The sequence below is a fragment of the Arcobacter sp. s6 genome, assembly GCF_040884245.1.
Lineage (GTDB): Bacteria > Campylobacterota > Campylobacteria > Campylobacterales > Arcobacteraceae > Aliarcobacter.
On record NZ_JBEVTN010000016.1, the window covers coordinates 1 to 57671 of the forward strand.

Below are 57671 nucleotides of genomic sequence, written 5' to 3' on the forward strand. Positions count from 1 at the left end.
TACTCTTACTTGAAGATGATATATTACTAAATGAAATCATGGAAGAACACTTACAAAATAAAGGTTATGAGGTTGTCTCAGTATATTCTGGAGATAAAGCAGAAGAACTAATTTATTCGCAAAAATTTGATTTATTTCTTTTTGATGTAAATGTACCTGTTATTAATGGATTTGATTTATTAAAAAGTGCTAGAAAAAATGATATAAAAACACCTGCAATTTTTTTAACATCTCTAAATATGGTAGATGATATTGAAAAAGGTTTTGATTCTGGTTGTGATGATTATGTTAAAAAACCAGTAGACCTTAAAGAATTAGATATAAGAATGAACAATATAAAAAGACTATTTAAAATCTTGCCCGATGAAATAATAGAAATCTCTCCAAGTATTTATCTTGATAGATTAAATCTATTTATAAAAAAAGACAATAAAGAAATACATCTTGCAAAAAAAGAGTGTGAAATCTTACTTTATTTAATAAATAATAATAAAACAGTAAGTATTGAAGAGTTAAGTACAAATGTTTGGTCTTATGAGGACTCACCAAATGCATCTACTGTTAGAACTTATATAAAAAATCTAAGAAAAATTCTTGGAGAAGAATTTATTTCAAATACAAGAGGAGTTGGTTATAGATTTAACAAATAGCGAAAAAACAACATTTATCAGGTTTTTAACTCTTTATTTAGGATCATCTTTTATTTTGATGATATTAGTGGCATTTTTATATTATCAAAATGAACGAACTTTATATTTTGATTTAACAAAATCAAATATGCAAAATGTTGCATCTAAAATATCTTCACAAATAATATTTTCACACATGTCTAATACTCCCTTTGATAATAGTAAATTATTAGAGACAAATGATTATAAAATCTCTTTTTATAATGCAAAAAAAGAAAAAATATTTGGAAATTTAGATGATAATATAGATTTTTCAAAAGATTTAATACAACATGAAAAACATTTTGTATTAATTGATAAATCAACATTAGGGCATTTGGGAATTTTTTATATTGCTATCGAAGAAAATTTATATTTTGAAAAAATTGAAAAATTAAGAGTTAATATTATTTTCTTTTTTGTTCTAATTTATTCTATAATTTCCTTGATTGGATTTTATCTTGCAAAACTTTTTTTAAAACCAATAAAAGAAGAAAGAAAAAGAATAAATACTTTTATCAAAGATACAACACATGAATTAAATACGCCAATAAGTGCTATCTTGATGTCAACAGAATCTGAGAACCTTACGCCTAAACAGATTGAGAGAGTAAGATTAAGTGCTAGGAGAGTTTCTGAAATATATAAAGATTTAACATATATATTTTTATCAGATAATCAAACAGAAAAAATTATACATGAATTATCGTTGGATAATATAATAAAAGAACAACTAAAATATTTTGAACCTCTTGCATTAAAAAAAAGAATTATAATTAACAATAATTTAGAAAACTTTAATTATAAAATCAATGAAGATGATTTTGTAAGAGTTTTTAATAATCTTGTGTCTAATGCAATTAAATACAATAAAATGGGTGGAAAGATAGATATATTATTAAAAAATAAAACTTTAATCATTAAAGATAATGGAATTGGAATAGAAGAAAAAAAAATTAAAGATATATTTAACAGATATTATAGAGCAACAGAAGAACAAGGTGGTTTTGGAATTGGTTTAAATATTGTTAATAAAATATGTAAAGATTATAATATAAATATAAATGTTGAATCTAAACTAAATGAAGGTACAACTTTTAAATTAATTTTTTAAAGACTTCTATAAAATAAGAAACCTTCAAGAGTTAGTACTTGAAGGTTTTTAAGAAAGATACTAATGAAGGTTTATTAATAATCAACCTCCATATCCTGTGTTATCAGAATTGAGAAGTTCTTGATGTTTTTCTTGTATAGAGAACTCTTTTTTTACTGAATTGTCTTTATTCATTTCATGCATTGTTTTATGCATTGCCATACATTTTTCTTTATCCATACCCATCATTGTATTATTCTCACTTGCAAATAAGCTTCCTGCAAATAAACCTGCTACTAAAACTGTAATTGTTAATCTTTTCATTTTCTATCCTTTGTTTTTTTATATGTTGAATTATAGTAATCTAATAAGGAAGCAACGTGGAAATATATTTATTTTAAATTATTTGATAAAATTTGTCACAATTAATCAAAATTTTCTTTCAGTTAATTATCTTATACAAAAATATATGATTTTGAAATTTATGCTATAAGAACCATGTAAAAAAGTATATGATTATAAGTTTGATAGGAGTTTAGATTTTTTAGGATTTACTATATTTGCTAGAAATTTAATTTTATAAGTTATGCAACACACAAGAAAGAAGATTAACTTCTTAACTTGGATATTTATAGAGTTTTTTTTATTTAATTACACCATTTTTTACTTGAATTGCATATATAGCATTCATATTTGTTTGATTATTCCAATAATTTGGATCCCTTTTTACTTCACCTTCTGCAGGTACTTTTGAATGGTCTGGATAAAAATCAGGATGTTTATGATTCATCATTTTCCCTTCATGAATATGATAATTCATATTGTGACCATCTGCAAATAAACTTCCAGCAAATAAGCTTGCTACAAAAACGGTAATTGTTAATCTTTTCATTTTCTATCCTTTGATTTTTTATATGTCGAATTATAATAATCTAATAAGGAAGCAACGTGGAAAGATACAACTCCTGATTATCTACACATAATTTAAATATAATTAAAAAAAAAGGATACACATTGAAAACTAAATATATAAGTTTAATAGTAATTTTTTTTATAATAGTTATTTTTATAATATTTTCAAATAGAAATAATGATACGGGAAGATGGTATAGTGAAAAACAAGTTAAGATTGGAGAACAAGTATTTCTGAAAAATTGTGCCTCATGTCATGGAGAAAAAGCAGAAAAAACTATTAATTGGAAAAAAACTTTATCAGATGGTTCATATCCTCCACCACCATTAGACGATACCGCTCATGCTTGGCATCATCCAAAATGGCAACTGATGGAGATAATAACTGATGGTGGTGCAAAGTATGACGGTAAAATGCCTCCATTTAAAAATATATTAACTAATGAAGAAAAAGAGGATGCAATTGCATATTTTCAATCTTTATGGAGTGATGAATTTTATAATCTTTGGTTAGAAGGAGGAGGATTAAAAAAGAAAAGTGAGAGATAAGAGATTATCTCCTACTAAATCTTTTTTTATTTTGAATCGTTCAAAATTATCATTTAATTAACAATAAATGAACCTCTTTTTGATTTTGTTACACCTACTTCATGACTAAATGTTAAAACATAAGTATATGTACCTTTATCTTTTAAATTTACATTATATTGATATTTACCATTTGTTTTTGTATTTTCACCTTCATAAGATAAAATTGTATTATCAGGTGCATAAACAGTTAATTTAGATTTTAAATCATTATGAGTATGCCCATCGTGTGTAAATTTTATAGTTATTTGATTAATACCTTGTTTTAAATGCTCATCAGATTTTATATTTACACTATAATCTTTAATATACCCTGGACTATGAATTACATTTGAGACATCTTGCGCATATGCACTACCTATAAATAATCCTAATCCCAATAATATTTTTTGTACGGCTTTCATTTTTAATTCCTTATTTTAATTTTAGAATTATATTAATCTAATAAGGAAAGAACGTGGAAGGTTAGAAAGAAATGAATTAAAAGGGAAAAGTGAGAGATAATTATTTATCTTTCACTAAATTTTTTTAAATTTTAATCTTAGGGAATTTAATACAACAGTTACAGATGAAAAGCTCATTGCAATTCCTGCGTACATTGGAGTTAGCATTACTCCAAAAATAGGATAGAATATTCCAGCTGCTAAGGGAATCCCTCCTATATTATAAATAAAAGCCCAAAATAAATTTTGTTTGATAATTTTCATTGATTCAATAGATAAATTTATACTTTTTGATACTGCTTTTAAATCATTATTTATTAAGATAATATCTCCAGCATCTTTTGTAATATCAGAACCAGAATTTAAAGTAATACCAATATCTGCTTGTTTAATAGATGGTGAATCATTTATTCCATCGCCAACAAACATCACTTTTGCTTCTTTTTGAAGCTCTATAATCACTTTATATTTTTCATCAGGTAAAACTTGAGCATAAACTTTATCAATATTTAGCTCTTTTGCAACACTATTTGCAGTAATTTGATTGTCCCCTGTTAATAATATAGGAGTGATATTTTTTGCTTTTAAATCAGCTATTAATTCTTTTGCTCCATCTTTAATACTATCTTCTAAAGCAAAAACAGCAACACACTCTTTGTCAATTGAAGCTAAAATAACACCTGCTCCATTATTTAATGAAGTATTATAGAAATCTAAATACTTACTATCTAAGTTAATGCTATTTTTTTCTAAAAAAGATAAAGAACCTATCAATATTTCTTTATTTTCATATATTGCCTTAATTCCAAGGCCTGGAATGATTTGTATATCTTCAAACTCTTTATTTAAAGATATATTCTTTGTTTGTGCAAAAACTACAACTGCTTTTGAGATGGGATGTTCACTTTTTGTTTCAAGTGATGCTAAAATATCTAAATATTTTTCTTCATATACTGCATCTTTAACTGAAATGATTCCTTTTGTAAGAGTTCCTGTTTTATCAAATACAGCATATTTTATATCTTTTATAATTTCAAGGATTTCAGGATTTTTTATTAATATTCCCTCTTGTGCACCTTTACCAACTGAGCTTACAATTGCAATAGGAGTTGCAAGACCTAAAGCACAAGGACATGAAATAACTAAAACAGAGATAGATGCTAAAATAGCATTTAAAGCATTTCCTACTATAAAATACCAAGCAAAAAATGTAAGAATTGAAATGATAATAACCGTTGGAACAAAAATATTTGCGACATTATCAGCAAATCTACTTATTGGAAGTTTTTTACTTTGTGCAGTACTTAAAAGTGCAATTATCTTTGATAAAGTAGTATCATTTGATTGCTTTAATACTACAACTTCTATAACTCCAGTTGTATTTAAAGTTCCTGCTATTACTTCATCACCGATAGTTTTATATACAGGCATTGATTCTCCTGTAATCATAGAAGTATCAATATCAGCACTTCCTTTACTTATAACGGCATCAGTAGATATTTTCTCACCCGTTTTTATTAAAACTTTATCACCAACTTTTAATTCACTAGCCAGAACAGTTTTAAAACTACCATCTTCACAAATTAATGTTGCATTTAATGGAGCTAAGTCCATGAGTTTTTTTAAAAAATCAGTAGCCTTTGCTTTTGAACGTTCTTCAAGTAAACGTCCCAAAAGAATAAAACTAATTATAACTGCAGCCCCATCAAAATATAAAAATCTTAATTCTTCTGGAAAAAGTGATGGAAAAAAGACTACAAAAACAGAATAAAAATATGCAGCACTTGTACCTAATGCAACTAATACATTCATATCATAATTACTATTACTAACTGCCTTATAAGCTAAAGTATAAAATCTTCCTCCTGCATAAAACTGCACGATTGTTGCTAAAATAAACATGATATATTGATTGTTTTGGGTATTTTCAATTGGAAAGAATGCAAAATAGAACATAACTATAGTTAATGCTATACTTATAGAAAAAATATTTCTCAATTTATTATAATCTATAAGTTTAGCTTTTTCTAAAGCTTTTAAATCTTCTTCAACTCCATAACCTAGTTTTTTTATTTTAGCTATTAAAACTTCTTTATTTAAAAGTTTATTATCAATAAAAAATTCACCTTCATTTGAAGCAAAACTTACTTTTGATGATTCTAAACCATCTAGCTTATTTACGGCTTTTTCAATTCCATTAGAACAATTTACACAAGTCATACCTGAGATATTTAGTTTTATTGTTTCTTTTGCCATTAGTACTCCTTGTGTGACTCATATATTAGTTTTCTATTATTTCAAAACCTAATTCATTCATTTCTTTTTTAAAAGATATTTCTTGTTCATCATTTGAAATTTCAACACTAACTTCTTTAGGCGTAGCATTTAAATTTACTTCAATAGTTCCAAAATCATCTTCTAAAGAACCTTTTATTAAATTTGCACAACTTATACAAGATATATTATTAGCTTTAAATGTTTTTTTCATAACGTTATTTCTCTTTCATATTTTTTTTCATTTCTTCATGCATTTTTTTCATTTCTTCATCAGTCATACCATCCATATTCATATGGTTTGTCATTTTACCTTCATGCATATGATTACCCATGTGATCAGTTGTTTCTGCTACCGTCGATGTTTCAGTTTTATGTTCATGATCATTAGCTCCAGTTGCATATAATGAACCTCCTGCTAATAAACTTAATCCTAATAGTATTTTAGATAACTTTTTCATTGTTTTTCCTTTTTTATTTTATTTATAATTATATTTGTTTAGTATGGAGTGAATGTGGAATTCTTACTAAAACCAAAATCTTACACCAGCAACTGCATATACTTCATCTAAAGATGACATATCATTTGTATTTCCTAGATTTTTACTCCACTCAACTCCTATATATGGAGCGAATTCTCTAGTAATTTCATATCTTAATCTAGTTCCAAGTGTAATATTTGAGAATCCACTTCCTATTCCCATTTCTTCATTATCTTTCGTATATGCAGATAATTGAATACTTGGAGTTAATATAAGTTTTTGTGTCAATAATGCATCGTATTCAGCTTGAGTTTTTAATCCAACATTTCCATCTTCACCTAATAAAAGAGTAGTTCTCGTTTCAAAAAAATATTGAGATAATCCTTGTAATCCTATAATACCCCAAGTTTGATGAGCTTCATTATTCTTATCATAACCAATACCTACCTGAGCATCCCAAAAAGGAGAAATTGCTCTTGAATAAACTAATTGATTTTCACTTTTAGCAGATTCATTTTTAACTTTCTCGCCCTCTGAATAAATATAAATCTTATTTATATCATAACCTGCATATCCATATACATCCCAATTAGTAGCTTTCTCATCACTAAATTGATATTCAAGTTTATCTACAACTAAAGAACTTCTGAAAATATCTCCTCCACCTTCCATTGAAAAACCAGCTGTTGTAAATAAACTTACTAATCCTGTTGCTAATAATATTTTTTTCATCATATCCTCCTTAAGACACTATTACTTTTCTAAACATATCTGTCATATGATAAAGTAAATGACAATGGTAAGCCCAAGAACCTTTTGCATCAACATTTACTCTAAAACTAATTTTTGAACCAGGTTGTGAGATAATTGTATGTTTTTTAGGAAGATAGTTATCATCTCCTGTTTCTAAATCACTCCACATACCATGTAAATGCATAGGATGATTCATCATCGTGTCATTTATATATGTGATTCTTAATCTTTCACCATATTTAAATTCTAATGGTTTTGCATCTTTATAAGCTATTCCATTTATAGACCACATATATCTTTCCATATTTCCTGTAAGTTTTAAAATTATCTCTCTATCAGGGTACTTGTCATGTGTTGTTGGTCTTAATGATTTTAAATCTGCATATGTTAAAACTTTTCTACCGTTATTTCTAAGACCAACACCTGGATCATCAAGTCTATATTGCGGATCCATTGCTACTGCATCTGTTTGAACTCCTGAGTCTTCTTCAAGTTTAGTAATTGGAATTACTTTATTTTGATTATTCATAGCTTTCATATCATGACCCATCATAGAGTGATCCATAGTAGTTTCTGGTTTTTTCATACTAGACATATCCATTCCACCACCACATTTCATAGCACTTTGTTTGCCCATAGGTTTTGCTTCTTCTGAGTTCATAGCTTTCATATCATTTCCTGAATGATTCATTCCTGCCATTCCACCCATGTTCATACCCATATCAGAGTGTGTTAAAATTGGGAAAGCATCCATTTGAGGAGTTTGAGCAATTATTTTCTCATCAAAAGTTAAAGCCCCAAGTGCATAACCACTTCTATCTATACTTTGAGCAAAAATTGCATAAGATTTATTTTCTTCAGGTTCTACTATTACATCATAAGTTTCTGCAACTCCAATTCTAAACTCATCTATACTTACAGCTTGTACATTATTACCATCAGCTGCAACTACTGTCATTTTAAGACCAGGGATTCGTACATCAAAGAATGTCATCGCCGCACTATTTATAAATCTTAATCTGATTTTTTCTCCATTTTTAAATAATGCTTTAAAAATCGTAGCTGGATTCTCTCCATTCATTAAATATGTATATGTATATCCTGATACATCTGAGATATCTCGATCTGTCATTTTCATTTCATTCCACATTTTTCTTTCACTAAATGCTTCAAAGAAACCTTTTTCTTTTACTTCATCAAAAAAATCACCAACAGTTCGTTGTTTAAAATTATAATAAGAAGCAGAAAGTTTTAGTTTTCTATAAACTGAAGATGGTTTTTCATCAGACCAATCAGATAAAGAAATCACATATTCCCTATCATATTCATAAGGATCTTTTACTTTTGGGTCAATTACAATTGCTCCATAAACACCTTGTTGTTCTTGAAAGCCTGAATGAGAATGGTACCAATAAGTTCCACTTTGAACTATTGGGAAAGTATAGGTAAATGTTTCTCCAGGTTTAATACCATCAAAACTAATTCCAGGAACTCCATCCATAGCAGGAGGTAAAATTATTCCATGCCAGTGTATTGAAGTATCTTCACTAAGGTTGTTAGTTACATTAATTGTAACAATATCCCCTTCCGTCCATCGTAAAGTAGGACCACTTAACATTCCATTTACTGTAATAGCTACACTTGGATTACCTGTAATATTTACTGAAGTTTTTTCAACACTTAAATCAAATACTTTTCCATTTAATTCATTAGTTTTTTTTCTTATTGATATTTTATTATTTGCACTTAGAGTTATTGGAGCACTTACAAGTAAGCTTGTTGCAATCACACCTTTTACAAAAGTTCTTCTATTTATAGTTTGCATAAGAATTCCTTCTTTTTTTGTTTTATAAGGAATGATACTTTATTAATAAGGAGTCAATGTGGAGAGAAATAAAAAAACCTTCAAGTCAAAGCTTGAAGGTTTAGGAGAGGAGTAATATTATTTAATAATCATCCACCATACAATTCATCTCTTTCTGGATTAAGAATTTTTTGATGTTTTTCAAAAGTTGTCAATTCATTTGATAAACTATCTTTTTTCAAATCTTGATGCATTGATTTATGCATTACTGCACATTTTTCTTTATCCATACCCATCATCGTGTTATTTTCACTTGCAAACAAACTTCCTGCAAATAAACCTGCTACTAAAACTGTAATTGTTAACCTTTTCATTTTCTATCCTTTGATTTTTTATATGTGGAATTATATTAATCTAGTAAGGAAGGAATGTGGAAGCATAAAATTATTTTTAATCTGAAAATATATATAAAAAACATATTTCTTAGTTTTCGTACAATTTTAAATTTTAAATATGGAAAAATTGCTGAATGTCAGAAAATAGATGTTTATAAGTATTATGAAAATGTTTATTATAGTTTTCATTTGTATTTTGGACACTTTCTATAAATGTATTTTTCAGAAAATCAATCATTCTATATTATAACAAATATATATAAGAATAAACAACGAGATTAGGTTTAATATACTTGAGAAATGAATAGATTTTTTAGATAAATAATGCTAAATCTGAAAGCTCATTTGTTGTCTAAAAGTGGTCTATTAATTCAACCTAAATTATAAAGTTCAACAACCTGTTCTATTAGGGAAATAATCACTACTTTACAATCCTTTCAATATATGAGATAAATAGTAAATTCAAAACAAAGGATTTATTATGAATGTAGGTTATGCAAGAGTTTCAACTTCAAGCCAAAATCTTGAGAATCAAATTGATCAACTCAAGAGTGCTGGTTGTAAAAAGATTTTCTCAGAAAAAAAGTCAGGGAAGAATGAGTCAAATCGGGAACAGTTTAAGATAATGATGGACTTTGTAAGAGAAGGTGATGTACTTTATATTACAAAACTTGATAGATTAGCAAGGTCTGTAATAGATCTTCATAATATTGCAAAATTTTTAGAAAACAAAGATGTAAATTTAAAAGTATTACATCAAAATATTGATACTACATCTCCAGCAGGTAGACTATTATTTACAATGTTAGGTGCTATTGCAGAATTTGAACGTGATTTAATAAATGAACGTGTTAGAGAAGGAATTGAAGCTGCAAAGAAAAAAGGTGTTCAGTTTGGTAGAAGAGCTATTCTAAGTACTAAAGAGAAGAATGTTATATACAAACAACACGAAAAAGGAAAGTCTGTTGCATTTTTATCCAAGATTTTTCATGTAGCACGTAATACTATCTATAGGGCAATTAAAGATATAGCTAAAAAGAAGTAGTCAAGTTGACTACTTCAAGATGTTCAACAATTCAACTCTTTTTGGAACAGACTATTTTTCAGTAAAAACTGTTCCAAAAGTAAGAGGTTCTGGAAAAGATTTTTCAGAATTTTGTGTTCTATTTCTTGTTGACAGATTATAAAACACATAAAATACCCTAAATTATATGTTTCAATCATAAATGAATTACTATTAATTACAAATATTATAAAAGAAAGTTCTATTAGAGATTTTGCCTTTTTATAGAATCAAAATAATTTGTACAATTTAAGAATTCTCTCCAAAACAAGAGTTCAAAATTATTCTTTAGTGAATCATCTAATTCATCAATTTTATCATTTATAAAACTTTGAGCTTCAGAATTTGTGAAATCCCTTATTTGTCTATGAGTCTTTATAGACTTATCCTTAAATTTGTTTAAAAACTTTTCCAATAAATCTTTTTTAATAATTTTTTTATATCTTTCATTTAAATTTAAACTATTTAGATGATTTTTAGTAACTTCATATAAATATGGATTTCTAGTAGTTAAATTAGGATTTGCTATATATTCAATGTTTAAAATTATTCCATTGTTCGTAATATTACACTTGATAATTTCTTCTTCATCAAGTGAATCATAGTAAGGATTTAAAAATTTTCTAACAGGGGGTGTTGCAGTATCTAAAAATTCATCTTTTTTATAATCTTGATTACATGTAGGACAAACGTAAATTAAATTATTTGATAAAATTGAAAATTCAGGATATTTACTTCTTGGCATGAAATGGTCTAAATCATGAATTACACTTCTTGTTATTCCACAATAAGAACAAATTAATCCTTCTTTTGTTTTTGGATTGATAATTGTCAAATCTTTAATATCTTTTTTTAATTTTTCAACATCAGTTGAATTAGAATCATATAATGCATATAATTCATCATGAACTTTATCCATAGAATAAAATAAACTATTTGTTCTTTCAAAATTAGGAATATTCAATAAGTATGAATTTATATTTGATATAACATCATGATAATGAGGATAAACATTTATCCTTGCTTTTATTGGTTTCCCAGTAGATGTTTTTAAAAGACTTTTATAAATATTTTCATCAAAATCTATACATTCAATATTAAACATGAGTATTCTTTCTAAAAATATCATTTGCTTCTAGCAATAGTTCATAACTCAATATTTCTTGATAATCTTTTTTAAATTCTTCAAAATCTTTTAATTGTTTTTTATATTCACTAACTTGTTTTTCCAACCATTTTGAATAAGGTTTATTTTCATAAAACACATCATCAAATATATAATTTGTAATGTCAGTTATACTTGCTCCAAAACTTTTCATAACAGGTTTTTGAATTTCAACAATATCTTTATCTTCATCAAGTACTATCATATTAATAAATTTTGTAGGTATTTCTCTTGCTATAATTGAAGAATGTGTTGCAATTATTGCATATGAATTAAATTTTTCTAGAATAGCATTTAGTATTTTAATAAATCCAATTTCAAAATTTGGATGTAAAGTATTTTCTGGTTCGTCAATAATAATTAAAGAATTTTCTTTTATCATGGAATAAAGATTTAAAAGTAAATTTGAATACATTTTTTGCCCAGAACTCAAATTTACTTCTTTTTCATTTTCATCAAAATAAAATAATTCTTGAAAAAAATCAGATTTATTAATATTTAAAAAGTCCTTAAAATTATCAAAAAATTCAATATCACCATTTAATTTTTTTAATCCTATATAATATATTTTAGGTATATAATCAGATATTATATTTTCATAGGCTTCACTTAAGGGATGAAAAATTTTCACATATTTTGATTTTTTTTCATCTTCTTCACAAAGTTCAATAAAGGAATTAAAAGATATTAAATCAAAATTTTTTGAGTCAGAAATTTTTTCATTAATTATTTTTAAATTTAAATTGATAGCATTTTGTATAATTTGTCTATCTATTTTAAAATTTTTATTTATTTCAGTAATTAAATCTTCAATATGTCCTTGTCGTTTAGTTTTGTCTTCTGAATTTAACCAAAAAATTTTATCCTGATGATCATTATGCAAAGTTTTTAATATATCAAAATTGATTTCATCATTTTTAAAATCAAAAATATCAATACCATCTCTTAAAGTTTTATATCTATTAAACCCCAAATATTTATACTCAATAGAAATATTGTCATGTTTTTTGTATATGTAAAAATTATCATGAGGATTGTATGAAAACACACATAAATTTGTTAAAAAATTTGGATGAGGAACTGCCTTGGACGAAGAATTTCTTGGATTAATTAAGTAATCTACTAGATTTTCTAATGTTTTAGTTTTACCCACTCCATTTTTACCAATTAATACATTAATTCGTGAAGGTAATATTTCATCAAAAAAGTTAAAACTATAGTTGTATGTTCTAGTACCTAAATTAAAAGAAAAAGAAAAGAAGCATTCTTCTGGAGCTATTTTAATAGAATTTAATACCTTATCAATCCCCTCATAATAAACACGTTTAGAATATTGGTCTCTTAATAATGAAGTTTCAAAGCCATCTTCTTTTGTTATATCCCATAAATCTTGTCTACTATGAATTAATTCTAAATAACTAATATCATTTAACCTCTTTAATAAATAATCTAATTCTTCATCATCGAAAATTTCTTTTAATTCTTCATAATGATTACCTAGTGATATAAATTCAAATTTATCAGAGATAGATTGAATATCTATAATATCTGAATCTCCTAATAATTCATCAATGATTTCAAAAGAAGATTTTTCAATATTTTGTCCTCTAAAAAGCAATTTGATTTCAAACTCTTCAAATTCTTGTTTATTTTTAATTATTTTTACACTAAAAGTTGTTTGATAAGAATAATCATCCCATGCGTCAGGAGTTAATATATAATAATCATTTTCATCATCTAAAAACTTATCAATATCATGTATTACTTTCATATATAAAATTTTTAATTTCATAAGATATTTGCTCCAATAACTATATAACAGTTATTTTATCATTTTTTATAACATATAGTATAACCCTAACCGTTCATCTAAACAACTAACTTTTAATCGCCTAGATTCAACCTACAGGAATAAGTAAGATAAGCCTATATATAATCATTAGGATTAAACTTATAAAAAGTAAAAAATGAAGTTCCACAACCTGTACCTTGTTGAACATGCTCCAAATTTCAACTCTATTTGGAACAGTCTTTCTGTTACTAGAATCTGTTCCAAAAGTAAGAGGTTTAGGAAAAGATTTTTCAGAATTTCGTGTCCTATTTCTTCTTAACAGATTATAAAGCACATAAAATACCCTAAAATTATGTGGTTTAATTTTTGTTCTTAAAAATTAGAATAAGTCATAATATATTAAATAACTATAATATCTCTTTTAAATACTCTTGAACTCTTTCTTTTACATCATCAGCTAACCATTGAGGTTCAAGAACTTTTATATATGGAATGTAATATAAAATCAAAGGCATAATTTCCATTTCATGGGTTAGTTTTATCTCTATTTCAATTGAGCCGTCTTTATCTTCACCTATTATTGTTTGACCACGTAAAGGTTTTCTTTCAAAGTATTTTCTAATACTTTTATCTATAAACAATCTAACTACAAATTGTTCATCAAGATTAAACCAAACAGAGTTTGCATATCTTAATCTATCCTCTACTATTTGGGGTATTTCAAAGTTTACTTCTAAAGCTTGTACATTTTTTATAGTTTTTAAATGATATTTCTTGAATACATCTTCTTTTCCTATATGTAAGGCTAAAAGATACCAAAACCCATCAAAAAATGCTAGTTTAAGGGGTTTTACGTGGTAATTATAATTTTCATAATCAAATTTTATTTCAACTTTTTGTTTAATTGCTCTTTCTATTTGTTCAAATAAAGCAATACTTTTTTCTTCTAAATATTCACCATTAATATTTGCAAAAATTGGATGTTCTAATTGTTGGGTTACTTGAGATAGTAAAGAGTGAGCTTTTGAATAAAATATTCCACCAACACCTTTTGCTATTTCATCTAAAATACCAAGAATTAATTTTTCATTTGAAGCTAAATTATCTTGAGTTAATTTTGGGTCTATTTTCCAAGTTCTACCTTCTTTTATAGCTCCAAAATCACTTAATACCTCATATAAATCCCTTTGAATTGTTTTTGTACTAACATCAAGTTCTTTTGATAGTTCTGTTATTGTCATACCATGAACGTTGTTTTTTAACATCTGATATATTTGATTTATTCTGTTGTATTTTGTGTTATCGTTTTGTTTATGAACAATTTGTGGCATTTAAAACCTTTTTATAAATATTATTTATTTTATATTAGAGAAAGATACTCTTATCCAATTTGACTTAAGAAAATTCTAAACTTGCACCATAATCTAAAGCAAGATTTTTCATTTTTTCTATATCTTCTGCAAGTGTGTCATATTCTTCAAAGTCATATATTGAAGACATTTCAAAATTATCTCCCTTCTCTATCATTCCAGAAACAAAAACATCTAATAATTCTTCATCTTTTCTAAAGTTTGGTGACAATAATAAATAAAGTTCAGGATTTTTACACACAAGCTCAAAAACATAATCTCTATTTGTTACATAATTTAGCTGCCTAATTAAACGAAGATTTTTCATATCTTCAAAATTTAAATCATCTCTAAAACTATACCAATCAGCCAATTCATCAAGACAAATCCCTTCTTTGGGATAAACTAAATCTTTAAAATAATAATTTATAAGTTCTAAATCACTTCTTAGTGTATCACTTGCCCATAAAAAACTTTTTGGAGATAGTTCCATCATAAGATTCATAAAAAAATTTTATCATTTTTTAATTCCTCAGAAATACACTTTAAGATAAATCTATCAGAATTTTTAATTAAATTAAATATAAATTTTTTATCATTTAATAAATCATTTTTTATGTTTTTTGGAACAATATCTAGTATATTTGTGTTATTTTCTATCAAAAGAGCTTTCTCAATAAAATTTTTATCACTTAATAAACTATCATCAATGAAACGACATGCTAATATAGGATTCATTTTTAAAATACTTAACATAAATTCTTCATCTGATAAGTATTTTTTATCAATTTCTTGTAATATTGACGGATTGTTTTCAATTTCATTTAGTATTTCTTTTCTTTTCATTAACTCTCTCCTTATATAATCTCTTTCAATTTCTCAAAAATCCTAACCATTGCCAATGTATCAAGATGACAATATGCTAATAAATCTTTTCTAATTTCGTCTCTTTTTGATTTATCTTTTAGTAAATGAAGATTTGCAAATGTATCCATAGCATCTCCTCCATTTTGAATTGAACCTAACTTTTTGTAATTTAGTTCATCATTATTTGGAAATATTGCAGGAAGAACTGATTTTATAGAAAAACTTCCATTAAAATTTGGATGATAATATCCTCTTCCTCTAAATGGTACAATCAAATCTACAAATCTATCAACCAAAGCTAAAAGTTCATCTTTTCTTTCAATATTATAATTAGCTAATTCTTTAATCCTAGTTATCTCAAAAGCTTGGTTATATGCCATTATACTTCCAGTTGGAGATATATCATTCAACATTTGATTTATCAAAGCATCTCTTGGATCATTATTTTCATCTCCCAAAAATTCTTTGTGTTCTAATGTTCCATCTTCATGCAAAATATGAAGTGAATATTGAAAAGGTATTTGCATATATGGTCTTTGTTTATCAAACCTTGGAATTGCATTTTGGAATGTTTCAAAATCAAAAAAATTAATAGGAAATTTAACAGTTTCAATAAATTTATTTATTATAGATTTATCTATATATGGTTCATTTGATTTAGAAGTTTCAACTTGAAGTTTTTGAGTTGTATTTAGTGCAAAATCAGAAGGTATATCTTCATAAGTAATCAAACCTTTATAATACATCTCAAATTTTTTAGAACCATTCATCCAATAAAGATTAAAAACTGATGGACTGGGAATATGTTTCCAGCAATGTTCTTCAAAATCACATGAATAAGGATTACTGCAATGTGTTCCTATATCAATATTTGGCATCTCATCTTTAAGCATTAAATCCATTTGCTCAATATTAAAAGGTATTTGATATTGTCTATTTTGTACTTCTTCTGTTATATCAACAATTGAAAAAAGATTCTTAATATCTAAACTACCATTTCTTTCATAGCTATTATTTATATGAACTATATAAACTTTATTTAGATTAATTGCATTACTTAAAGAATACCATTGAACAGAAGCATCATTTAGATGATACTCTTTTACATTGGTACTTGCTTTTACTTCATAAATATCCCAACTATCTTGATTCTTTACAAGAATATCAGCCATAGCAAAAATACCATTTTCTTTAAATGTTGCTTCATATATAACTTCACAACCATTATTTATTAGCTCTTTTGTTTTTGCAATCATTCCATCAAAATCTGATGAATCAAACTCTATTTCAACTCCATCTGGAAATAATTGTTTTGCTAAATCTCCCACATCAAAACCTGTATTAAATAATGATTCTTGAGCTTGATTTGGAGTGTCTCTAAGCTCTGGCTTATTTTTATAAAGCCAAAGGGATTTGTGGCATTGAAGTCCTCTTATGTATTGAGATTTAGAAAGAGGCATATTAAATTTCAACTTTTAAATATATCAATTTTAGAATTAAATCATTTACTTCTTCCTTTTCTATATTTTGATAATCAATTCTCATTTCACCATATACTTTGGAATAAACACTTTTAAATCTACTATCAATTTCAATCAATTTTTTTAAAATAACTTCTTTTTTTAAATTATCAACATCTTGTCCATAACCATTTTTATCAAAAATCTGAATTAGGTAACCTTGCTCATTGATAATAACTCTGATTGATAATTCTGACAGTATATCTATCATTACATCTTTGGGTAGATAATTTATAAAGCTCAAGTTTTTTTGTTCAAGTAGTTTTATAATTGAATTAATTTTTTCTATTCTCTTTGCATATTTAGCTTTTTGGAATGCTTCACTAATTTCTCTGGCTAATTCATAATATTTTTCATTTTTTAATAATTCATCTTCTAATAACATTACTCTACCTTTGTATTTATTTGTAATTTTTTTTACAATATCTTTATAATTCTCAAAAGCTTCATTTAAATTAGTAATATTCTTAACTTCTTTTTGACAATTTTCTATCCATTGTAAAATATGTTTTTCAAAAGAAATTTTTACAGGTGTTACTTTATTATTATGACTATGAAATGAAGCATCTTTTCCATTTTTCGTAAGATAATATATCTTAACTTTTTGGTTTGAATCTTTTAATGCTTTTTCTATTAAATCTTCATAATAGTGTGAAATCTGATTTTCAAGGTCAGCTGCATCAATTTTCATCTCTATTCCAACATAATAATTACTACTTTTTATAGTAAAATCAACTCTCCTATTTTCATTTGTTGATTCTTCAGCTTGAACACTTAAAATATCTCCAAAATCATTTATTTCTAGAACATCTTTAATAAATATTTTCAAGAATAAATCATCTTGATAATGTAATCCATTTGGATCAATTAAAGAATATATTACATTAGAATGCATTCCAACTTCAGCATTTTCTTTTCTTACAATATTTACCATATTGTAGTCATTTAAACCACGCTGTTTTTGTTTTTTTTGTTCTTCTTTAAAAAGCTTAATTTTTTCAAAGAAATTTATATATTTTTCATCTGACAATTTTAATCCCTTATTACATATAATAGTATTTTATTATAGCCCTTTTATAAATTATTTTAAATATTTATATTTAACTTTCAACTTCCATTCTTTCGTTATTAAATTCTAAAGTATTTCTATATAAACCTCTCATTTTTTATATGAGAAGTTTATAAATTTATATGAATAATATTATGTCTAGTTTTTAATTAACAATTCTATTAATTTGTTTTTTAATTTATAACCTACACATTTATTATACTCATCGTACTCAAATTCCAAACCAATGATATTTTGTCTTTCTTTTTCGAAATTCTTTTTAATTTCATAAAGAAGTTTTTTTGACATTCTTTTAATATGTAATGTATTTTTTAACTCTGCCATATAGATACACTTATCATCTGTTTGTATTAAAAAGTTGTAAGATTTTGGCATAGAACTCATCATTATTTCATCTTTTATATCTAAACCTTTTTTTAATGCCTCATTAACATTAAAATCCAATATACCTATTTGTACTATTTTAGACATTTATTTTCCTTATTTATTTTATAAAGAAATTTTACTTTTTAAAACGGACATTATTATGTCTGATTTTTATCTATTAAATTCAGATTGAGTTATTTTTTTAATTAAACTCAAATTTTATATTTTTTGAATAACTCTTATTATTTATAAAATATACTATTTCTTATTTCCTCTTTTTTAACTATAAATTCCTCTTTCAAACTATTCAAAAAGAAGTTATTTATTTCATTAATAGAAATATCTGTAACTCTATATTTAATATTTTCTTCTTTGAAAAAATCATCTTTAAAATATTTTGGATTATAGATTTTTTTATCACATTTATAACCTTTTAGTTCTATTCTTTTATCTATTACTTTATTTTCATAATTTACAAATGGAATATAAATATACGGCTGAATATGATAGAAATATTGATTTTCAAAAAGGTCAAAACTTATATTTTTTGCTTTAAAAAATTCATTATTAGAAAGTAAATTCAAAAAATCACTATTTTTACAAACTTTGCAAGTATGTCCACTATAATAGTTATCTTTCCCTTTTGCTCGTTTTTTTGTAATTTCAACTGTTCCACAAACTGAACAATGATAATGTTTATAAATAAAATAAGCATTATAAAATTCTGCTTTTTCTTCATTTTCATTTGAATAAACAGTTAGAATCCAACTATTTCTTTTTTGAAATTCTGGTAAAAAAAGTTTTGGGAAAGTCTGAAAAAATATTGTTGTAGCCATAATAAACTCCTTTTATAAAAAAAGAAGTCTATTGTCTTTACAGGACAATTATTTGTCTAATTTATCAAATAAATATCTTATTATCCAACATTAATTATTCCATTTCGAATCCCTATTTCTAAAGCACAATCCTTTGTTAAGAAACATAAAGTTTCAAATTCTTTAGTAGATAGATTTAACTCATTTGCATATAAGCAATAGATTTCATATTCTTCTTCAATATTTTCAAACCAATATCCATTTAATCCTAATCTTTTTAAAGTATCAATAACTTTACTGCTTTTTTCTTCTTTTTTTAATCCTGTACAAGCATCTTCTAAAACATTAACAAGCATTTATATTTTCCTTTTATTATTTAAGAAATTTTATTAATCTTAGTGGACATATATTTGTCTTATATTTTAAATACTATAAAAAATAAAAAAGGAGAAACCATGCAACATGAAATAATATATGTAAATAAATCTACAATTTTGCCTGTGGATTATAAAATGAAAGAAGAGATAAATAAAATTATAAATCACTCTTTAATTCATAATGAACAAAATAAATTAAATCAACTTAACATCTTTTTTGTTAGTGAAGTTGAACTTTATGGTGACATAATAAAAAGAGATAAGCGTACCTATAAAATTGAAGATTTATCTCTTTTTGATACTAATTTTTTGGGTGTATATGTAGAAAAAAGTGATGAATTAAATGGACAAATTTTAATAAAAATCTGTCCTGAGAGAATATTACATTCCACTTTTGCACTTAAAAAGAAGTGGAACTTAGAAGAATCAAATCTTGAAATCTATAAAACACTATTAGGTCATATTATTTTAAAACAGTTAGGACATTATACTTTAACACAATCTGATTTTAATGAATACCCTTTTGCATCAATGATTTTAGAAAATTTAGATAGCTATGATGCTAGTTGTTTAAGTATGCTATATAATGCATATTATAGTGATATAAATCATATTTACTATAAAAATCATGAAATTGAGTATAGTTTAGTAAATAGATTTTCATTAGAACACAATTGGTCACAAAAAGAGAAAAAAATAATTTGGAAATTTATAGAATCACAATATGATGGGAAATCTTCTATAATTTCATGGAAAGAAACTTCTGATTTTATAGATACTTTTAAATCATGGAAAAGAGTAAAGAATAATACTACATTAAAAGAGTATTTGAAATTTTTTGATAGAAATGACAAAATCTTTGATTCTATTACTGATAAATTTAAAAATAATGAAAATATAAATTCTTGTAATTTTGAGGCAATTTATATAGAGCATATGGAAAATGTTATTAATACGCCTGAACTTTGTAATTTAAACCCTGATTTACTAACAAGTTTTGATGGAGTGTATCAAACTCTAATAAAATATTTTTCTAAAAACAATAATTCAAAAAAAGTTTTAAAATATTGTGAACAATATCTAACTAAAATAGAACCAAACCACTATACAGCTTATACAAAAACTTATGCAACTATGGCTGATGCTATTAAAAATGATAATCCTAAAGAATCAAAAAAGTATTTAAATCTTGCACTATCTTATTCTAAAGATGCATTTCCTGAATTTAAAGAAGGTTATGAGGAAGAAATTACGAAAAAACTAAAAGAGTTAGATAAATTAGATACAAAAAGTCTTTAAAGATTTTTTGATTTGTAATAGTCTGATATTTAATAACTCTAACCGTTCATTTAATCAACTAACATTTAATCACCTAGATGCTCAATAAAGCAACAAGTAAAATAAGTCTATCTATAATTATTAGGATTAAACTTATAAAAGGTAAAAAATGAAGTTCAATAACCTGTACTTATTGAACATGCTCCAAATTTCAACTCTTTTTGGAACAATCTACTTTTTAGTAAAATACTCCAAAAGTAAGAAATTTTTGATTATATTTTAGTTTAGTTTATAATTAAAATTCATTAATAAAATCTATTGTTTGATACAATAAAATAAATTTTACTGGAGAAAATAAAAACAATGCCACAACCACCTAAAACATATTTAAGAGAAGAACTACTTAAAAGAGGAATTGAATCAGATATATTTCCAAAAAAATTATATAAATTTAGAAATTTTGGAACAAGAACAAATGAAATTATTGAGAAATCAGAGTTTTATTTTGCTCTACCAAGTTCTTTTAATGACCCATTTGACTGTAATCTATCCTATAATGAAATATACTCTGAAGCAGAAATTCTTCAAAGATATACATATTTAAGCAGTAAGAGTGACTTTCCAGTTGAAAGTTACATTCAAAAGTATAGTACAAATCAAGAAAAATTTGTGGAAAATTTTAACAGGTTAAATCAGCAGTTATTTAATCAATGTGGTATTCTTTCTTTATCAAAAACGGACGATAATATCACAATGTGGTCACATTATGCTAATAATCATACGGGATTGGCATTTGAACTGGATGTTTCAAAAGATTATGATTTTTTTGATGGATATGGGGTTGTGGAATATAAAGAAGAGTATGAATTATTATCATATACAGAAAATCCCAAAGACTCTTTAGCAACCTTATTTTTGACAAAATATACTGATTGGGAATATGAGCAAGAAGTTAGAATTATTGACTATGAAAAAAATGGTTCTCGAAATTTTAATAAAAGTGCTTTATCCAAGATAATTTTTGGCTGTAAAGCTACAGAAGAGAATATATCTGAAATTATAAATCTATGTCAAAAGTATGGTTATTGCCATACAACTTTTTCAAAAGCAGAAATGAAAAAAGGACTATTTGGATTAGATTTTGTGGACTTTGATAAATCTAAATATATATAGAATCCTGTTTCATTTTGTACGAAGATTTGACTATTTTTGCAAAATAAATTTCAACAATAGCTATGTGAATAAAGAATACTTATAGTGATTAATTCAAAAATCAATACCTTCTGGAGTATGTTCACCAATTCAACTATATTTAGAACAAGCTTTTTCTTAATAAAAACTCCTCTAAAAGGAAGAGATTGAGGAAGAAACTGTTTCGATTTTTGTGTCCTAATTACTGTATCGAGATCAATCCCTTATTCAAAATTTTACACATTAACTATTAAGATATTTTTATCTTTATTGAATTCTCCATAAGAATGTTCTCTATTAAGAATTGTTATCTCACAAATAAATACTTCTTTCCATTCCTTATACTTATGATTAATTATGCTATTTATATTTGACTTAGAAAGTAAAGTATAAGAGCCGCATAAAGAATCAATTCCTTTTGGATGTGTAGATGCCCATCTATAATACCAATAAGATGCTTCTCCGATAGTTGTTCCATTAAGTAAAAAATTCAATTTTTGCTCTGCTGGAATTAAAACAATATCTTTATTCTCATCATAGGTCAAAGGAACATAAATACCTCTTGATTCCAAATCAGAATAAAAGTGTCCATATCGTGCTATGGGATACGTTAATCCGGTGAGTTGCACATAGTTTTCTTCATTTTCATTTTCAAATGAAGAATAAGTAATATATTGATTTAAACCTTCGCCTATTGCAAAAGCATTATCTCTTTCTTTTAAAGATACATTAGCAATATCTATTTCATCTTTATGTAAAGCTTTTACAATTGCAATATCCAACCAGACAGTATCATTAACTTTATGAGGAAAAGATATCACTGCCAATTCATTGTCTGTATCAAGTTTATTCAAATTTATAGAACAATTCTGAATAAATTCTGTTAAATTATCGGAACTTATATTCTCTTCATAGGTCCACTCTGGAATCCATTTAGGTTTAACTGGTTTTAAATTATTAAATAGTGGCTCTATTGGTAATGCTAATGTAGCAAGATTTTCAGCATAGCTTGTAGGCATTTCATAATAAAGTTTAGCTATTTCAAGTACTCTAAGATATGCTGAACGTCCTCTATGACTTGTTATCGTATAAAATTGACCTGTATTATCTCTATTTGAATTTATAAAATAGCTATAAGAGTCATTTGTATTTGAAGCATATTCGAATGTTTTATTCCATTCAGATTTATAATAATCTGTCAATGGAAAGCCTGTGTCTTTTTCTAATTCTCTTAATTTACTACTATATACAAGAGGGACATGAGTTCCTTGTGCTCTATCAAAATTATTATTATTACCTGATAACAAAATAGTAAAATCAAACTCTGTAGAATAATTACCATTTTTAGTAAGTCCAAGCTCATTAATTATCATATCTGAAAGGGTTGACCTTGCATTTATATATTCACCAATTTCAATTTCAGGTATATAACCTAATTCTTTGGCCATTAAGAAAATAGATAATAGTTCAATACATTCAGATTCAAGTTTACAAAAACTTAGTGCTTCTGTAATCTTACTTTCAACAAGAGAAGGTAATTGTATTAATAATTCAGCTAATTGTTGAATTACCCAAACTTTCACTGTAGGAATGGGCCATTTTAGCCTTGAAATTAGTATATTAAGGAAAATTTCTTCAATATTTTGATTATCATTCCAATCCCAATTAGGCTTCTCCAAAATAAGGTTTCTTGTATCATCTTCAAGAGATTTTACTATAGACTCTGTAAGACTAAGTGCTTCTTCTTTTTTATTAGATTTAACTAATAAATATACTAAATCATCATTCGGTATGATTAAACTTCCAGGGTCTTCAATCCATTTATCAATATGTATTGTCGTCTTGGTAATGAATTCATAGACTCTATTTTTATAAAAAGTACCAACATGGTTTAATCTTTCAAGTGTGCTTTCAGCTCCATGGTAATTACTCCATCCTCTCATATAGATATGTGCTGAGACTAAGTATTGAAAAGCTTCTCTTTTCCCTTTGAATTTCTTTATACTATGAAACAAACAATCATACAGAATAGGGTTTTTATAAAACTTATCTTCAAGACTTGATAAATATTCTGGAAGTATAGTAGTAAGTGCTTGTTCTTCTCCATTTTCCACCCAATAGTTATACCATTCAATCCAAAAGTCTTTTAATCCAAATAAGCTTTGTGTGACCTTATCAAGTTCATAAATCTTATCTGGGGGATAGATAGAAATATCTATATCTTTTGCTGGATTGGAAGTATTGGAAGACTCTAATACTTCCGCTGGTTCTTCTGTTACATCATAGTTCAATAAGGCACTAAGCTTTTCAACAATTTGAGTAGCTTCAGCATTAAATTCACTAGCTTTTGAAACAACTATATCATTTACATCTTCTCCTAATCCTGTAAGGCACAAGGCTTTTTCTGAAACTGAATTAAAATCACTTTCTTTTAATAGTCCTTTTAACGATGCCTCCGCCTCATACCATTCACCATCAAGTATTTCTTGATTATATTTAGATGCTAATGTTCCAGGGGATAATTTTGCCAATAGACTATTCATTTCATTTAAAGCATGCCTTGTCTCATCTCCATCTGTAAAATTTGAAATATTATAGACAATTGAAGAAATTCTTTTTAGAAAATTTAGTGCTTCAGAAGGATAGTCTTCAGATATATAATCTATTGAATCTAAAACATTAAAAATTGTTATGTCTTTATGATGTCCATATCCAATCACATATTCCCATGATAGTATTAAACACTTTTTAAATAGTTCTTCATTGTTATGCCTAAAAGCAATACTTGATAATTCAAGATTAGCATTTGAACGTTCTATAGTCTCTTCTAATTCAGAAGATTGTTTATTTAATTCTTCTTCAATTAATAATTCAGCTGCATCATCTGAAAGTACATTTAATATTATGTCTTTATACCAAAGTCTTAACCAATCAGATAAGTATATTTTTGAATCAATAACTTCTTTAAAAGTATCTATCTCAATAATATTTTCTTTTGCTAATAGATGTAGGTCTGCAGAAATTTTTAACCACTCACGCTTGAATAAAATTTGCGTTCTTCTTTCTCTATACTGTGTATCTTCAGGAAAGGATATTGACTCTAGTAGAATACTACAAGTATAAAAACTTAAATTGTTTTCTAATAACAAGTACTCAACTACATCACTTGCAAGTCTTGTAAGTGTATTAAGATAAAAAGAGATATCAATTCTTTCTATTTCATCTTCTGCTTGGAAACTTAGCCAAGAAAAATCACCTGTTGCTTTTAATTTTATTTCTACTGCATCAAAAAACCATTCATGATAATTAATTGAATCCGATAATTTATAAAGAGAATTATTAGCATAAAAAGATCCTTCACCTGCATAAGTTTTTAGATTTCCATTTCTAATTAGTTTTAAAACCTGACTAATTGAAAGATTATGTCCTAACTCAAATTCTTTCCAAGAAAAAATATCAAAATCTTCAATAATACTCATTCTAAGGAGAGATAACTCAAATTGATTAGCTATTTGATATTCTGAAATATTATCAAAAGCTCTTATTAAAAGACCCACATCGAGTTTTTTAATACATGCATCTAAAAAGTATCTAATATTTTTTTCTTCCCAGGTTATAAATTTATTTTCATTGAATAACTTATTATAGTTTAGAGAATTAGAAAGAACACCTGCCTCAATAAGAATTTTTGGGGTTTCATCATCTCTATTTATGCTTTTATTTAGTGTATCTTGGGATTTATATACAGTAATTGCATATTCTGCAATGAGTTTTGCATTATCTTTATCTCCTCTATTCCATAATGCAATTGATAATATTGCTAAATCTTTGGGTGTATAATTTTGATATTGTGTTAGTTCTGTGTCAATTAATGATTGTGGAGAATTATAAAAAGAGAAAACTTTTAAAAGAGGAAAATCCCAGGTTTGAAATTGTGGACCATTATTTAACCTTGTTTTTAATGCTCTATGGGCATAAGCTTCTGGAAAATTTAACTCGTTGAATGATAATGTTTCAGCTTCTTTAAATAAGGGAATAATTAGTTCATTATCATACCCCTCAGTTAATCTTTCAATAACCCATTCTCTTGTTAACCCTTCTCTTAATGGTTGACTGTTACCACTTTGTGATTTACATAACCATTTATAAGTTTGATTTAAATATTCAGAAGCATCTTCTTCAAGCCAAATACATACTTTTTCAATTAAAGCTGAAACTCTCTCGTTGTGTTCTTCTTGTTTCTTCACAAAAACTACAAGACTTTCATGAAATGGTCTAACTCCAGATTTACCTTGGTATAAAAGATGTAATACTGCTTTTAAACTTGGTTCATTGCCATTGTCTCCAAGGATAAGAGGGAATGCATTTCTTGGCCATATAAATGAAAACTCACTACATAAATGAAGTATGTCTCTTTGTTTGTAATTTAAACTTTGCCACAAAGTTTTATAGTAACTTTCGATATTAGTGCTATCACAAGGTGGCAATTCTTTAATTTTCCATGTAGATAAGGGCTCTCCATTTAAAGAAAAGAATTCACAAGAATAAATCATATGAAGGGGGTATCCTGAAGTTATTTCTAATAAATCTTTTGAAATTTTTGCAAGTTCTTCTTCTATCATGTCTTCATGTATATTTAAAAAAAGTCTATCTGCATTAATTTGATAGTTTAGGTATTCAAGAATCGAATCTCCTGACATAAAAGGTAAATAAAACCATTCTTTTTTTGGAGAATAGTGAAGAAGAGTTTTAGGAAGTTGATCATCATCAATTGGCTGAGTACCAACGATTAATATCAGGTTTTCATAAACGGGAAGTAGTTCTTTAAAAATGGATTCAAGTGGTTTGATGTCTTTTTGGTTATCACGCAAAACATGATCCAATCCATCAATTATTAAAATGAAAGGTTTTCCTTCATTTTTATAGTATCTAGCACACTCTTCTAATGTACTACTTAAATTTTCTGGTTCTTTTGAGGATAACTCAATGTCTTTATATTTACTCTCAATTTGAGAAAACAATGATTCAGCAATAGTTCCAAAATTTAATCTATCTTGTGTTTTATCTTGCATTGATAAAAAATAGTGATGACGAATTACTGGAAAACTATTTTTTTCTAATTCTTGATACAAGTAGCTTAAATAAGTGCTTTTACCTTTTCCTGGTTCACCAGTAATTGAAATTACTCCTCCTTCCGAAGTTGTAATCCTTTTGAAAATTGAATCATGAAACTCTTTATTTGGGAGACAATAATTATCAGGAATAAGGAAGGATTGAAGGATGGGTTTTGGTCTTTTTATAGAAAGTACTTCACGAATATGATGAAGCTCTATCCATCCACCTTCACTTGGATAGTCTCTAAACTTTGCCCAGTCTCTGGCAATATCTTTTAATCTATATATTCCCTCATCATTTGAATGCTTTGCTAACTCTTCTTTTACTTCATTTTGTAATGATGTATAACTTTTTTGACTATCCTTCACTTGTAAGATTTCAAAAAAATCACGGGCTTCTTGTTCCGATCCCAACTGTTCATTTATTAATGCTTTTGCCTCTGAAGTAATAAGGTCATAATTAAATTTTTCTTTAATTAGACAGGCTTCAATTTCACGATCTGGAATTTTGTTTGTGAGAAGAATTATGTTTCCTTGTTCATCTTTATCAACTAATTGAACTGCATCATAAATTTTCTTTAAAATAGATCTTGAACAATCTGTTTTACCAGTGACTTTTAATAACCAAGTCCAACTAAAAGCATTTTCTGTTTTATACTCAGATGGTGTAAATTTTACTTGAATATAATCTATTTTTCCATCATTACGTTTCAATACAATATCATCTATTCCTTGCGGAGTATCTTCTTGATCTGATTCAAAGCATATACATTCATATTCAGTTGGATTATTTAGCCAGGTTGCAAGTTTTAGAACACCAAAAAGTGTTTGATATTCATATCCAGTGTATGTTATTGCACTATTTTTTACTCTCAATTTTTATCTCTTTTGTATTTACTTGAATTATTGAAAAGAATTTTATGTCTAATTAATGTTTAGAAAAATTATATCTAATAAAAGAATAAACAAAACTTCTATTTATAATAATATGGATAGAAAATTGCTACAAAGATGAGTTATAAAAACAAGTTCAACAACCTGTAGTTTTGGAACTCTCATTAAGTTTCATTTAGAGAAAACAAATTGTTCCAGTTTTGTTCCAACTTTAGCAAAGATAAACAAAGTCTTTGCTCTTTAGAATTGTTAGTAAGTTGCTTTTTAAGGTGTTTTGTATTTATTTACTAATTATCTAGTAGAGTTTATAATTAAAATTGCTAATTTGGAAGTAAAGAGTTGAGTTATTTCTTAAAAGTTATTATGATAGAATAAGTTACTAATTAAAGGAATATTTTGAAAATTATATCAAATGAAAGTAATTATAAATCAAAAAGATTTTTACTGCCAATTCTATCATTGGTACTTATTTCAATTATTGCCATTGGAAGTATAAGCTCATATTTAACAATAAGCATGTTTAATAATCATATGGAAGAGCATATTGAACAAACTAAAAAAGAGTATACCGAAAAACAAAAAATAAAAGTATTTAATGATGTTAATACCGTAAAGGATACAATAAATTTTCTTATAAAAACGATGGAAGATGATTTAAAAGCATCTTTAACTGAGAAGATAAAAATAGCTTTAAATGTGGCAAATCAAACATATAATACTTACAAAGATACCCTAAGTAAAGAAGAAATAAAAGAAAAAATAGCCCAAACCTTAGCTTTGATAAAATTTAATGATGATCGTAGCTATTACTTTATGTATGACAATAAAACAAAGATTATTTTTGGCCACCCAATGAAGAATTTTATGGGAAAGGATATGACTGATTTTAAAGACTCTCAAGGTCAAAGTCTTATGCAACTTGATACAGCAGCTTTAGAAAAAAATAAAATAGCGTTTAGTAAAATTTATTTTACAAAACCAGATAATCAAGAAAAAGAATTTCCTAAAATTACTTGTATAACAAAATTTGAACCACTTGATTTAGTACTTGGTATTGGAGAATATCTTGATGTTATAGAAAATCAGGCTAAAGAATTTGTACTAAATAGATATACATCAGATGAATACAATGAAAAAGATAGGTATATAGTAATCCTAAATGTTCATAATCTAAAAGGTGGAAAAGAGTTTGCAACAGTTTTATTAAATGCAAATAGACCAGAATTAGTTGGTACTAAAGTTTCTGATGAAGATAAAGATGTAAAAGGGAATAGATTTAGAAAAGATTTCTTAGATTTAGTAGTAGAGAAAGGTGAAGGGTATTCTGAGTATTGGTATAAAAAACCATCTACTGAAGAACCTGCCTTAAAAATGTCATATTTTTATCTCCAAAAAGATTGGAACTGGATAATTGCAAGTGGTTTTTATTATGAAGATTTAGAAAAGCAAATTGTTCTTATGAAAGAATCAATAAAAACTTATACAAATAATGCAATAATAAAAACACTAACATGGGTTGCCTTTTTATCATTATTATCTATCTTAATTGCAATTTTTGTATCTTATAAAATTGATGAAACTATTAAAAAATATACAAATACAATTATTGAGTATGAAGATAATAAGAGAAATCAAGAATATTTACTAATGCAACAAAGTAAAATGGCAGCAATGGGTGAAATGATAGGAAATATCGCACATCAGTGGAGACAGCCACTATCTGTAATCTCAACAGCGTCAACAGGTTTGAAACTACAAAAAGAGATGGATATGCTAAGTGATGATGATTTTTACTCAACCTTAGTATCAATAAATACATCTGCACAATATTTATCTTCTACAATTGATGATTTCAGAGATTTTTTTAATCCAAGTAATAATAAAATTAATGAATTTAATATTTCAGAAACTTTTATTAAAACTTTAACTTTAGTAAAAGCACAATTCAATGCTAAAAATATTGAAATTATTCAAAATATAGAAGAATCTAAAATATCTTCAATAGAAAATGAACTTATTCAAGTTTTAATAAATATCTTAAATAATGCAAGAGATGCTTTACTAACCATAGAAAATCAAAGAAAATTGATATTTATTGATACTTATTTTAAAGATGATATTTTATATATTGAAATAAAAGATAATGCAGGTGGAATAAAAGAAGAAATCATAGATAGAATTTTTGAACCATACTTTACTACAAAACACCAATCACAAGGAACAGGAATAGGCTTGTATATGAGTAAAGAAATTGTTGAAAAGCATTTAGATGGAGAACTTCTTGTTTCTAATGAAAAGTATAACTATGAGAATGTTGATTATTCTGGAGCTAAATTTATAATTGAAATTCCTAATATTAAATTATATTAAATATATTCTTATAAATAAGAATACTCTTTTTACTAAATCTATACTAAAAGAGAGACTAAGTAAATTTCTACTTAGTCCATAAAACTATTAAAATAAATTTTTCCTCTAAAAGTAAACCACTCAAAAAGAATTAATATTTTGATTCATCCTTATTTTTAAGAAGTGATTTTGAAAATTTAATCACTTTATTTCTTCCTGTTTCTTTAGCTTCATACAAACATAAATCAGCGTATTTAATACACTTCCAAATTTGATCTGTATCTTCAGGAAAGAATGAATAACCTATACTTACTGTTTTACTAAAAGATTCATTATTAAAAGTAAAAACTATTTTTTCAAACTCTTTATTAATTTTGTTTGCAAGCTCATAGGCACTTTCATGAGTTGGATTTTTCATTATAATTAAAAATTCTTCTCCTCCAAATCTAATAATGAATTCATCTTTTCCTATACATTCTTTCATTGTTTTAGAAAGTTTTTGCAAAATTGCATCACCTGCATCATGTCCATAAGTGTCATTAACCATTTTGAAGTAATCTATATCTAAAAACATTACTGCAAAAGTTGATCCTTCTAGAATTTCATATGACATTTTTTTATCGATAAACTCATCTAAATATTTTCTATTATATAGTCCTGTTAATCCATCAACTAAATTTCTTTCTCTTAAGACATCCATCAATATTCTACTTTCTAAGATAGGTTTTGTTTCTTCTAAATATTTCTTAATTATTCCTATTTGATATTTAATTGATTTTAAAGCTTCCTCATCTTTACATAAAATATGTACTGTTAGACTTTTTTGTTCATTAATAAGAAAAGGTATACATATAAATTCTTTTTTATCTTTACAAGTCGCAACTCTACAGATTTCAGGAAAGTTTTCAGATATTACAATAATATCAGTTCTTTCTGCTCTACATAGTGTTTTAATATCTTTTGTTAATTCACAACAAGAAATAGTATCTTTTGTTTTATATACAACATGTCTTTCGTTTTTAACTAAATCATTTTCAAAAATATAAAAATGTTCAATTTTTAATTTATCTTTAAATACTTGAACTAATCTATGATAAATATCATCTTTAGTTAGATCAGTCTCAATTGTTTTTTTATAATTATAAATTTCTGAAATATCTTCAATAATTTCTTTTGCAGTTAACAATTTATCATTATTTAAATTTGATGCTCTTTTATGAACAAATGCTGTTAAATTTCTCTCTATACCAGTAAGTACTAAATCGAGTTTTTCAATTATTTCATTTAACCATAAAGAAGCTTCTTTATCCTCTTTTAAAACACCTTCTTTCACTCTTACTGAATAATTTCCTTCATGCACTTGTTTTAATACTTTTGTAATTGAATCAAATGAGGTTGTATAAGGTTTAATTTTTTTACTTATATAAATCAATATAAAAATTAAAAAGATAATTATTATAACAACAACATTAAACAATACAGTTATACTTGAAATTCTATCATCTTGAATATCAAATTCTAAAGATATCGCTCCTAACACTTCACCTTCTTGTGCATTATGACAAGAAATACAATTTGGTTTATCAAGTGAAGAGGCAGTATATGGAATTGTAATTCGCAATGAAGCATCTTTTAGTGTTTCAGTAATAACTATTTCTTCTTTTCCTGTTCTTAAAACTTTTTTATCTATCTCATCTTTTGGTGTTTCATTACCAATATCTGAATTTCCAAATTGTTTGCTAACACTTGCTCCTCGAATAACCCATAATTTATTCACCTCTTCAAGATTATTAATACTATTTAAAAAAACATCTCTTTGATTCATATTTCCATTTACCATATGAGAAGTCAATGATTTTTTAACTATATCAGCAGTAAGATATGCTCTTTTTTTTGTGCTTTCATATCCACTTTCTCTTGATCCTACTGCAACTAGTATCACTATTATTATAGTTAATAATGTAACCATTGCAGAAATTATTATCGTTATTTTTTTGTTAGAATTCACTTTGAGAAAACCTTTTTTTATTTAAATAATAATAACATAAAATTATTTTATTTTTATACTTTTTGATATTTTTTTAAGATATACCTTCTTTAAAATAATTAAGAGTTATTTTTTTAAATACAAATATTACATATTTTAAAATTACTTTTTAATAAATAATCTAATTTCATTTTTTATTGTTATCATATTTTACAAAATAATAACAATAAATACCTATTCATTAAGTATTTTTAATATATGATTATTCATTTAATCTATCAATCTATAAATGGGGGCTAAACAAATTGAGTCAAGAAGTTAAATTATCAATTGATACTATGATAGTGTCAGAAACAGATGCAAAAGGAAACATTATTTTTGCAAATTCAGATTTTTGCGACATCGCTGGTTATACAATTGAAGAATTAATTGGGAAACCTCATAATATAGTTAGACATAAAGATATGCCAAAAGCTGCATTTGAAGATTTATGGAAAACAGTTAAAGACGGAAAGATATGGAATGGAATTGTAAAAAATAAAACAAAAAATGGTGGATATTATTGGGTTAATGCAACTGCTTATCCTTCTAAGAATGAAAAAGGAGAATTGCGATATATTTCAGTAAGAATAAAACCTACTGATAAAGAAATTGAAGATGCAATTAATCTCTATAAAACTCTAAAATAAGGCTACTTTATGTTTTTTAAAAATTCAAATCAAAATGATACATTAGAAATCTTATCTAATATAGAAAAATTTATAGATGGTGAAATAAATTCTTTTCCAACACTAACAAATAAAAGTAAAACTACTGATAAAAAAGTTATAGATAAACTAAATATAATTAGCGAGAAATTATTTAAAAGACATCAAGAAGAAATTACCCTTTATGGTGAAATTATGCTTGTAACTGAAAAAATTGCAAATGGAAATATCTCTGATAAAATTTATCATCTAAATACAAGTAATAAAAAATTAAATTATATTGGAAAAACAATTAATAATTTAGTTGATGGCTTAAAATCAATTTTAGGTTCTAATACTCAAAATATATTAAATGTTTTAGATAGTTACTCACATATGGATTTTACAAATAAAATTGATGATGAAAATTCTAAATTAACAAATTCTTTAAATGATATTACTGATTTAATTTCTATGATTTTGAAGGAAAATAAATCAAATGGCTTAACATTAGAGCAAAGTTCAAATCTACTACTTAAAAATGTAGATAAACTAAATATTAGTTCAAATGAAGCGGCTGCAAGTCTTGAAGAAACAGCTGCTGCATTAGAACAAATAACTTCAAATATTAGAAATAATACAGATAATATTCTAAAAATGGCAAATTATTCAAATAATGTTACCAACTCAGCTAAAGAAGGTGAAAAGTTAGCCAATGAAACTACTATGGCAATGGAAGAAATAAATGTACAAGTTAATTCAATAACTGAGGCTATTGCTGTAATTGACCAAATAGCTTTTCAAACAAATATTCTTTCACTAAATGCAGCTGTTGAAGCAGCAACGGCAGGTGAAGCAGGACGTGGATTTGCAGTTGTTGCAGCTGAAGTTAGGAATCTTGCAAATAGAAGTGCAGAAGCTGCCAAAGAAATAAAGATAATTGTAGAAAATGCTACTAAAAAAGCATATGAAGGTAAAACAATAGCAGATAATATGATAAAAGGATATAAAGAACTTAATCAAAATATTACTCACACCATACAACTTATTAAAGATATTGAACTGTCAAGTAAAGAACAACTATCAGGAATAGAACAAATAAATATAGCAGTAACACAATTAGATCAACAAACACAAAAGAATGCAGAAGTAGCATCTCAATCTCATGATGTAGCAGTAGATACAGATATTATTGCAAAATTAATTGTAAGTAATGCAGATGAAAAAAAATTCATAGGTAAAAATGAAGTAAAAGCCAAAAATATGAGTTCGAATATTAGTCATTAAAACTATATAACTAAAATGTATTTTTTAAGTTCTTAATTTAAGAATCTCACATTTCGAAGTCGTATAAGAAAAAAATTGTTCCAAAATGGGTCTAATAAATATTTATCTTATAAACGAATTTTTAGTAATATTTGTTAAAAGTACTAAAATAAAGCGTTTTTTTTAATTTCTATTGATTTTTTTTCTAAAATTTGTTTATTTAAATGTTGATGATTTATCACGTCTTTATGACTATTTTTATTTATTGGTTCTTTAATGAAATACTCCCCGACCCAAGGGTACGAGGTATCTTGCTATAAATCAAACTTTAGTTGACCTTCATAGATTTTTTTATAATTCTTTTCATCTGAACCTTGATTTTTTATATAGTTTTTTATTGTATCTTTACTTGCATACAAGCCAACAGTATTTGCATAATATCCACTTGTCCACAAGCTTGAGCCCCACATATCTTTTCTTAATTTTGGAAACTCTTTAAATATCTCTCGTGCTGTTATACTTTTTATTGTTGTTACAACTTTCATTACAGTAATTGTAGGCACACTTTGGACTAAAAAATGTACATGATCTTCATCATTCCCTATTTCTATAAATATTATCTAATATCTTTCTGATATTTCAATACAAACATCTCTTAACTTTTTATCAATATTATCATCAAATAATCTCTTCCTATATTTTGCTGGAAATACTAAATGATATAGTAGTAAAGTCTTATGGCTCTTATATATATGTTCATCACTCATGAAAAAATTAAGATTTTACAGATTATTTTTGTTGTACTGTGGTCTCATTATGTTAAAACAGGATAAATTATATTTAAGAACAAAAAATAATAAATTTTAAGAAAATTGACTTATAATAAATTATTATATTTCTTTTTTGTAAATTTTCTTAAATTAATGTTATAATAATTTAAAAATCACAGGTAGTAGTTTGAAGATATTTCTTATTTTATATTTTATGTGTATTTCACTTCCTCTTTTTGCATTAGAAAAAGTATCTTTGCAACTTGACTGGAAATATCAATTCGAATTTGCTGGATTTGTTGCTGCTAAAGAAAAAGGCTTTTATGAAGAAGCTAATTTAGATGTTGAAATTAAAGAATATAATCAAAATGTTGATACAGTTAATGACGTATTAAATAGCGTAAGTACTTATGGTATAAATCATTCTAGTATTTTTATTGAAAATAATAAAATCAAACCAATGATTATACTAGGGACTTATTTACAAAAATCTCCTTTAATATTTATTGCACAAAAAGGGATTACTAAGCCCACTCAAATGATAAATAAAACTATCATGGGTACTAAAAATGAACTTAAATATAGTACATTAGGTTTATTATTAAAATATTCTAATATTACTAAAAATAATTCAAATATCATAGAACAGTCATTTGATTTAAATGATTTCATTAATAAAAAAGTAGATATTATGAGTGCATTTCGTTCTAATCAATTATATGAATTACAACAAAAAAATGTTTCTTATGAAATAATTGAACCTTTTGATTTTGGATTTAATATGAGTGCAGGAAATTTATTTACGTCTCAAAAAGAGGTTATTACTAATCCTGAAAGAACAAAAGCTTTTATTGATGCTACAAATAAGGGTTGGAAATATGCAATAGAAAATAGTAGTGAAATAATAGATATCTTAATTGAAAAATATGGGGTTAATAAATCTAGAAAAGCACTAGAATATGAGGCGCAAGAGATTGTTAAATTAATGATGTTAGATTTCTTTAAGATAGGAGAGATTAATGATGAATTGACTAAATTATCTTTTAGACAACTTAAACAAGCAGGTTTTATAAATAAAGAAGAAGTTTTGCATAATTTTGTTTTTGATAATTTCATTAAATCTATTAATATTGATTTTTCTCTAACTGAAAAAGAAAAAGAATATTTAAAAAAGAAAAAATATATAACCATGTGTGTTGATCCCCAATGGTATCCTCTTGAGGCTATTGAGAATAATAAACATATTGGTATTGCATCTGATGTTATGCAGGATTTTGAAGATAAATTGAATATTCCTATTAAATATTTAACTGTAAAAAATTGGCAAGAATCGATTGAATTAGCAAAAAAAAGGGAGTGTGATATCTTTTCTTTAGCTTCAAGTACACCCTTAAGACAAGAATATATGAATTTTACTTCACCTTATTTATCAATGCCTATTGTAATAGTAACAACAAATGAGAAACCTTTTGTGGATGATATTAGTAGTTTAAATAATAAAAGAATAGCTGCCGTGCAAGGATATTCAATTATAGAAAAAATTAAAACTAAATACCCCCATTTAGAGATCGTTGAAGTTAAATCTATTAATGATGGTCTTGAGTTAGTTCTAAAAGGCAAGGTATATGGATATATAGATAATTTATGGTTGTTTCTTCTCATATTCAAAAAGATTATACGAGCTTATTAAAAGTATCTTTAAGATTAAAAGACACTCTTTCTTTTGGTGTAGCAACACGAAACGATGAACCAATTTTAAATGATATTTTTGAGAAATTGGTTAAAAGCTTAGATGAACAATATATACAGTTAGTAATTAATCGTTGGGTATCAAGTGAAAAATATCCTTTCTTTAGTAAAGATAATATTATAAGAATGATCAGTATATTTATTCTTATAATTATTGGATTTTTATATAGACAATATCTTTTACAACGTCATAATAAAGTGTTATTAAAGCTTTCTGTGACTGATAAACTAACAGGATTATATAATCGTTTAAAAACTGATGAAAAACTTGAAGAAGAATATAAAAAGGTACTTAGATATAATAGCTATTTTTCTACAATTTTAATTATTGATGTAGATTTATTTAAATTAATTAATGACAAATTTGGACATACAGTTGGAGATAAAGTATTACAAGAAATTTCGACTATTTTAAAAAATGATACTAGAGATATTGATGTTGTTGGACGCTGGGGAGGAGAAGAGTTTTTAATTATTTTACCTCTTACTAATAAATCAAAAGCCCTCATAGTTGCTAATAAAGTAAAAGAACATATCTCACAACATATTTTTTTACATGGTCAAAAAGTTACTGTTAGTATTGGTGGATTTGAATTACAAAAGAATTTTTCTATTAATGAAGCACTAATAAGAGCAGATGAAGCCTTGTATCAATCAAAACATGAAGGCAGAGATAGAATTACTATAAAATAACTAACATATTAACTATAATGAGCTTTTTGTTTTATATTATAATAATAAAAGTGCAATTTTATGTAAGTTTTTCTGTTTAATTTTGATATACTTATTTTGTTTTTTATGTCTAAAGAGGTTATATTATGGAATCAATTATACAATCAGATAATTTTTTAAAACTTATCTCAAAACATTTACCTGATATGTTATGGGCAAAAGATTTAGAAGGTAATTATTTGTATGCAAATGATGCAATTTGTAATTATTTACTTATGGCAAGCCCTGATGAAGTTATAGGGAAAAATGATGTTTATTTTGCAACAAGAGAAAGAAATAAACATCCAGATAATAAGCAATGGCACACATTTGGAGAATTATGTTTTAATTCTGATTATGTAGTACTTGAACATATGAAATCTATGAAATTTGAAGAGTATGGGAATATAAAAAATAAACTTACTTATTTAGAAGTACATAAAGCTCCTTTACATGATCATAATGGTAAATTAATAGGAACGATTGGAAGTGGAAGAGATATAACAGCACAAATTTTACTTGAAAAAAAGATTGAAAAACTTGCTTTTTTTGATCACCTAACATCTTTGCCTAATAGACAAAAATTACTTTTAGATATTGATGAAAAATCTCCCAAAGCTTGTGCTATATTTAATATTGATGGATTTAAAGAAATAAATGATTTTTTTGGTACGAAAAATGGGGATAAGATCTTACAAAATATTTCAAAGTGGTTTTTAAATTCTGACTATAAAACATATCGAATAGATGGGGATGAGTTTGCATTTTTGTATTATGAAGATATTTCTGTTGATATTTTAGAACATAATATAGAAAATCTTTTATCTATGTTTGAAGAAGAAATATTTCGTATTGAGGATGAAGTTATACATATACAATTTTCAGTTGGTATTGCAAAAGCAAAAGAGAGATTACTTACAAAAGCTGATATTGCTCTTCATTCTGCAAAAGAGAATAAAACAAAAATTGCTATATATAAAGAAAGTGCAAATGTTGAAGGTAAATATAAAGAAAATATTTTAATGGCAAGCTCTATCCGAGAAGCTCTATTAGACAATAGAATAATTTGTCATTATCAACCAATAATAAATGTAAAAACTAATCAAATTGTAAAATATGAAACGCTAGTTAGAATGATTGATAAGAATAATAAAATAATACCACCTTTAGATTTTTTACATATTGCAAAAAAAACTAAACTATATTCTCATATTACAAAAGAAGTAATTTATCAAGCATGTAATACTTTTAAAGATAGAAAAGAGTATTTTTCTATTAATTTATCAATAGATGATATAAAAGATTCAAATACTATTCAAGAGATTATTAAAACAATCATAAAAACAAAAACTGCTTCAAGAATTACCTTTGAAATTTTAGAATCAGAAGGAATTGAGAATTACGATGAAGTGATAAATTTTATAACACAAGTTAAAGCACTTGGATCAAGAATATCTATTGATGACTTTGGAACAGGTTATTCAAACTTTGAACATATCTTAAAACTGAATGTAGATTATATAAAAATAGATGGCTCTTTGATAAAAAATATTGTTAATAGTAATAAACATAGAATTATAGTTGAAACTATAGTGGAATTTGCTAAAAAAATAGGTGCTAAAACTATTGCTGAATTTGTAAGTGATGAAGCTATTTATTTAATTATAAAAGAAATTGGTGTGGGTTTTTCTCAAGGTTTTTATACAGGGAAACCTTGTGAATTGTAGTATTATTTAATAATTTATAAATATACAGGATATCAATGAGCTGGTTACCCTAAATAGGACACAAAACTCTAAATAATCTCTTCCTCAAACTCTTGAGACTGTGAAAGAACTCCCATATCCAGTCATAGTTAGAAGTAATCTTGAAAGTACCAAGCAAAAAATAGCTGACTATCTTGTAGTTTTATACTTTTTTTTGGCATTTTTTAGTCAAAAGATGCGTTTGTGGTTCTAAAACTTGAAAAATATTCTTATATTCGGCTCTATTTATTTATACAGAGTTAGTTCTTTCACCGTCTCTGTAGGTTTTGTAACTTTCTCTAAGTTTTCATTTAGAGAGAATAAATTGTTCCAAATTTAATTTTACTTCCTTGATTTTATTTAATTATTCAATTCAAAAGACTCTTTTTCAACAAAAGTTAGAAAAAGGTATATATTTAATTTTTTTGTACATATATCGTATATAAAAAAGGTAAGTATAATTAATTAGTTAGTGATGTGCTAAAACGTTCGTTTAATTAGTAAATTTTTTCTAATCTAACCAATAAAGACTCTAAAATCATATTATCAATTTCCACATCAATCTTATCAGCAACTAAACTATGTAAAGCTACAGATTTTTTAATATAATCTTCTTGTTCTTCAAATGTAAATCTACTCCAACTATTTTTATTTTTTTTACCATTGTGATATTTTAAAAGTAATTGTAAATTACTTGGATGATGTTCACCTTGCTTTTCACTATTAAGTAAAGCTTCTGCATGATCTATTTCAAAGTCTAGTCCAAAAAATTGTTTAAATGCTTTTTGTATATTTTCAAATTCAGTAATTCTATAAAGTGCAAAGATTTCTAATTGATTTGTTGCATTATTGATAATATCTTGTCTTCTAAGAGGTTCAATATCTTCATCTATTTCTATTTGTTCTTGTTCTATTAATTCATCTTTGGTTATATACTTTACTTTTCTTGGGCGTTCACTATCATCAATTAAAACTTCCTTTGAATATCCACCTGTTGAAAGCCTAGAAGAAATCCTTGCAGCAATTTCTCTTAGACCTGTAGTATCTTGCTTTTGGTTAGCAGCTTGTTCATTTGCTTTTTGTAATTCATCTGGAAACATTTCACTAAATTTCTGTGCCCATTCTGAAACTGTTACATAATCAGTAAAAGTTTTTAATGCTTCTAGATATTTTTCTGTTATTTTCATTCCTTATCACCTACTAAATCATACCCACCATTTAAAATAAAATCTTTTAATAGATTGTGAACTTTAATATTCACTCTTGGAATTGGTATGTTACAGCCTTCTATCTCTTCAAAATATGCTTTGGCTTTAGTCTTATCAACACTATTTTTTAAATCATCAAATCGACCATAGTCATTAATATTTGATTCTGTTACATTTGAATTTATCATCTCTTTTAATTTATCACTATTCAATCCAAATAATTCTACTAATTTCATAATTTGAGAGTTTTCAGCATTTGCTTGATATTGAGCGACATACTCTCTAAAAGTTTTACTAGAATCTATTTGAATATCACCATTTTGAATATCATGAATGAAAATATTTGCGTATTTTTGTTCTTCTTGGCTAAGTGTTGCAAATGATTTATGAAGTTCATTTAATGTTTTTTCAATCTCTACTGTATCGCCACTATCTATTATTTTTCTGTATTTGTCAAACCTAGAGTTCATAAAATCAGTATCTATTTTATCAGTATCAATTTCAGTTATGTACCCTTCAATTTCAAATGGTATATCAATATTACTACCACTTCCACTACTAGATGGAAGCTCTTTATATCTTTGAACTAAAATCAGATATGTGTTTTCATCAATATCTAATTTTACTACTCTTTTTGGTTTAGGTTCTTCGAATTTATACTCAAGTTCAGACCATTTAAAACCTTGAATTTTAGAAGCCTCTAAAGTTTCATTAAATTTTTTAAATAGTTTAGCAAACTCTGCTCTTTCACTCAAATCATCAGGAAGTTTTTCAAAGTTCTCTATTTTAGCATTTTCAAACAACTCAGAAATTTCATCATAAAGTTTATTTAGCTTCTTTAAATTATTTTCTAATCTATCTGCAAAAAGTCCAAGAGGTTTATCTCCAGAATACAATTTAACTGCTTTGTTAATATTTTCTTCCATAGTGTGAGGGTATCTATAGTATCTAATAGTACCAAATGGTTTATCTGCTCCAAAAAGTCTATTTGTTCTTGAAAAAGCTTGTATTATAGTTTCATATTTCAATACTTTATCCAAATAAAGAGTATTTATCCATTTTGAGTCAAACCCTGTAAGCATTTGATCCACTACAATTAATAAATCAATTTGTTTTTCTGGATTTTTTTCTATATAGTTATATGGTTTCTTATGTGCTAATCTTGAAGCAATATCTTTTTTAAATTTTGAAAATATTTTTAATGAAAAATCTTGTTCATATCTTTTATTATAATCTTCCATTATCTCTACAATTCCATCTTCTTTAAAGGCTGATTTTGCACCATCATCATTATCTATATTTGAATCAAATAAAGCTGTGAATTTTAAATTTAAGTTTTTTTCTTGAATTTTTACTTTTAATAAACGATAATATTCTATTGCTTCAGGGATACTACTTGTTGCAAAAATTGCGTGAAACTTGAAGTTTTGGCTAAGAGTTATCCAATTATCCAATATATCATCTGTAACTTGATTTTGGTGTTCTATTCTTTCATATTGGGCTTTAGATACAAAATCCTCTATCCCTTTTATATATTTACCAGAAGCATCTATATATCCAGCCATTTTTAATTCAGTCATGAATTTATTAAAGACTTTTTTCTTTTTTTCATCACTTAGTGCTTCAATTTCATTTTTTGATTTTGATTCTTGAAGAGCAACTGCTTTTCTTAAATCTTTATCTCTATAAGTTAATACTTTATATGGGTCAAATCCAAGTACATTTCTATCTCTAATACCATCAGCTATACTATATCTATGTAATTCATCTCCAAATACCGTTGATGTTGTATTGTCTTTTTTCTGATTTTCATCTTGTATTGGTGTTCCTGTAAACCCAAAAAATATGGCATTTGCAAATGTATCTTTTATAGTTATTAGCATATCTCCAAAAGTTGAACGATGGGCTTCATCAACAATAAAAACTATTCTTTTATTGGAAATTAGTTCTATGTCTTTGATATTTAATCCATCTTCTTCACTATTTATATTACTCATTTTTTGAATTGATGTTACTATTAAAGTATTTGCAGGGTCATTACTTTTTAATTTAGTTACTAAAACACCTGTATTTTCAGTAGCTTGTACATCATCACTTGCATCTGCAAAGGCTCTATACTCTTGTAGTGATTGAGTTCCTAGCTCTATTCTATCCATTAAAAATATTACTTTATCAGCATCTTTTGAATTTGCAATTAGTTGAGCAGATTTGAAGCTGGTCATTGTCTTGCCTGAACCAGTTGTATGCCAAATATATCCACCTAAAGAGTTTTTATCTTTCCAATTAGTTTTTTTGATTTTATCACTAATAGCATTCGCTGCATAGTATTGGTAACTTCTCATAACTTTTAAAACACCATCAGCATCATCTGCAACAGTGTAATATCCTATAAGCTGATGAGCCATTGGAATAGAAAGTAAAAGAGAAGCCACTTTTTTCCAATCATTTATCGGCTCATTATTAAAATCTGCCCAATGAAAATAGTAGTCTTTATTAAACTTTCCATCCATTCCAGAATTTGCAAAATATACACTCTCTTCAGGCTCCATAGCTACAAATACTTGAACTAATGAAAATAATCCAGTAAATACACCTTCCCTTGAGTATTTTTCTATTTGATTATAGGCTTGACTTACAGGAACTCCACTTTTTTTAAGCTCAATATGAATAACAGGCATACCATTTATTAAAAGCATTAAATCACCTCTTCGGTCATTTAATATTTTAGATTTTGTTTTAAAAATTGGTTGTTGAACTATTTGGTATCTACTTTGTCCAGCTGCAATTTCAGCTCTATCATAAATCTTTAAACTGATTTCTTTTCCAAAATGCAGTTTATCTTCTTCATTATCTCTTGTAATTGATACAGTTCTTCCATTTATAAAGCTATTTAGTTTAAGTGGTGTTTTTAGTTCTATAATCTTTTCTAAGATTTGTTGCATTTCACTATGAGTTAAAGGTATATTATTTAATCTATCTATACTTTTATTATTTTCAAAAAGAATTTTAGCCCAGTTTTCAAGTAACTGTTCTTCTGTTGGATTTTTAATAACATCATGCTCTCCCCAACCTTTATCTCTAAGTACTTTTATTAACGCTTTTTCAAACTCAGCTTCATTTATAAATGTCATTATTTATTTTCCTCTAGCTCTTTAGTAATATATAAAGTATATCCCTCATAGTAGTAACTTGCATCAATACCTTTCATAAACACATCAGGATTATTAATCTCATCACTTAGGGCATTTTTTAGAAGTAGTTTTATCTCTGTATCTTTTATAGGACTTCTCTCCATCGCCATTAGATAATCATCTCTTTGGATACTATTCCAGTCAACTACTTTTTTAATCTCACTTTTTAGCATTAAATCAAGCCAAATTCTCATACTTCTACCATTTCCCTCACGAAATGGATGAGCTACATTCATCTCTACATATTTCTCAATAATTTCATCAAAAGTGGATTGATTCATTGATTCTATTTGTTTAATAGCTTCTTCAAGATAAGTTATTGGTGCAAATCTAAAGTTTCCTTTTGAGATATTTACATTTCTCAACTTTCTAGCAAAATCATAAATATCTCCAAAAAGCTCAAAATGAATAATAGATAAACTCTCAAAACTTCCAGCTTTTAAAGTATCAAAAAAACAACTTTCAAAAAGGTTTTTAGCCTTTAATTTACTAATTCGTTCTTCTTCTTTTGCTAACTCTATTTCGCTTTTAATACCAAGTTTGTTTTCTAAAATCATCTTAAAGCCTTTATACAAACATCTTAGCTAATGATGCTTTTTTTATATTTTTTAGTTTTTCTAGCTCTTTTTGTTGTAGGTCAATTTGTTTATCTAATTGTTTTATATATTTACTTATTTGGATTTGTTCTTCGATAGTATTTGGAATAATAATTTTTATTTTGCTCATCACGTTATTCATTAATTTAGGATTCCCAACATATGAAACGTGTTTCCAAGCGATATTATTTAATATCTCTGCGATAGCTAGATTTGCATAACCATCATTTGATAATAAAACTCCATTTACATTTGTACTATAAAACTTTCCTTCTCTATATTTTACGGTTCCAGCATTGGCTCCATCAGTTGTCCATGTAATTGCATTTTCGAATAAATATTTTTTATAAAATCCTAGTAAACCATTATTTTTTGTTTGAGAAGAATAAACAGGATAAGGCATCTTTTCAGATTTTTGACTTGAAGTTTCTGTAGCTGCTAATACATCACCTCTTGTTACAATAAATAATTCATTTATTTCTTTTTCTTCCCACTTCCCAATAAAACCTTTAAATCTTATTTCAGGAGTATCAGCTCCATTTTTAGGAAACATTTTATCAAGCATTGCTTTTTTAAACTGTTTTAGTTTTTGGTATTTTTTCTCTTTTTGTTCTATTAGTTTGTCGAGTTGTTGGAAATAGTCACCGATTTTTACTTGTTCTTTAATATCTTTAGAAAAAAATATTCTTATACTGTAAAAATCTTTATGATTTAAGTCTGGAATTGTTGAAACACCTGCTAAACTCAAAATAAGTTTTTGAGTTTTAGGTAATTTTAAAAAGTAAACTAAATAATCTTTTGTTAACTTTTTAGAATCAAATTTTATCTTAAAAAAATTATTATGAAATGCTCCATCTATATTTGTAACTACTTCTCCCGTATTACCCGTTCTAGTCATAAGAACATCATCTTTTGAACATAAGACTGATTCAGGAGGATTCAGGATAAAATATTTAATATTTGAACCTTTTTTTAAAAATTCATTAGTAATATAAAAGTAACTACCATCTATTTTTTGAGTAAAACGATTTGATATTGCAATTTGAAGACCCTGATTAATAGTAGTTATTTCTTCAAATTTATTATTATCCCACTTCTGATTAAACCCTTTAAAACGAATTTGTGGTACTTTACTTTTAGTTGTCATTATTTAACCTCTAAAAGCTCTTGGAATGCTTTTAATCCTTGCATATCAAACTCATTTCCATCTAATTCATGCAACATCGAAGATAAGTCTTTACTTGTATCTTTTATCTCATTTTCTATATCTTTCAAAGTTGTTTCATATTTCACAGAGATTTCTTGGATTTTATTTACTAAATTATTGATTATTCCATTTGGAAGTTTATATAGTTTGTCTTCTAATGGCTCTATCCATTTTAATTCAAGTAACTCATTCACTTGTGCAACACTAAGATTTTCAATTGTTTTTTTAGTTTTTATGTGAAGTTTTTCAGATTCTTCTTTTACTGTTCTTTTTAGTGTTTTTTCTTCTGATATTAAATCATCTACTTTTAATATTTTCATCTCATAGCTATCTTCATCAAACTTAGCTTTTTTCTTAATCTCTGCTCTAATTTCTTTAGCAACTTTTACAACTTCTGCATTTACAAAAGCATCTTTTGATTCTTTTACAGTATCTTCTTCTTTTTCATCTTCACTTAGTGATTCTAAAATCTCCTCGTATTGTGCTGTTATTTCTAAAAGTCTATCTTCTTTGGCTTTTAAAGCTTCAAGTTCATCTTTTAAATATGTTTTTTGAACTAAATCAAATGGCATAATATGACCTATCCATCCCTCTTGAACTTCAACATCTTTACCATTTTTCTTTTTTATTACCATATTTGCATCAACTTGTTTTGTTGCTTCAAAACCTTCTGTTTGGATAATCTCTAAATCAGTTTCAATAATATGCCAGTTGTTATCAAGTAGTTGATAAGCTTCATATTTATCTATTAATGGGATATTTTCAAGTCTTTTAAATATATCATTACCTAAAATTGTTTGTTCTTTTTGAATCTTAAGAGTTAGTAATTGCTCTAAAAGTTCAGTTTTTAGGAAACTATTAAAATCTTCAAATGATAAGTTGAAATTTCTAATAAATGTTTTTACATCGGTATTTTCCATAATAGTTTGTTTTATATCATTAGTTTTTAGATGTGTATATTCACTTTCAATATTATCAAATAATGCACTTTTTAGAGTTGGGAAACTTTTCCAATAAATATTTAATAAATCAATTTCAGATTTTGGAATACCCCCAAACATCGTTGCATATATATCAAAACTTTCATCAGCAACAGAGCTATCTACATATCTTGGAATATTTAGATTGTAATAATTTTCTCTAATTTCATCTCTACTTACAGCTCTTGAGTATTTATCAATATTTGTTCTATTTATTACTGTATCAGCTATTTTTTTAATATCACTAGCTCTTAATTTATTGTTTTTACCTACTTTTTCAAAACCTTTTGAAGCATCAACTATTAAAATATCAGTTCTAACTTCTCTTTTTTGTCTTAAAACAATGATAATTGTAGGAATACCTGTACCAAAGAAAATATTAGCAGGTAATCCAATAATGGCATCTATATGATTTTGTTCAATTAGATTTTTTCTAATTACCCCTTCTTCTCCACCTCTAAATAATACACCATGAGGTAATACAATAGTCATAATTCCATCAGGTTTTAAGTGGTATAAATCATGAAGTAAAAAGGCATAATCTGCTTTTGTTTTTGGTGCTAATCCAAATCTTGCATATCGTGGGTCTGATTCTTTGTTTTCACTATCCCATTTTTGAGAATATGGAGGATTTGAAACAATTGCATATGTATAAAGGGTTATATGTTCCTGTTGGGTCACTTTCATCAAAATACGGCCAATCTTCTTCTAAAGTATCTGCATTTCTTGTAACAATATTACTTGGGATAATTCCTCTCATAACTAAGTTCATTCTTGTTAAGTTGTAAGTGTTTTGCTTCAACTCTTGTGCGTAGTATCTGATATTATTTTCATCATCCATGTGTTTTGCAACACTTGCACCAATATTTATAAGTAGAGAACCCGAACCACTTGTAGGGTCGTAGATTTGGATTTCTTTTTTGTCTTTTAGGCTCTCAGCAATAATCTCAGACATTAAAACTGATACCTCATGAGGTGTATAAAATTCTCCTGCTTTTTTACCAGCAGTTGCTGCAAACATTGAAATTAGATATTCGTAAATAAACCCAAGTACATCATAGTCTTGTTTTGAGTTCATTGGAATATCTTTGATTAAATGAATAAGTGAGCTAATTGCTTTTGTTTGTGAAGCTGCATTTTCTCCAAGCTTACTAAGTCCTGTTTCTAAAGTAGTAAAAATACCATCAAATAGCTTTTTATGGTTATCATGGATTAACCTATTAAATGCTGACATTGCATCTCTTACATTTGAAACATCAAAATCTTTTCCTACTTTTATCCAAGTAGAAAATAAATTATCATAAGAGATAAAAAAGCCCAAATTTTCTTTAAAATACTCAACACTTTCACTATCTTCTTCAGATAAATTTGCTATATCTTCAGCTGTATAGCCCTCTTGTTTAGCAAATCTTTCAACTTTATCGCAAAGATATTTATAAAAGATGAAACCTAAAATATAATCTTTGTATTCATTGGCTTCAATCTTTGACCTCATTTGGTTTGCAGATTCCCAAATCTTTGCAGCTAGTTGTTGTTTGTTCATTTATCTTTTCCTGATGATTGCATGATTAGTTAGTGAATATATCACTTTTTAGTTTGACTGGTATTGTACCTAATAAATATTTGCATTTTTATTATTAATTTTAATGTTTAACTTAATATCTATTAGTTTAGATTAAATATTACTGATTGTTTATCAAAGAATTGAAGTTCATTATGATATATCAACTTAAATCATATTATTTAAAAATATACTTTATCCCTAGAGCAATATATTAAAAGAAAACTAGTTTCTAGGATAAGTATAGAAATAAATTATAATTAAACAGATAATTTTAAACAGTAGTTTAGTTTAGAGAATACAAAGTAGAGGTTGGGTTTAAACTTAGGCCACGATTTTTTATTTTTAATAAAAAATGTGGGAAGTCCATAAGGACTTTTAAATTGAAGCAAATCTATCTTTTAAAAATAAATCTTCAATCGAATTTTTACGTAAATTATTTCATCATTGTCTTGCAAAACTGCCAAACTTGCTAAACTTAAATTTTTAATAGATTTTTACTCATTAAACTAATTATATTTTCTATAAAAAGAATGATATTTGGAACGATTTATTCGCTCCAAATTCGCTCCAAAAATTTCTTGATTTTTCATATTATTGAAGAAAATAAAAATCAATAAAACCTATTTTTTCGGTATTATTTCGGAAATATACAGAAAACACGGGTCTTCATAATAGACTTTATTTATTAATAACATATATTCAAACACTTCAATTATTAATCTTTTGAGATTACTTATATTAAGTTATAAGTAGAGTAATTTAAAATATAAATTACAAAGCTGCCAAACTTGCAAAACTGTAGATTTAAAATAAAATTATAAAAATTTATTTTGTTGATTAAAAAATACTTATCAACAAATAACCAACAAAAATAAAAAAAGGTAGAAGCTAAAAAGCTCCTACCTTTTCGATTGTATAGTGCTTAAAGCCTATTCAGCTACAGCTACTTCTACAGGTGTACCTTCCCAGATACCATGTTTTGTACAGTAACCGTGAGCTACTAAGTTTAATTTTTTTCCAGTTGGAATAATTGTAAATGTAGTAGTATTATGAGCTTTGATGTTTCCTAATGTTCCTGGAACATAAGAAGCTTTAGCTAATTGAACATCACCATTATATAATGTTACAGACTCAATATAATGATCGAAATCATCTGGATGAGTGTATTCATTACCCATTTTTACAGTTACTTCAAATGGCTCACCTGCTTTTGCAGTTGCAGCACAGTGAATAAATGGACTGTGTCTATCAATTAAATCCTTTTTTGCTTCTCTCTCAACAGTATCAATATCAACATATTTGTTAATTTTTGGCATAGTATCTCCTAATTAAATTATTTTAAAAAAACATTATACAGTATTTTTTATAAAATAAATAAGATATTTCTTATCCTATATAGAAAATTTACCTAATTTCTTAATTTAGCGTGTATATTTTGCTCATCTTAGATATAATAAGATATGAATAAAGAAGAATATTTTATAAAACAGTTTTCAAGTAATAAGATCATAGGTGATGATGGTGCTGTTATAGATGGCTTTGTTTACTCGATGGATGCATTTTTTGAAAATGTCCATTTTAAAAGAGAGTGGATGAGTTTATCTCAAATTGCTTATAAATCAATGATTGTTAATATTTCAGATGCAATTGTAATGAATGCAAAACCTCTGTTTGCTCTTTTAAGTGTAGCAATTCCGAAATCATACACTGAAAAAGAATTAAAAGAGTTAGCGAAAGGTTTCAAAAAAGCTGCAGGTGAATTTGGAATAAAAATAATTGGTGGTGATACAATATCAAATGAAAAATTAGATATTTCAGTAACAATTATTTCAAAAACAATAAATCCAGTTTTTAGAAAAGGTATGAAAAAAGGAGAGCTTTTATGTTATACAGGAACTTTAGGTTTATGTAAAAGAGATTTAGAAAGACTTTTCAAAAATAAAGATATTTCAAAAAATTCAAAGTTTATAAAACCTGTTTTAAATGATGATTTTTTTTATGAAATTTCACCTTATGTCTCAAGTGCTATGGATATTTCAGATGGCTTATTTTTTGAATTAGAAAGATTATCAAAGGCTAATAAATTAGGTTTTAAATTTTTATATGATATTGATGAAGAGATTGGAACATCAGGAGAAGAATACGAAATTCTTTTCTCTTTTAATGAAAAAAATCTTGATAAAATAAAGAAAATTGCATTAAAGCATAAAGTGAAATTAAATATATTTGCAAAGGCTGTAAAAGGTAAATATACAACAGAGTGTAAAAATCATCATTTTTAATTAAAGAGCAAAAAGGCATATTGCTTTTTTATAGTTTTACTATTTTTATAAGTTATACTAAAAGGTAGTTGAAAAATTTTGGTTCTTTTATTTTAAAGGACTTAATTTAAAGGAAAATATTTGGAACAAGTACAAAGATATTTAAATCACTCAAAAATTGATGTGGTTTTTAAGCAAAACAAAGATGATTTCGTAGTTACAGAAATCCCACTTTATGAATTTTCAGGTGAAGGTGAACATCTTGTTTTAAAGATTAGAAAAAAAGATTTAGCTACTTGGGATGCTATTGAACTTTTAGCAAAATTTTTAAATTGTAGTTCAAGAGAGTTTGGATACGCAGGACTTAAAGACAAAAATGCAATGACAGTTCAATCTATTTCAGTCCATAGAAAATATGAAGAGCAATTAAAATCTTTTCAAAATGAAAATTTAAAGATCCTTGAAACAACTTATCATAATAATAAAATAAAAGTAGGGCATCTAAAAGGTAATAAATTTTTTATTAGACTTAAAAGAGTAGGTGCTATTGAAAAAAGAAAAATAGAAGAAGCATTAGGATTAATTGTCACTTATGGTATTCCTAATTATTTTGGTTTTCAAAGATTTGGAATTGAAGGTGATAATTATAAAAAAGGTAAAGATATAATTGATGGTAAGTTAAAAGAAAAAAGAAGAAACTTAAAACAAATGTATATTAATGCTTATCAAAGTTATTTATTTAATTCATGGCTCTCAAAAAGAATAGAAATATCTAAACTTATAGATGCTTTTGAGCCAAAAGAGATTTATCAAAGATTAAATTTGCCTTTGGATATTGTGAAGCAAATGAAAAAACAAAAACATCCATTTAAATTAATGACAGGTGATTTGCTTTCACATTATCCTTTTGGAAAAATCTTTACAATTGAAGATTTAGAAGAAGAAGCACAAAAATTTTATGACAGAGATAGAGTTCCAACTGGGCTTTTGAGTGGTAAAAGAGTTAAAAATTCTATTGACTTAGCTTACGAGATTGAAAAAGAGTTTGAAGAAAAAACAGGTGAGGATGGTGCAAGAAGATTTGCATGGATTTTCCCAGAAGATATTTCAAGTAATTATAAAGAAGAAAAGAACTGGATGGAATTACAATTTTACTTACCAAAAGGTTCATATGCTACTGAAGTAATTGCGGAAATAATTCATTAATAACTAAATAAAAAGCTAATATATTAAGTTAAAATAAGTTAAACTCTTCATATAAAATAGAGCCTAAAGGATTTATATGAAGTATGAAGAGTTAATTTCTCAATTATGTGAAGTAATAAAAGAATCAGAAAATAATGCTCAGCTAATATATGATAGTGCTGAAATCATTGATAGTATTAATACTAGTTTAGATATACCCCTACATAAAAAAGAAAAAATCCAAAATTCACTTTCCGATATATACGGTTTACTACAACATCAAGATTTACATAGACAAAAAATAGAAAGAGTTGTGAACTTTGTTTGTGAAAAAAACAATATAGATAAAAGTCAATACAATTTAGCACCTAGTGCAAAAAATATAGATGCAAATGATAGTGAAGAAACTCTTTCTGATGAAGAGTTAGAATTACTGATTAAGCAAATGCAATCTTAGAAAATAATGAATTTATCAAATAAAAGAAGAATTCTTCTTTTATTTTTTACAAGCTTCTCTTTTTACATTATTTAGATTCCCAAATATTCTTAGTGTATTCATTTCTACATCTTTAGATTTTTGGTTTAAACTAGAGTTTTTTTCTTTATTCGAATTTGCATTTACTAATTCTTGAAGGTTTTTATGGAATTCAATATTTAAGTTATCAATTTGATTCATTAATTCTTTATTGATCTTTTTTCCAGAATTTTTATGAGTTTCACACCATTTTTTTAAGCTAATATTTTTTTTAATTTCAAATGAGTTATATTCACCTAATTTTGAATATACAAGGTCTTTGGTATTTAATAAATCAACTTTTAATTGTGCAGTTTCATAAACAAGTTCAACGTCACAAACTTTATCTCTAGCATCTTCAATAAATGATGCTTTTGAAGCAGCACTTACAAGGGCATTTGACATATTAGCAATATTTGTAGCCATAATTGATATTTCGTCTGCAACTTGAGCATTTTTTTGTGTAGCTTGATCAAGTGTATTTATAGCATCATTTATTTGTACTATTCCTCTTTCTTGCTCTTTTGAAGCTCTTGCTACTTCATTTATTGTAACAATAGTATTCGAAATATTTTCATTTAATTCAGTATATCCATGAATCATATTATCTGATATATCTTTACCATCTTGAGCTTTTTTACTTGCTATTTCAACTATATTTTTTATCTCTTTTGCTGCTTGAGCACTTCTATTTGCTAAATTCCGAACTTCTTGTGCTACTACTGCAAATCCTCGTCCTGCTTCTCCAGCAGTTGCAGCTTCAACAGCTGCATTTAAAGAAAGAATATTTGTCTGAAATGCAATTTGATCAATAACTTCAATAGCAACATTAATAGAACTAACTTGTTTATTTATATCATCCATAGATTTAGCAGTTTGATTTGCTAAATTTTGGCCATTTTGAGCTGATGTAGTAACATTTTGAGCTAGCTGTGACATTCTATTGGTTGCTTGAGTATTTGCTTGTATTGTTGCTGTTATTTGTTCTAATGCTGCTGCTGTTTCTTCAAGAGATGCTGCTTGTTGATTTGATGATGCAGATAAGTTATTTGAAGCATTAGAAAGTGTATGGGTATTGTTATTTAAGGCTTCTCCTGTATTCATTACCATTGCTAAAATTTCAGATGTATTATTTCCAACAAGTTTAATTCCAGCTGTTAGTGAACCAAGATTTCCATAAATTCCATCATCTTGAATCTTATAATCATATTTTGATTCGGCATAATATCTTAGTGTTTCATTTATTTTATCAAGTGTTTCTTTTGTACTTAAAATCATTGAGTTTAATTTATTTTTCAAGTCTTCAACATGTGGATTTGAAGCTTTTGTATTAACTTTATAAACAAAGAATCCATTTCCTGTTTTTTCCAAAATATCACTTGCTTCTTCTATTACTTTTTCATCTTGTTTTAGTCCGGCTCTTACTTTATCCATATAAGCGTTAAATAAATTGGCAACTTCTCCTATTTCATCTTTTGATTGAACATTTAATGTAATATCAGTATCATTTGAATGAAGTAAGTTTTCAAATCCATCTTTTAATTCTCCAATAGGATTCGTAGCCTTTTTAACAATGAAAAAGATAAGACCAATTGTTAAAATTGCTAGAATTAAAGATATAATTGATATTTCAGTTACAAGTGATTTTATTTGTGAGTCTGATTCATCTAAAGAAAAAGTTAAATCCATTACTCCAATTACATCACCTTCACTTTGATTAGCATGGCACATCAAACAATCTGTTGTTGCAATCATAGGTTTAATCATTCTTAATGTATGACCATTTTGATTTTTTGATTGTATTAATAAAGGCTCTTTTGAATTGAAGGTATTTATTATTTGTTCATCTTCAGTAAATGGACTATCACTTGGATATAATTCCATTAAAGGTTTACTTTTTGCAACAGTTAGATTTGTAACACCTTTTATTTGTCTTGCATCTTCTTCTGCATTTGCAATTTGCACAGGATCTCCTGTATTCATTGCATTTCTAAGACTTTGAAACATAGCTGCATTTAGCATTTCTAAGTTTTCTTTTATTTTTGCTATAGAATTTTCTGTTACTTTTGTTGTTGTAAAAAATATTACAGTAATACTACTTAGTGACATTAATACAAACAAAGCAATAATAATCTTATTACTTATCTTTTTAGTTATTAATTCAAACATGAAGCAAGCCTTTTTGTTTAAGTGATTTTATTATATAATTAAATCTATTTATTAAATATTAATTAAATATTAAATTTTAAGATTTCATGAAATAAAGAGCAAAGAATGATAGTCGGGCTTATAGGTAAATTAATAAAGAAAGAACCAACATTATTAAATATAAATGTTAATGGAATTATTTATGAAGTTTTTGTTTCTCTTAATTGTAGTTCAAAAATTATTTCAGATGAAGTCAAATTAGAAATAACTCATATAATAAGAGAAGATTCTCAATCTTTATATGGATTTTTAGATTCAAATGAAAAAAAACTTTTTGATACAGTAATCAAAATAAATGGAGTAGGACCAAAAGTTGCACTTGCAATTTGTTCTACTTTTACACCAAATTCATTTGCACAAATTGTAAATGATAATGATGTAACAATGCTAAAAAGAGTTCCTGGGCTTGGTCCTAAAGGTGCTAGTAGAATACTAGTAGAACTTTCAGGATTCATAGTTGATACTCATGATGGTAGTGATAATGCAGCATTGTCTTCTTCTTTTGAAGCTGCTCTTGCTTTAGAATCATTAGGTTTCAAAAAAGATCTTGTTTCAAAAGTATTAAAAACATGTGTTAGTGGAAATACAAGTGATTTAGTAAAAGAAGCACTAAAAAAATTACAAAAATAAAAATATAATAGGTAAAAAGGAATTTAATGAAAATAGCTATAGTTTTTGGTGGAGTGAGTTTTGAACATGAAATTTCAATCGTAAGTTCAATTGCTATGAAAGATGTATTACATAATGAGTTAGTATATTTATTTTTAGATGCATCAAGGGATTTATATCATATTCCAACTGATACAATAAATTCAAAATTATTTAGTACAGGAAATTATAAAAAATTTGATAAAGTTTATTTTCAGAAAAAAGGTTTTTATAAAAAAGGTGGACTTTTTTCAAAAGATAAAGATATAGATTTTGATGTTGTATTGAATCTTTCTCATGGTGGTGACGGTGAAGATGGTATTTTATCATCTGTATTAGATTTTTATGATATTCCTTTTATTGCTCCAAGAACAGAAGCTTGTGTTGTAAGTTCTAATAAATTTTTAACTAAAGGTTATGCTTCAAGTGTAAAGGTTAATACTTTAGATTATAAATATTACACAAAAGGTGATATGGTTTGTGTTGATTCTTATCCTGTTATTTTAAAGCCAGTTAAACTAGGAAGTTCTATTGGAGTATCTATTGTCAAAACACAAGAAGAGTTAGAATATGCCCTTGATGTTGCTTATGAATTTGATAATGCAGTTATTATTGAGCCATTTATAAGTGGAGTAAAAGAGTATAATCTAGCGGGAACAAAAATAAATGGTGAATTTAGATTTTCTATTATTGAAGAGCCACAAAAAACTGAATTTTTAGATTTTGATAAAAAATATTTAGATTTTTCAAGAACATCAAAAGCTTTAGAAGTTGATTTAGGTGATAAACTAAATACTGAAATTAAAGATGCTTTTAAAAGAATATATAATACTTTATTTGAAGGTTCGATTATTAGATGTGATTTTTTTGTTGTTGATGATAAAGTTTATTTAAATGAAATTAACTCTATTCCTGGTTCTATGGCAAATTATTTATTTGAAGATTTTGCAAATTTATTTAATGATCTTGCTTCAAATTTACCAAATAAAAAACATATTCCAATAAATTATGAATATGTAAATAAAATCCAAGCTAGTAAGGGAAAATAAACCTTGGCAACAAAAAATTTAATTGTTGATGATAAAAGCTTTGATATTTCTTATGAAATAATAAATCCTACATGTACAAAAGATATAATTTTTTTACATGGTTGGGGGTCTAATAAAGATATTATGAAAAATGTATTTTCAACTTATTTAAAAGATTTTAGACATATTTATATAGATTTACCAGGATTTGGAAAGACAGAAAATAAATATGAATTAAAAACAAGTGATTATGCAAAAATTACTGATGCATTTTTAAAACTATTAAATTCATCAAAAGATGTTATTGCAGGTCATTCTTATGGTGGAAAAGTTGCAACACTTTTAAATCCAAGAAATTTAGTACTTTTAAGCACGGCTGGTATTTTAGAAGAAAAACCTATGGACGTAAAAGTAAAAATTGCACTTTCTAAGATTTTTAATAAATTAGGTTTTAGTAAAATAACGAAAGCATTTAGAAGTAAAGATGTGAATACAATGAGTGAAAATATGTATGCAACTTTTAAAAATGTTGTAAATGAAGATTTTTCATCTGTATTTTCAAATTTTTTAAATAATACTTTGATATTTTGGGGAAAGGAAGATACTGCAACTTCTTTAGAATCAGGTAAAAAAATTTCAACTTTAATAAAAAAATCAACATTTATATCATATGATGGTGATCATTACTTCTTTGTAAAAAATGTAAAAGATATCAGCGAGAGAATTGAAAATGGAATACATTAATATAATTACACACATAATTTTAATTATGAGTTTAGGTTGGTATTTAATTACTAATCTTCAATGGTACAATTATAAACTTGATAGAGTAATTTTAAAGCACCATAAATGGCAGTGGCATATAACTTATTTTCTCTCACCTATAGTACTTTTTTATATAATTCCAGAACCTTATTATGCCGCATACTTTTTTATTATATATATGACTAGTTTTGTATTATGGAATAAAAAGTTAGATAGAGCTCTTGTTCTTACTTCTAGGGTAAAAAGATTTTTAGCAATTTTATTATTTACAACTTTTGCTATGACAGCACTTTGCTTATCAAATCCTTCTTGTACTAATATGTTAGTATTTACTCCACTTATTTTGACTTATGGAATCTCTACTTTGTTAGAAAAGATATTTTTCATATCTTTTAAAAATAAAGGTAAACAAAGAGTTAAAAGTATTGTGGGGTTAAAAACTGTTGCAATTACTGCATCATATGGTAAAACATCTATAAAAAATTACTTGTATCATGTTTTAAAGAATAAATACAAAACTTATAAAACTCCAAGATCAGTTAATACAATTGCTGGAATTGTACTTGATGTAAATAGAGATATACCTTTAGATACTCAAATATATATAGCAGAAGCAGGAGCTAGAGTAAAAGGTGATATTGAAGAAATTACTATGTTTTTGGAACCACAAATTTGTATAATAGGTAGCGTTGGTCCTCAACATATTGAATATTTTAAAACTTTGGATAATATTATTCATACAAAAATGGAGCTTTTAAAATCACCTCGAATGAAAATGGGA

49 protein-coding genes and 1 pseudogene (1 of these 50 running past the window's edge) are annotated in these 57671 nt (G+C 26.1%); 20 read left to right on the top strand and 30 right to left on the bottom strand.

Annotated features, from left to right (window positions below; genetic code table 11):
• Both ABVS04_RS10765 and ABVS04_RS10770 read left to right on the top strand, forming a co-directional pair.
• Nucleotides 1–650, top strand: a 650-nt coding sequence (locus ABVS04_RS10765; RefSeq protein ID WP_368030738.1) for a response regulator transcription factor, incomplete at its 5' end; no start/stop codon positions are given.
• Between the two features lie 58 nt (nucleotides 651–708).
• Nucleotides 709–1782, top strand: coding sequence for a sensor histidine kinase (locus tag ABVS04_RS10770; RefSeq protein WP_368030822.1), 1074 nt, complete (start codon nucleotides 709–711; stop codon nucleotides 1780–1782).
• A gap of 81 nt (nucleotides 1783–1863) precedes the next feature.
• Here the strand turns inward: ABVS04_RS10770 and ABVS04_RS10775 are convergent, their stop codons facing one another.
• Nucleotides 1864–2085: a hypothetical protein gene (locus ABVS04_RS10775; RefSeq protein ID WP_368030739.1), complete on the bottom strand. Its 222-nt coding sequence runs from the start codon at nucleotides 2083–2085 to the stop codon at nucleotides 1864–1866.
• A gap of 319 nt (nucleotides 2086–2404) precedes the next feature.
• On the bottom strand, nucleotides 2405–2653 hold the full coding sequence (locus ABVS04_RS10780; RefSeq protein WP_368030740.1) for a hypothetical protein: 249 nt from the start codon (nucleotides 2651–2653) through the stop codon (nucleotides 2405–2407).
• A gap of 122 nt (nucleotides 2654–2775) precedes the next feature.
• Between ABVS04_RS10780 and ABVS04_RS10785 the strand changes: the two genes are divergently transcribed.
• Nucleotides 2776–3222 carry a cytochrome c gene (locus ABVS04_RS10785; RefSeq protein ID WP_368030741.1) on the top strand — a complete coding sequence of 149 codons (447 nt, stop codon included), beginning with the start codon at nucleotides 2776–2778 and terminating at the stop codon, nucleotides 3220–3222.
• A gap of 53 nt (nucleotides 3223–3275) precedes the next feature.
• Here ABVS04_RS10785 and ABVS04_RS10790 read toward each other — a convergent pair whose 3' ends face one another.
• From ABVS04_RS10790 to ABVS04_RS10820, 7 genes are all read right to left on the bottom strand, one after another.
• The gene (locus tag ABVS04_RS10790; protein WP_368030743.1) at nucleotides 3276–3665 is read right to left on the bottom strand and encodes a FixH family protein; all 390 of its coding nucleotides are present in this window, start codon (nucleotides 3663–3665) and stop codon (nucleotides 3276–3278) included.
• Nucleotides 3666–3779: 114 nt separating this feature from the next.
• Nucleotides 3780–5960, bottom strand: coding sequence for a heavy metal translocating P-type ATPase (locus ABVS04_RS10795; protein WP_368030744.1), 2181 nt, complete (start codon nucleotides 5958–5960; stop codon nucleotides 3780–3782).
• Between the two features lie 25 nt (nucleotides 5961–5985).
• A complete protein-coding gene (locus ABVS04_RS10800) occupies nucleotides 5986–6192 on the bottom strand; it encodes a heavy-metal-associated domain-containing protein (protein ID WP_368030745.1) in 207 nt (68 codons plus the stop codon).
• A 4-nt stretch (nucleotides 6193–6196) separates the two neighbouring features.
• Nucleotides 6197–6439, bottom strand: a complete 243-nt coding sequence (locus tag ABVS04_RS10805; RefSeq protein WP_368030746.1) for a hypothetical protein — start codon at nucleotides 6437–6439, stop codon at nucleotides 6197–6199.
• Between the two features lie 66 nt (nucleotides 6440–6505).
• Nucleotides 6506–7192 (bottom strand): copper resistance protein B, encoded by a 687-nt coding sequence (locus ABVS04_RS10810; RefSeq protein ID WP_368030747.1) that lies wholly within the window; start codon nucleotides 7190–7192, stop codon nucleotides 6506–6508.
• A gap of 10 nt (nucleotides 7193–7202) precedes the next feature.
• Nucleotides 7203–9038, bottom strand: coding sequence for a copper resistance system multicopper oxidase (locus tag ABVS04_RS10815; RefSeq protein ID WP_368030748.1), 1836 nt, complete (start codon nucleotides 9036–9038; stop codon nucleotides 7203–7205).
• Nucleotides 9039–9166: 128 nt separating this feature from the next.
• On the bottom strand, nucleotides 9167–9391 hold the full coding sequence (locus ABVS04_RS10820) for a hypothetical protein (protein WP_129013392.1): 225 nt from the start codon (nucleotides 9389–9391) through the stop codon (nucleotides 9167–9169).
• Nucleotides 9392–9893: 502 nt separating this feature from the next.
• Here ABVS04_RS10820 and ABVS04_RS10825 point away from each other — a divergent pair.
• On the top strand, nucleotides 9894–10457 hold the full coding sequence (locus ABVS04_RS10825) for a recombinase family protein (protein ID WP_026806312.1): 564 nt from the start codon (nucleotides 9894–9896) through the stop codon (nucleotides 10455–10457).
• A 19-nt stretch (nucleotides 10458–10476) separates the two neighbouring features.
• Entirely contained in the window at nucleotides 10477–10599 is a 123-nt protein-coding gene (locus ABVS04_RS10830; protein WP_368030749.1) for a hypothetical protein, read from the top strand.
• Nucleotides 10600–10680: 81 nt separating this feature from the next.
• Here ABVS04_RS10830 and ABVS04_RS10835 read toward each other — a convergent pair whose 3' ends face one another.
• The 10 genes from ABVS04_RS10835 to ABVS04_RS10880 form a co-directional block, all read right to left on the bottom strand.
• Nucleotides 10681–11580 (bottom strand): HNH endonuclease, encoded by a 900-nt coding sequence (locus ABVS04_RS10835; protein WP_368030750.1) that lies wholly within the window; start codon nucleotides 11578–11580, stop codon nucleotides 10681–10683.
• Nucleotides 11573–13432: an AAA family ATPase gene (locus ABVS04_RS10840; protein ID WP_368030751.1), complete on the bottom strand. Its 1860-nt coding sequence runs from the start codon at nucleotides 13430–13432 to the stop codon at nucleotides 11573–11575. Before ABVS04_RS10840 ends, ABVS04_RS10835 begins: the two co-directional genes overlap by 8 nt.
• Nucleotides 13433–13839: 407 nt before the next feature.
• Complete coding sequence (locus ABVS04_RS10845) at nucleotides 13840–14763, bottom strand: helix-turn-helix transcriptional regulator (RefSeq protein WP_368030752.1); 924 nt, start codon at nucleotides 14761–14763, stop codon at nucleotides 13840–13842.
• Nucleotides 14764–14827: 64 nt separating this feature from the next.
• Nucleotides 14828–15277 (bottom strand): hypothetical protein, encoded by a 450-nt coding sequence (locus ABVS04_RS10850; protein WP_368030753.1) that lies wholly within the window; start codon nucleotides 15275–15277, stop codon nucleotides 14828–14830.
• Nucleotides 15278–15282: 5 nt separating this feature from the next.
• The gene (locus ABVS04_RS10855) at nucleotides 15283–15627 is read right to left on the bottom strand and encodes a DUF4116 domain-containing protein (RefSeq protein ID WP_368030754.1); all 345 of its coding nucleotides are present in this window, start codon (nucleotides 15625–15627) and stop codon (nucleotides 15283–15285) included.
• Between the two features lie 11 nt (nucleotides 15628–15638).
• Complete coding sequence (locus ABVS04_RS10860; RefSeq protein WP_368030755.1) at nucleotides 15639–17108, bottom strand: DUF2779 domain-containing protein; 1470 nt, start codon at nucleotides 17106–17108, stop codon at nucleotides 15639–15641.
• A gap of 1 nt (nucleotide 17109) precedes the next feature.
• The gene (locus ABVS04_RS10865; RefSeq protein WP_368030756.1) at nucleotides 17110–18198 is read right to left on the bottom strand and encodes a PD-(D/E)XK nuclease family protein; all 1089 of its coding nucleotides are present in this window, start codon (nucleotides 18196–18198) and stop codon (nucleotides 17110–17112) included.
• Between the two features lie 177 nt (nucleotides 18199–18375).
• On the bottom strand, nucleotides 18376–18708 hold the full coding sequence (locus tag ABVS04_RS10870) for a hypothetical protein (protein WP_368030757.1): 333 nt from the start codon (nucleotides 18706–18708) through the stop codon (nucleotides 18376–18378).
• Nucleotides 18709–18845: 137 nt separating this feature from the next.
• Nucleotides 18846–19439 carry a hypothetical protein gene (locus ABVS04_RS10875; RefSeq protein WP_368030758.1) on the bottom strand — a complete coding sequence of 198 codons (594 nt, stop codon included), beginning with the start codon at nucleotides 19437–19439 and terminating at the stop codon, nucleotides 18846–18848.
• An 80-nt stretch (nucleotides 19440–19519) separates the two neighbouring features.
• The gene (locus ABVS04_RS10880; RefSeq protein ID WP_368030759.1) at nucleotides 19520–19774 is read right to left on the bottom strand and encodes a hypothetical protein; all 255 of its coding nucleotides are present in this window, start codon (nucleotides 19772–19774) and stop codon (nucleotides 19520–19522) included.
• Nucleotides 19775–19873: 99 nt separating this feature from the next.
• Between ABVS04_RS10880 and ABVS04_RS10885 the strand changes: the two genes are divergently transcribed.
• Complete coding sequence (locus tag ABVS04_RS10885) at nucleotides 19874–21094, top strand: hypothetical protein (protein WP_368030760.1); 1221 nt, start codon at nucleotides 19874–19876, stop codon at nucleotides 21092–21094.
• Between the two features lie 342 nt (nucleotides 21095–21436).
• Entirely contained in the window at nucleotides 21437–22246 is an 810-nt protein-coding gene (locus ABVS04_RS10890; RefSeq protein WP_368030761.1) for a DUF2971 domain-containing protein, read from the top strand.
• Between the two features lie 254 nt (nucleotides 22247–22500).
• On the opposite strand, the gene ABVS04_RS10895 is transcribed toward ABVS04_RS10890, so the two are convergent.
• Nucleotides 22501–28254 (bottom strand): ATP-binding protein, encoded by a 5754-nt coding sequence (locus tag ABVS04_RS10895; protein ID WP_368030762.1) that lies wholly within the window; start codon nucleotides 28252–28254, stop codon nucleotides 22501–22503.
• A gap of 414 nt (nucleotides 28255–28668) precedes the next feature.
• Between ABVS04_RS10895 and ABVS04_RS10900 the strand changes: the two genes are divergently transcribed.
• Nucleotides 28669–30642: a cache domain-containing protein gene (locus tag ABVS04_RS10900; RefSeq protein ID WP_368030763.1), complete on the top strand. Its 1974-nt coding sequence runs from the start codon at nucleotides 28669–28671 to the stop codon at nucleotides 30640–30642.
• Between the two features lie 130 nt (nucleotides 30643–30772).
• Here the strand turns inward: ABVS04_RS10900 and ABVS04_RS10905 are convergent, their stop codons facing one another.
• On the bottom strand, nucleotides 30773–32629 hold the full coding sequence (locus ABVS04_RS10905; protein ID WP_368030764.1) for a GGDEF domain-containing protein: 1857 nt from the start codon (nucleotides 32627–32629) through the stop codon (nucleotides 30773–30775).
• A gap of 284 nt (nucleotides 32630–32913) precedes the next feature.
• Here ABVS04_RS10905 and ABVS04_RS10910 point away from each other — a divergent pair, with 284 nt between their 5' ends.
• Together ABVS04_RS10910 and ABVS04_RS10915 are read left to right on the top strand one after the other, a co-directional pair.
• Nucleotides 32914–33297, top strand: a complete 384-nt coding sequence (locus ABVS04_RS10910) for a PAS domain-containing protein (RefSeq protein ID WP_368030765.1) — start codon at nucleotides 32914–32916, stop codon at nucleotides 33295–33297.
• A gap of 9 nt (nucleotides 33298–33306) precedes the next feature.
• Nucleotides 33307–34581, top strand: a complete 1275-nt coding sequence (locus tag ABVS04_RS10915; RefSeq protein WP_368030766.1) for a methyl-accepting chemotaxis protein — start codon at nucleotides 33307–33309, stop codon at nucleotides 34579–34581.
• A gap of 293 nt (nucleotides 34582–34874) precedes the next feature.
• On the opposite strand, the pseudogene tnpA reads toward ABVS04_RS10915, so the two are convergent.
• Nucleotides 34875–35327: pseudogene (gene tnpA / locus ABVS04_RS10920) on the bottom strand (IS200/IS605 family transposase).
• A gap of 190 nt (nucleotides 35328–35517) precedes the next feature.
• Between tnpA and ABVS04_RS10925 the strand changes: the two are divergent.
• The 3 genes from ABVS04_RS10925 to ABVS04_RS10935 all read left to right on the top strand — a co-directional run bounded on the left by ABVS04_RS10925 (nucleotide 35518) and on the right by ABVS04_RS10935 (nucleotide 39517).
• A complete protein-coding gene (locus tag ABVS04_RS10925) occupies nucleotides 35518–37020 on the top strand; it encodes an ABC transporter substrate-binding protein (RefSeq protein ID WP_368030767.1) in 1503 nt (500 codons plus the stop codon).
• Nucleotides 36975–37772, top strand: a complete 798-nt coding sequence (locus ABVS04_RS10930; RefSeq protein WP_368030768.1) for a GGDEF domain-containing protein — start codon at nucleotides 36975–36977, stop codon at nucleotides 37770–37772. Before ABVS04_RS10925 ends, ABVS04_RS10930 begins: the two co-directional genes overlap by 46 nt.
• Nucleotides 37773–37897: 125 nt before the next feature.
• Nucleotides 37898–39517, top strand: a complete 1620-nt coding sequence (locus ABVS04_RS10935; RefSeq protein ID WP_368030769.1) for an EAL domain-containing protein — start codon at nucleotides 37898–37900, stop codon at nucleotides 39515–39517.
• A 515-nt stretch (nucleotides 39518–40032) separates the two neighbouring features.
• Here ABVS04_RS10935 and ABVS04_RS10940 read toward each other — a convergent pair.
• The 7 genes from ABVS04_RS10940 to ABVS04_RS10970 form a co-directional block, all read right to left on the bottom strand.
• Nucleotides 40033–40722 (bottom strand): HNH endonuclease, encoded by a 690-nt coding sequence (locus ABVS04_RS10940; protein ID WP_368030770.1) that lies wholly within the window; start codon nucleotides 40720–40722, stop codon nucleotides 40033–40035.
• The gene (locus tag ABVS04_RS10945) at nucleotides 40719–43874 is read right to left on the bottom strand and encodes a type I restriction endonuclease subunit R (RefSeq protein WP_368030771.1); all 3156 of its coding nucleotides are present in this window, start codon (nucleotides 43872–43874) and stop codon (nucleotides 40719–40721) included. Before ABVS04_RS10945 ends, ABVS04_RS10940 begins: the two co-directional genes overlap by 4 nt.
• Nucleotides 43874–44491, bottom strand: a complete 618-nt coding sequence (fic, locus tag ABVS04_RS10950) for a protein adenylyltransferase Fic (RefSeq protein ID WP_368030772.1) — start codon at nucleotides 44489–44491, stop codon at nucleotides 43874–43876. The genes ABVS04_RS10945 and fic overlap by 1 nt, the downstream gene beginning before the upstream one ends.
• A gap of 10 nt (nucleotides 44492–44501) precedes the next feature.
• Nucleotides 44502–45677 carry a restriction endonuclease subunit S gene (locus ABVS04_RS10955; RefSeq protein WP_368030773.1) on the bottom strand — a complete coding sequence of 392 codons (1176 nt, stop codon included), beginning with the start codon at nucleotides 45675–45677 and terminating at the stop codon, nucleotides 44502–44504.
• Nucleotides 45677–47404, bottom strand: coding sequence for an N-6 DNA methylase (locus tag ABVS04_RS10960; RefSeq protein WP_368030774.1), 1728 nt, complete (start codon nucleotides 47402–47404; stop codon nucleotides 45677–45679). The genes ABVS04_RS10955 and ABVS04_RS10960 overlap by 1 nt, the downstream gene beginning before the upstream one ends.
• Nucleotides 47322–48260 (bottom strand): N-6 DNA methylase, encoded by a 939-nt coding sequence (locus tag ABVS04_RS10965; RefSeq protein ID WP_368030775.1) that lies wholly within the window; start codon nucleotides 48258–48260, stop codon nucleotides 47322–47324. The genes ABVS04_RS10960 and ABVS04_RS10965 overlap by 83 nt, the downstream gene beginning before the upstream one ends.
• A gap of 950 nt (nucleotides 48261–49210) precedes the next feature.
• Entirely contained in the window at nucleotides 49211–49597 is a 387-nt protein-coding gene (locus ABVS04_RS10970; RefSeq protein ID WP_172125521.1) for a class II SORL domain-containing protein, read from the bottom strand.
• Between the two features lie 144 nt (nucleotides 49598–49741).
• On the opposite strand from ABVS04_RS10970, the gene ABVS04_RS10975 reads away from it, so the two are divergent.
• From ABVS04_RS10975 to ABVS04_RS10985, 3 genes are all read left to right on the top strand, one after another.
• Nucleotides 49742–50563 carry a thiamine-phosphate kinase gene (locus tag ABVS04_RS10975; RefSeq protein WP_368030776.1) on the top strand — a complete coding sequence of 274 codons (822 nt, stop codon included), beginning with the start codon at nucleotides 49742–49744 and terminating at the stop codon, nucleotides 50561–50563.
• A 120-nt stretch (nucleotides 50564–50683) separates the two neighbouring features.
• Nucleotides 50684–51748 carry a tRNA pseudouridine(13) synthase TruD gene (gene truD / locus ABVS04_RS10980; protein WP_368030777.1) on the top strand — a complete coding sequence of 355 codons (1065 nt, stop codon included), beginning with the start codon at nucleotides 50684–50686 and terminating at the stop codon, nucleotides 51746–51748.
• Between the two features lie 76 nt (nucleotides 51749–51824).
• Nucleotides 51825–52184: a hypothetical protein gene (locus ABVS04_RS10985; RefSeq protein WP_368030778.1), complete on the top strand. Its 360-nt coding sequence runs from the start codon at nucleotides 51825–51827 to the stop codon at nucleotides 52182–52184.
• A gap of 39 nt (nucleotides 52185–52223) precedes the next feature.
• Here the strand turns inward: ABVS04_RS10985 and ABVS04_RS10990 are convergent, their stop codons facing one another.
• Nucleotides 52224–54410: a methyl-accepting chemotaxis protein gene (locus ABVS04_RS10990; protein ID WP_368030779.1), complete on the bottom strand. Its 2187-nt coding sequence runs from the start codon at nucleotides 54408–54410 to the stop codon at nucleotides 52224–52226.
• A 105-nt stretch (nucleotides 54411–54515) separates the two neighbouring features.
• Between ABVS04_RS10990 and ruvA the strand changes: the two genes are divergently transcribed.
• The 4 genes in view from ruvA to ABVS04_RS11010 are tightly spaced (at most 26 nt apart) and all read left to right on the top strand, a layout consistent with a single transcriptional unit that may run on beyond the window.
• Nucleotides 54516–55079 (top strand): Holliday junction branch migration protein RuvA, encoded by a 564-nt coding sequence (gene ruvA, locus ABVS04_RS10995; RefSeq protein WP_368030780.1) that lies wholly within the window; start codon nucleotides 54516–54518, stop codon nucleotides 55077–55079.
• Between the two features lie 26 nt (nucleotides 55080–55105).
• Nucleotides 55106–56146, top strand: coding sequence for a D-alanine--D-alanine ligase (locus tag ABVS04_RS11000; RefSeq protein ID WP_368030781.1), 1041 nt, complete (start codon nucleotides 55106–55108; stop codon nucleotides 56144–56146).
• 3 nt (nucleotides 56147–56149) lie between these two features.
• Nucleotides 56150–56869: an alpha/beta fold hydrolase gene (locus ABVS04_RS11005; RefSeq protein ID WP_368030782.1), complete on the top strand. Its 720-nt coding sequence runs from the start codon at nucleotides 56150–56152 to the stop codon at nucleotides 56867–56869.
• Nucleotides 56856–57671: the 5' portion of a Mur ligase family protein gene (locus ABVS04_RS11010; protein WP_368030783.1), read on the top strand. The gene runs 621 nt beyond the window's last position; 816 of the gene's 1437 nt are visible here — the first part of the coding sequence; the start codon lies at nucleotides 56856–56858; its stop codon lies off the right edge, out of view. Before ABVS04_RS11005 ends, ABVS04_RS11010 begins: the two co-directional genes overlap by 14 nt.

What these genes read in the sequence shown, in the direction of transcription:
- ABVS04_RS10770 (WP_368030822.1), top strand. Translation starts at nt 709, where the DNA reads ATGATATTAGTGGCATTTTTATATTATCAAAATGAACGAACTTTATAT.
- ABVS04_RS10775 (WP_368030739.1), bottom strand. Translation starts at nt 2,085, where the DNA reads ATGAAAAGATTAACAATTACAGTTTTAGTAGCAGGTTTATTTGCAGGA.
- ABVS04_RS10780 (WP_368030740.1), bottom strand. Translation starts at nt 2,653, where the DNA reads ATGAAAAGATTAACAATTACCGTTTTTGTAGCAAGCTTATTTGCTGGA.
- ABVS04_RS10790 (WP_368030743.1), bottom strand. Translation starts at nt 3,665, where the DNA reads ATGAAAGCCGTACAAAAAATATTATTGGGATTAGGATTATTTATAGGT.
- ABVS04_RS10795 (WP_368030744.1), bottom strand. Translation starts at nt 5,960, where the DNA reads ATGGCAAAAGAAACAATAAAACTAAATATCTCAGGTATGACTTGTGTA.
- ABVS04_RS10800 (WP_368030745.1), bottom strand. Translation starts at nt 6,192, where the DNA reads ATGAAAAAAACATTTAAAGCTAATAATATATCTTGTATAAGTTGTGCA.
- ABVS04_RS10805 (WP_368030746.1), bottom strand. Translation starts at nt 6,439, where the DNA reads ATGAAAAAGTTATCTAAAATACTATTAGGATTAAGTTTATTAGCAGGA.
- ABVS04_RS10810 (WP_368030747.1), bottom strand. Translation starts at nt 7,192, where the DNA reads ATGAAAAAAATATTATTAGCAACAGGATTAGTAAGTTTATTTACAACA.
- ABVS04_RS10815 (WP_368030748.1), bottom strand. Translation starts at nt 9,038, where the DNA reads ATGCAAACTATAAATAGAAGAACTTTTGTAAAAGGTGTGATTGCAACA.
- ABVS04_RS10820 (WP_129013392.1), bottom strand. Translation starts at nt 9,391, where the DNA reads ATGAAAAGGTTAACAATTACAGTTTTAGTAGCAGGTTTATTTGCAGGA.
- ABVS04_RS10825 (WP_026806312.1), top strand. Translation starts at nt 9,894, where the DNA reads ATGAATGTAGGTTATGCAAGAGTTTCAACTTCAAGCCAAAATCTTGAG.
- ABVS04_RS10830 (WP_368030749.1), top strand. Translation starts at nt 10,477, where the DNA reads ATGTTCAACAATTCAACTCTTTTTGGAACAGACTATTTTTCAGTAAAA.
- ABVS04_RS10835 (WP_368030750.1), bottom strand. Translation starts at nt 11,580, where the DNA reads ATGTTTAATATTGAATGTATAGATTTTGATGAAAATATTTATAAAAGT.
- ABVS04_RS10840 (WP_368030751.1), bottom strand. Translation starts at nt 13,432, where the DNA reads ATGAAATTAAAAATTTTATATATGAAAGTAATACATGATATTGATAAG.
- ABVS04_RS10845 (WP_368030752.1), bottom strand. Translation starts at nt 14,763, where the DNA reads ATGCCACAAATTGTTCATAAACAAAACGATAACACAAAATACAACAGA.
- ABVS04_RS10850 (WP_368030753.1), bottom strand. Translation starts at nt 15,277, where the DNA reads ATGATGGAACTATCTCCAAAAAGTTTTTTATGGGCAAGTGATACACTA.
- ABVS04_RS10855 (WP_368030754.1), bottom strand. Translation starts at nt 15,627, where the DNA reads ATGAAAAGAAAAGAAATACTAAATGAAATTGAAAACAATCCGTCAATA.
- ABVS04_RS10860 (WP_368030755.1), bottom strand. Translation starts at nt 17,108, where the DNA reads ATGCCTCTTTCTAAATCTCAATACATAAGAGGACTTCAATGCCACAAA.
- ABVS04_RS10870 (WP_368030757.1), bottom strand. Translation starts at nt 18,708, where the DNA reads ATGTCTAAAATAGTACAAATAGGTATATTGGATTTTAATGTTAATGAG.
- ABVS04_RS10875 (WP_368030758.1), bottom strand. Translation starts at nt 19,439, where the DNA reads ATGGCTACAACAATATTTTTTCAGACTTTCCCAAAACTTTTTTTACCA.
- ABVS04_RS10880 (WP_368030759.1), bottom strand. Translation starts at nt 19,774, where the DNA reads ATGCTTGTTAATGTTTTAGAAGATGCTTGTACAGGATTAAAAAAAGAA.
- ABVS04_RS10885 (WP_368030760.1), top strand. Translation starts at nt 19,874, where the DNA reads ATGCAACATGAAATAATATATGTAAATAAATCTACAATTTTGCCTGTG.
- ABVS04_RS10890 (WP_368030761.1), top strand. Translation starts at nt 21,437, where the DNA reads ATGCCACAACCACCTAAAACATATTTAAGAGAAGAACTACTTAAAAGA.
- ABVS04_RS10915 (WP_368030766.1), top strand. Translation starts at nt 33,307, where the DNA reads ATGTTTTTTAAAAATTCAAATCAAAATGATACATTAGAAATCTTATCT.
- ABVS04_RS10930 (WP_368030768.1), top strand. Translation starts at nt 36,975, where the DNA reads ATGGTTGTTTCTTCTCATATTCAAAAAGATTATACGAGCTTATTAAAA.
- ABVS04_RS10935 (WP_368030769.1), top strand. Translation starts at nt 37,898, where the DNA reads ATGGAATCAATTATACAATCAGATAATTTTTTAAAACTTATCTCAAAA.
- ABVS04_RS10940 (WP_368030770.1), bottom strand. Translation starts at nt 40,722, where the DNA reads ATGAAAATAACAGAAAAATATCTAGAAGCATTAAAAACTTTTACTGAT.
- ABVS04_RS10945 (WP_368030771.1), bottom strand. Translation starts at nt 43,874, where the DNA reads ATGACATTTATAAATGAAGCTGAGTTTGAAAAAGCGTTAATAAAAGTA.
- fic (WP_368030772.1), bottom strand. Translation starts at nt 44,491, where the DNA reads ATGATTTTAGAAAACAAACTTGGTATTAAAAGCGAAATAGAGTTAGCA.
- ABVS04_RS10955 (WP_368030773.1), bottom strand. Translation starts at nt 45,677, where the DNA reads ATGACAACTAAAAGTAAAGTACCACAAATTCGTTTTAAAGGGTTTAAT.
- ABVS04_RS10960 (WP_368030774.1), bottom strand. Translation starts at nt 47,404, where the DNA reads ATGAAAGTGACCCAACAGGAACATATAACCCTTTATACATATGCAATT.
- ABVS04_RS10965 (WP_368030775.1), bottom strand. Translation starts at nt 48,260, where the DNA reads ATGAACAAACAACAACTAGCTGCAAAGATTTGGGAATCTGCAAACCAA.
- ABVS04_RS10970 (WP_172125521.1), bottom strand. Translation starts at nt 49,597, where the DNA reads ATGCCAAAAATTAACAAATATGTTGATATTGATACTGTTGAGAGAGAA.
- ABVS04_RS10975 (WP_368030776.1), top strand. Translation starts at nt 49,742, where the DNA reads ATGAATAAAGAAGAATATTTTATAAAACAGTTTTCAAGTAATAAGATC.
- ABVS04_RS10985 (WP_368030778.1), top strand. Translation starts at nt 51,825, where the DNA reads ATGAAGTATGAAGAGTTAATTTCTCAATTATGTGAAGTAATAAAAGAA.
- ABVS04_RS10990 (WP_368030779.1), bottom strand. Translation starts at nt 54,410, where the DNA reads ATGTTTGAATTAATAACTAAAAAGATAAGTAATAAGATTATTATTGCT.
- ruvA (WP_368030780.1), top strand. Translation starts at nt 54,516, where the DNA reads ATGATAGTCGGGCTTATAGGTAAATTAATAAAGAAAGAACCAACATTA.
- ABVS04_RS11000 (WP_368030781.1), top strand. Translation starts at nt 55,106, where the DNA reads ATGAAAATAGCTATAGTTTTTGGTGGAGTGAGTTTTGAACATGAAATT.